Genomic DNA, 57,671 nt, shown 5'->3' on the forward strand with positions numbered 1-57,671 from the left:
TCGCGTGACTGCGGTTCCAGCTCACCAAGGGGCCTCGGACTCTCACGATGACACTCGACTGGTGTTGTTGAGGGTATTGCGCGGCCTGTTTCAGATCCACGGTGGACATTGAAGAAACAGGACACGAGGCGACTGTCATTAGCCCGCGCGAATTCGCTTCGCGGTACCGCAAAACGCATGACAGTACTCGATACAGTACCTGTTTCATTGTTTTATCGGCACAGCCATGACGAACGCCCAATAACAAGCATATACGAGCCATTCATGCCGTCAATTTATTTTTATATTTCGACCGCCGGTATCGAGCGTGCTCTACATCGCTCGAACATTACTCGGCCAGACGCGCACGCACCGTGTATTCGCCTTCGTTGCCCTTGTCTTCGAGCATATGCGCCATCGCCGTATTGAAGTCGGGCGGCAGCGGCTCGACCGGATAGCCGCGTTTTTCCCATGCGTCGAGGCCGCCCTTCAGTGCACGCACATGATGAATGTTCTTGCGGTGCAACTGTTTGACGATACGCTTGGCGGTCGCTTCGTTGGGACACACGCAATAGACGACGATCGGCCGCTTCAGATACTCCGGATGAATCGGATCGGGCGACTCGAGATCGAGCGGCCGCGCGCCGGCAATGCGGTGCGATTCCTTTTTGCGTACGGCGTCCGGACGCGCGTCGAGGATCAGCGGCGGCTCGTTCGACTTCATCATTTCATCGAGCTGCTCGGGAGAAATGCGCGCATGCGCGAGCCAGCGGTGAAACTGCACGCGGCGCAGCCAGCGATAAAGCAGTACCGCCGCGAAGATCACCGCGAACGTATCGACGATCGTGCCACCGTGCTGCCGCACGAACAGCATCAGGTGCACGATCTGATCGTGCAACGCGCCGCCGCCGATTATCCAGACGCTGGCCCATAGCGTTGCGCCGACCAGATCCCACCACAGGAACACGCCGATACCAATTGCAGTCGTGCCGAGCAGCGGCGCGGAAATCAGCCCGAGGCCGGGCAGGAACTTCGCGACCGTGAGAATTGGCGCGCCGTGGCGTTCATACGTATTGCGCGCGACGCGCACGGTCGTGTCCAGCGACAGTGAGAAGCGCACGAGGTAATTCAGCAGACGGCGGCCGTACGTGCGTCCGGTGAAAAACCACAGCGAATCGGCGAGCAGCGTGGCGCCGACCGCCGCACTTATCACGCCGGCGTACGAGGTTTGTCCCATCGCGGCCATGGTGCCGCCGAGAATCAGCATCGGCGCGGCCGGAATCGGCATGCCGAGCTGCGTGACGAGCACGCTCGCGAAGACGGCCCACACACCGAGAGAGGGTGGAATAGCAACCGGGAAATGCCACACAACCGCGCTCCTGAGAAGGCAGGGAAAGAGAGGAAATCGTCCGCGCCGGGTCGAGGCCTCGCCCGGGCGACGCGAGCGGGCCGCCGGGGCATGGCGCTCGCATCGGTGCGAAAGACGGATTTAAGCACAGGTAAAGCGCGGGCGTTGTGAAAAGCACGCGAGCCGGTTCGGATGCGAAGCGGAAGAAGGTGAATCAGCGAGGGCGCCGCGGCGTGCGTTGCGCAGCTCAACCCGGAGCCCGGCGACTCACGCGTCCTCCGACGGATCGTACGGCACCACGCGTTCATGTTCGTCCGCATGGTTGCGTGCGACGATCGCGCGCGCGGCGACGGTATCGTCGAGATTGAACGGCTGGTGCGGCACGCCCGGCGGAATGAACAGGAAGTCACCCGGCTCGGTGATGATCGATTCGCGCAGGCCTGGCCCGTAGCGCGTTTCGATCCTGCCTTCGAGCTGATAGATCGCGGTTTCGTAATCGGCGTGCAAGTGCGGCTCGGCATGGCCGCCCGGCGGCACGACGACCATGTACATCGACAGGCCCGTCGCGCCCGCGCTGTTCGCCGAAATGCCGACAAAGTAAGGCAGCCGCTGGGCGGTCGCCATTTCCCGCTCGGGGCGCACCTTGACGACCGGTGCTCGCGCGTCGCGCATAACGTTTGACATGGTCGCTCCTGGGCTGGTCGCCGCGCCGCGCGGCTTCACGCATGCCGAACTGAAAGTCTAGACGATACCGGCGGCGATATCGGACGTGATGGAGCGTGGATGGCAGGCGAGCGGCATTGCTAGAATGGTCTTCATGTACATACCGACATCACGGAGACAGCGTATGACGACCCTTCAGCCCATCAGCCGCTACCCGGTGCCCGAGCCGGGCGAGTGGCCCGAAGATATCCGCGCCCGCATCCTCGAAGTGCAGGAGAAAGCGGGTTTCGTGCCGAACGTGTTTCTGACGCTCGCGCATCGGCCCGACGAATTCCGCGCGTTTTTCGCTTACCACGACGCATTGATGCTGAAAGAAGGCGGCCTGACGAAAGGCGAGCGCGAAATGATTGTGGTCGCGACGAGCGCGGTGAACGATTGTCTGTATTGCGTGGTCGCGCACGGCGCGATTCTGCGCATCTACGAAAAGGCGCCGCTGCTGGCGGATCAGGTCGCGGTCAACCATCACAAGGCCGATATCACCGATCGTCAGAAGGCGATGCTCGATTTCGCGCTGAAGGTGTGCCGCGCATCCGGCACGGTCGGCGAGGACGATTTCCAGACGCTGCGCGGCCACGGCTTCACCGACGAAGACATCTGGGACATTGCGGCGATCACCGCGTTTTTCGGCCTGTCGAACCGGATGGCCAACGTGATCTCGATGCGTCCGAACGACGAGTTCTACCTGATGGGCCGTGTGCCGAAAGCGGCCACGGATGCGCCGAAAAAGTAGCGTCGGCTGAATTCGAGCCCCGTTCGGGAAACGCATCAGACCCGCGCCGGTTCGGCGCGCGGCGTGTTCGCGCCGAGCGCCGTATCGTCGATCGGAAAATGCAGCATCGCGGCAATCAGACCGGCGACGACCGTTGCGTCCCACAGCAGCGCATACGAGCCGGTCAGATCGAACACGAGGCCGCCGAGCCACGCGCCGAGAAAAGAACCGATCTGATGGCTCAGAAAGCACACGCCGAACAGGCTGCCGAGATGGCGCGTGCCGAACACTTTCGCGACGAGCCCGCTCGTCAGCGGCACGGTGCCGAGCCACGTGAGTCCCATCAGCGCCGCGAAAATCACGACGGATGCCGCGCTTTTCGGCAGCAGGAAAAACACGCCGATCGTCACGCTGCGAATCAGATAAAGCCAGCCGAGCACATGGTGTTGCCGGAACCGGCCGCCCAGCCAGCCGCACGCCCAACTGCCCGCCATGTTGAACAGACCGATCAGCGCGAGCGCGGTCGCGCCGAGCCCGACCGGCATATGGCAGAGCGTCAGATATTCGGGCAGATGCGTGGCGATGAACGCGAGCTGGAAACCGCAGGTGAAAAAGCCGAGCGTCAGCAGCCGGTAGCCGCGATGACGCGTGGCCTGCGCCAGCACCTCGCGCAGCGGCGCGGCTGTTTCCTGCGTCACGCGCTGAAGCGGACCCACTGCGCGGGCCGGATTGCGGCGGTCGAGCACGATGCCGAGCGGCGCGACCAGCAGCATCACGAACGCGAGCACGACGAGCGACGTCGCGATGCCGCCGTGCAGCCGGATCGCCTGCACGAGCGGCACCATCAGCACCTGTCCCGCGGAGCCGCCGGCACTGACGAGTCCCATCGCGACACTGCGTTTTTCCGGCGATGCGACGCGGCCGACTGCCGGCAAGACCACGCCGAACGTCGTGCAGCTCACGCCGATGCCGACCAGCAGCCCCATGCCGACGATCAGCAGCGCGCCACTCGGTGCGACGGCCGCGAGCCCGAGGCCGGCCGCGAACGTGGTCGCGCCGAACGCGACGACCGGCGCCGAGCCGTAACGGTCCGCGGCGGCGCCCGCGAACGGTTGCGCGAAACCCCACACGAGATTGTGCAGTGCGATCGCGAACGCGATCTGCGTGACCGGTACGCCGCGATCGAACGAGAACGGGCCGATAAAGAGGCCGAAGGTCTGCCGGATGCCCATCGCGGCGCTCAGAATGAGCGCGCCGGCAACGATCACGAGCGTGGTCGTCGCGGGATCGAGGGCGGGGGCGTAGCGTTTGCTGGGGGCGGTCGACATGGCGGTTTCTCCTTGGGCACCATGGTCTCAGTCCGCCGCGTGCGCGGCAAAAGAAAAGTTTTCGACGACAGGTGAGCGTGGCTCACCTGCGTGGTTCAGGTTGATCGCGCTGGCCTTGCTGACCGTCAGTCGGGGCCGGTGTATCGAACCGCACCGCTTCGCCGAGCAGCCAGTGTTTGAAGTCGGCCAGCTCCGGCCGGCGGATCGCGCTTTCCGCGTTCTCGGCGCTGACGAGCCAGTAGGCGGTGCTCGATTCGATCGCACCGGCGCAGGCCTCGACGAGCGCGCCGCTCGCGAGATCGCCGTCGACCAGCGGTTGGCGGCCGAGCGCGACGCCGAGGCCCATGCTGGCCGCTTCGAACGCAAGCTGGATCGTGTCGACGCGCAGGCCGCCGCCAGCGTCGATACCTTCGGTGCCGGTCGCATCGAGCCACGTCTGCCAGTCTTCGCTCGCGTCGTTCACGTGGATCAGCGTCGCGCGTTGCAAGCTGATCGCGCCGCGTTCGTCGCGCAGCGTCCGCAGATAGGCGGGGCTGCACACCGGCACGAAGCGCTCGCCGAACAGACGCGTCCATGCGGTGCCGGCGACGGGCGCACGGCTCATGCGAATCGCGAAATCGAAGCCGTCGACCGGAAAGCCCACCTGCCGATGCGACGTGTCCATGCTGACGTTGACGTTCGGCCAGCGCGCGCGAAAACCGGCGAGGCGCGGCAGCAGCCAGCGCGACGCGAAGGTCGGCGCGCAACTGAGCGCAATGGGGCGATCCGCGCGACGGTTCGGCAGACGCTGCGTGCCGATCGCGATCAGCGAAAACGCTTCGGAGACGTACGACAGATAATCGGCGCCGACCGGCGTCAGCGAGATGCCGCGCGGCTCGCGCACGAACAGCTCGACGCCGAGTGCCGCTTCGAGACCGACGATGCCGTGGCTGATCGCGCTCGGCGTGACGTTCAGCTCCGCGGCGGCGAGCTTGAAACTCTGATGCCTGCCGGCCGCTTCGAAAAAGCGAAGCGCGGGCAACGGTGGCAGACGAAGCGGCATGGGCGTTCTCTCGGGCGGTCTTTGCGCGGGCGGCGCGCGTGCCGCGTTGTGTCGTGTGGCGCAAGCATACCTTGCGGCGGCGCTCGCCGGGCACGCCACGCGGGCCAGGCAAATCGTGCGCAAACCACACGGCAAACCGCGGCAAAAAATTTCGCGACGACTGTCGATTCACCGCGACGCCGTTCGTCGTCGCTACAGGGAGGCTGCAAAGTGCAAAGCAGGCACGCGGCCGCTCGCCTTCCGTCTGTTTTTTCGCACGATTTCTCACGAGGAGAGAGCTGATGACTGACGCATCCGCATCGACGCAGCCACTCAAACCGGCGCGTCAACTGGCCGACATGCCGCCTCGTTTTCCCGGCGAGAGCGCGGAATACCGTCGCGCGCGCAACGCGTTGCTCGCGGCGGAAATCGAACTGCGCCGGCAGATCGAGCGGGTCGCCGAGCAGCGCCGCGCGCTGCCGCCGGGCGGTATCGTGCCCGAGGACTATCGCTTCGAGAGCGAAGCGGGCCCGGTCACGCTATCGCAGATGTTCGGCGCGCACGACACGCTCGTCACCTACAACTGGATGTTCGGTCCGCAACGCGCGCGGCCGTGCCCGATGTGCACGTCGCTGCTGAGCGCATGGGACGGCGAAATGCCCGACATCCTGCAGCGCGTCGCGTTCGCGGTGATCGGCCGCGCGCCGATCGACAGGCTCGTCGCGTTCGGGAAGGAGCGCGGCTGGCGGCATCTGCGGCTCTACTCGTCGGGCGGCAACACGTTCAATCGCGACTACGCGGCTGAAGACCCCGCCGGCGACGACAATCCGGCGTTCAATGTATTCACGCGTTCGGGCGGCGTCGTGCGGCACTTCTGGGCCGAGGAAATGGGACCGTCGACAGCGGACCCCGGCCAGGACCCGCGCGGCGCGCCGGATCTGATGCCGCTGTGGACGATACTCGACGCGACGCCGGGCGGCCGCGGCACCGACTGGTACCCGAAGCTGCAGTACTGAAGTACCGGAACCGAAGTACTGAACGGAAGTATTGAACGGAAGTACTGAAGGCCCGTGGCGGCTACACCTGTGCCTGTTCCGCACGACCCTGCGCCAGCTCGGTCCACAGATAGGCGCCGACCGCGCTCGCGCGCATCGGCAGGCTGAACAGATAGCCCTGCACCGCGCGTGCGCCGAGCGCCTTCACGACCTCGGCCTGCGACGGCGTCTCGAGTCCTTCCACCACGCATTCGAGCCCGAGGTTGCGGCACAGGTCGATCACCGACTTGACGATCTTCTTCGACGCGCTGTTCGTATCGACGTCGGTCACGAAGCCACGGTCGATCTTGATCGCATCGAACGGCAGGCGATGCACGTAGCTGAGGCTCGAATAGCCGGTGCCGAAATCGTCGAGCGAGACGCGGCAGCCGGCCTCCTTGATCATCGTGATCGCGCTGCGCGCCTGTCCGAAATCACGCGTCAATGCCGTCTCCGTGATCTCGAACGTCACGCGATACGGCGCCACCCCGCTCGCCGCGACGATGTCGATCAGCCGGCGGGCACGCGCCGACGTCGAGATATCGACCGCGGACAGATTGAACGACAGATACAGTTCCGACGGCCAGTGCGCGACTTCGGCGAGCGCCTGGCGCAGCAGTACATCGGTGATGCCCAGAATCAGTTCGGTACGCTCCGCGATACGGATGAATTCTTCCGGCCTGACCATGCCGAGTCGCGCGTTATGCCAGCGGCCGAGCGCTTCGAGACCGATCGGGCGACGCGTGAGCAGATCGTAGATCGGCTGGAACTCGAGAAACAGTTCCGTCTCGAGGTTGGCATGACGCAACTCCTGCGTGACGAGGCTCAGACGTCGCATGCGCGTTTCGTGTTCGGCCGAGAAAATCACCGGCCTGCCACGGCGGTTTTCCTTGCCGACATACAGCGCGGCGTCGGCGCGCTCGAACACCTGCGCGACGGTCGATCCCGCGTCGGGAAACGCGGCCCAGCCGATCGTGCCCGACAGATCCGCGACGTTGTCCGCGACCAGATACGGCTGACTGAGCGCGTCGCAGATGCGTTGCCCCAGTTCGACGAGCGCTTCGTTCGACAGCCTGTGACGCACCAGCACGCCGAATTCGTCGCCGCCCAGACGCGCGGACGTCAGGCCCGACTCGCCGAGCGACAGCAGCCGCGTGCCGACTTCCTGCAGCACCAGATCGCCGCTCGCGTGTCCGTAGATATCGTTGACCTGCTTGAAGCCGTCCAGATCGATGAGCCCGACGTTGAAGCCGCCGCCGGTGGCGAGCGTCTGGTCCGCCAGCGCGCGCAGCGACGCGAAAAAACTGCGCCGGTTCGGCAGGCCGGTCAGACTGTCGATGTTCGCGAGCCGGTAGTTGTCGTCGCTCAGACGCTGCGTGTTGTCCTGGCTCGCCTGCAATTCGCGCTGCGCGTGAACGGCGTCCGCGAAGGTCCGGCAATAGAGCTGGATGATGACCGCAAGGGCGACGCCGACGAGCGTCATGTCGATGGCGATCGCAATGAACACCGTGCGCCCGGTGAACACGAGAAACACCGAGAAGCTGACCGTCACGATGCCGAGCAGCAGCAGCGCGGGCACGCGCAGATGGATCATGCAGAACACGCAGCCCACCAGCGTGGTGGCCATATAGAACGCGACCTGCCCTTGTTCGAATGCGGTGCCGTACGGAAACAGCAGCACCGACCAACTGCTGAATGCGACGCCGAAAAGCCCGACGAGCCACGTGATCTTGCGCAATTCGGGCATCGCTTTTTCGTGTGTCAGCACGCGGTGACGGATGCGCCACCAGTGCGCGCAGCGCATCAGGCACAGGATGCCGAGCGCCGCGGGCATATAGACGGACAACCAGAGCGGGGCGCTGTCCACATGCGTAACGGAGACCGCGGCCGTGTTGACCAGCAGAATGAAATAAAGAAGCGGTATCTGACGGCCGAACGCCTGCAACTGCGCGCGCACGAGTTCCGGGTCGCTTTGCGAGACCGATAGCGCATCCTTCAATCCGGCTAGCCCAACCATTCCCGATCCTTTTCGCGTTTGCGTGCCAAGCGCCTCCATTTATAACGGCGTGACGAGGGGTATCTTGAGTGCGCCGATAGGGAGGGTTAACAGGGAGATCGACAGGATGAGGGGAAGGGCCGCCGGTAAGTGCTACCTGATATCAGGCACGGGTCGAATGGAAATCAGTCGTTTATGCCGGATATCCTGCAAAGTCGGCGAAAAAGCCTGCAATCGATACGCGCAATCAAGTGCAATCAAGTGCAATCAAAGCGACGGACAGGACAGCACGCGTTGCGGCGGCATCGCGGTACCCGGATTACCGTTCGGGGCAGGGGTGCCTTGCGGCGCCGACGCCACGAGCCGTACCGCATTGGTGCCCGCATTCGCGAGCACGTACTTTTCCGGGCTATTGGCGGGTTGCCAGTACGCGCGAAACACGTCGCCATCGCTGAAAACGAGCAGCTTGCCGTGGACCGTTTTCGTTCCGCTGACGAAGTCGACCGGTTCGCCGTCGCGTAACTGAAAGCCCTGTGGGGACGCGGAATTCGTCGCGCCGACGAGCGTCGCGCAACTGTCGTCAGCGGCCGTGGCGGCTGCCGCATGGAGCGCGGCGAGCAATGCACATGTTGCAATCCGGCAAATTTTCACTTTTTTATTTCTTGCGAAAGTTAAGTTGCGACGTAGTGTGCAAACGCCGTGCCGGCTCTTCACGAGCCGCGCCGCTATCCTGCAAACGCGCGCGGCGTTCGCACGCGGCGCGCTAAAGCACTGAAATTGCAACGGATTGTGATGCGCGGCCAGCGCGTGCGAAACGCTACGCGCGCATAAGCCCTCGATTCTTATGGCTCTTTGCCGCGCAAAAACGTCAACCAGGCGCTATGCCGGTGATACAAGCCTTACACCAAGGGGTTTGCGCGAAAGTACGCCTATGCGTTAGTGTGTCGGTCCCGGCGCCTCAGAGAGGCGCCGGTTCCATGATTACCATACGGGAAGTGCTATGAACAAACAGGAACTGATTGATGCAGTCGCTGCAGCGACGGGCGAAAGCAAAGCGGCCACCGGCCAGACCATCGACGCGATCGTCGAAGCGGTGACCAAGGCCGTGGTGAGCGGCGATACGGTGCAACTGGTCGGTTTCGGTTCTTTCTCGACCGGCGCGCGCGCGGCACGCGTGGGCCGTAATCCGTCGACCGGCGCGGAAATCCAGATCGCCGCTGCCAAGACGGTGAAATTCACCGCGGGCAAGGCGTTCAAGGAAGCCGTCAACGCGTCGTAATGCAACGCGCTTCACGCCGGAGCATCCGTGTTGCGCTGCGCAGCCTGCTGCGACGCGCGAGAGACGATGCATCGGGTGTGAGGAATCACGCGCTGCGCACCTGGCCTGAGCGCTGGCCCAGGCGGGTTCGGCCGATGGCTGGCGCGGCGCGTGTGTCTGACGCATGTATCTGGCGTTCCCGCGAGGATCGGATCTCGATCGGATCCGCTGCCGCGTTGCGCGGCGGTCATGCAATGCCCTCAGCCTACGCGGCGCTTGCGCGTGGCCTCGGCGAGCGTGGCGAGCACCGGCTCGGTTTGCGGCCAGCTTACGCAGGCATCCGTAATCGATACGCCGTAACGCAACGGCACCCCGGCTTTCAGATCCTGACGGCCTTCTTCCAGATGACTTTCGAGCATCACGCCGATGATGCGGCGCTCGCGCTCCGCCAGTTGCCGCGCGATATCCTGTGCCACTTCGATCTGCCGCAAGTGCGATTTGTTCGAGTTCGCATGCGAGCAGTCGATCATCACCTGTTCACGCAGACCCGCTGAACGCAGCGCCTCGCATGTGGCTTGCACCGACGCGGCGTCGTAGTTCGGTCCTTTCTTGCCGCCGCGCAGAATCACGTGCGCGTCGTTGTTGCCGCGCGTTTCGAAGATCGCGGCCATGCCCATTTTCGTCATCCCCATGAACGCGTGGCTCGCGCGCGCCGCGACGATCGCGTCCGCCGCGATCTGCACGCCGCCGTCGGTGCCGTTCTTGAAGCCGATCGGGCAACTGAGGCCCGATGCGAGCTGTCGATGACTCTGGCTCTCGGTCGTGCGCGCGCCAATTGCACCCCACGCGATCAGATCGGCGATGTATTGCGGGCTCAACAGGTCGAGGAATTCGGTGCCGACGGGCAGCCCCAGACCGTTGATGTCGAGCAGCAGTTGTCGCGCGAGACGCAGCCCTTCGTTGATGCGGAAGCTGCCGTCGAGGCGCGGATCGTTGATGTAGCCTTTCCAGCCGACCGTCGTGCGCGGCTTCTCGAAGTACACGCGCATCACGATCAGCAGATCGTCCTTGTAGTGATCGGCGGCGGCCTTCAGCTTGCGCGCGTATTCGATCGCCTGGTCGTGGTCGTGAATCGAGCAGGGGCCGGTGATCAGCACGAGGCGGTCGTCGCGGCCGTGCAGGATGTCGGCGATTTCCACACGGGTTTTCTCGACCAGCGTCTGCACCGCGGGCGGCACCGGCAGTTCGTCCTGCAGGAGCGCGGGCGAAATCAGCGGGCGGACCGCGCCGATGCGCACGTCGTCGATGCGCGTGGTGTCCTGGGTGGCGTCGGCCGAGCCGACTTCCTGATCGTGCAACGGGTTGTCGAGGGCGCTCAAGATAGGCTCCGGAATCGATTGATGAGGCGGCAGCGCGCGATTATGACACCCGCGCGTGGAAGCGGGCGGCGCCGCGCATCAGAGTTTCCCGATCAGCGCCATCGCGGCGGCCGGATTGCGTTCCTTGAAGCCGCTGATCACGTACAGATAGACGTCGCGCGCGGCGGCTTTTGCGGGCGGCTCGGCGCAGGTTTCCAGATCGCCGGGCGTGGTGCCCGCGGCGAGCTGGCGCGCGCGCTCCGCCCACGCGTCCAGTGCTTTCGCCGAATAGCCGTTGGCTTCCTTCTCGCTCGTGCCCATGATGCGCGCGTATACGAACGGCGCGGTGATATCGGCGATCTGCGGATAGGCGCTGTCGGCCGCGAGCACGACTGCGACCTTGTATTGGCGCGCGAGCGCGATGAATTCGGGCGTCTTGAACGTATCGTGACGGACCTCGATTGCATGCCGCAGCTTCTGTCCTTCGATGCTCGCGGGCAGCAGTTTCAGGAAGGCTTCGAAATCGTCGGGATCGAATTTTTTGGTGGGCGCGAATTGCCAGTTGATCGGGCCGAGCTTCTGCCTGAGCAGCAGCACGCCGCTTGCGAAGAAACGTTCGATCGTTTCGCCCGCTTCGGCGAGCACCTTGCGGTTGGTCGCATAACGCGGCGCTTTCAGCGAGAACACGAAATCGTCGGGCGTTTCCTGGTACCATTTCTCGTAGCTGGACGGTTTCTGCGAACCGTAGAACGTGCCGTTGATTTCGATCGACGTCAGTTGCCGGCTCGCGTATTCGAGTTCGCGGCTTTGCGTGAGGCCGGCGGGATAGAACGGGCCGCGCCACGGCGCGAAGGTCCAGCCGCCGATGCCGATCCGGATGCGTGAGGAGGGGGGAGATTTCGCCGCGGATTTCGCGGTGGCGCCGGCTTTCTCGCTGCGCTTGCTGCTTTCCTTCGCGCTTTTCGCTGCGGGCACTTGGGCTCTCCTTCGGGCTGCGGCGGGGAAGCTCGTAGATTAGCCGCTTTTTGGCCGCCGCGCGGCCTTCGTCGTGGCGGTCGCGCTGCCAGTGCCGGCCGCGCTGGTTGCCTGCTCGAAACGCCGGTTCGCTTCGGCTACTTCCACCCTGAAGCGCTGCAACGCGCTGAGCGCGAGATCCGGCGGCGTCAGCGCGGCCCACAGCACGTCGATCAACTGATCCGCGGTCGCGTCGATATCGATTTGCCGCTTCGTCAGCGTCGCGTCCCACAGCACGTGCTCCATCGGCCCGAACACCATCGAGCGCAACAGACGCAGCGGCATGTCCGCGCGAATCTCGCCGCTTTGCTGGCCTTGCGCGAGCACGCGCATCAACGGCGCGGTGTAGCGGCGCTGCAATTCAGTCAACGCTTCGCTCAACTCGTGATGACGCGCGCGGCCTTCGGACAGTACCAGCGCGCACAGATCGGTGCCGTTCACGAGCATCAGCCGCACATGCATGCGCACGATGAACGCGAACTGCTGGCGCACGCTGCCGTCGCGCGGCAGGCCCGCTTCGATCGCCTCGATGATCTCGTCGTACCAGTCGCCGATCACGCGCGCGCACAGCTCGCGCTTGCCGCGGAAATAGCTGAACACGGTCGCCTCCGAAATGCCGAGGCGTTGCGCGATTTCCGCGGTCGTCGCGCGCTCGTAGCCCTTTTCGGAGAAAACGTCGCGGCCCGCCTGAAGAATTTCCTTCACGCGCTGTTGCGACTTGCGCCCGGCCGGCTCGCGGCGCGATACAGGCAATCCGGTCTTCACGGCAACCGTCATATGAGTCGGATTCAGATTTGTGACGATGATGAGGGCAAAGGGGGAGCCTTTATGCCCAATGAACGCGATCCTAGCACCGAATCCGGTGCTTCGCGCGGTACCCGGCAAATTTCTGAGTAACACTCAAAAATACCTATTGACGCTTACGTCAATCTGGCGTGAAATGCGCGTTGACACGATTCACGATTCGCGCGCTGCTCAGGTTCCCTGCGCGGCCGCCCCGAACTCTGGAGACACCGCAATGCCCACCCTGCCCGGTTTGCAATTCTCGCTCGGCGAAGAAATCGAAATGCTGCGCGACAGCATTGCGTCGTTCGCGGCCAAAGAAATCGCGCCGCGCGCGGCGGAGATCGATCGCACCGATCAGTTTCCGATGGACCTGTGGAAGAAGTTCGGCGATCTCGGCGTACTCGGCATGACCGTCGCCGAGGAATACGGCGGCGCGAACATGGGCTATACCGCGCACATGGTCGCAATGGAAGAAATCTCGCGCGCGTCGGCATCGGTCGGATTGTCGTACGGCGCGCATTCGAACCTGTGCGTGAACCAGATCCATCGCAACGGCACGGAAGAACAGAAACGCAAGTATTTGCCGAAGCTCGTCTCCGGCGAGCACGTCGGCGCGCTCGCGATGAGCGAGCCGAACGCGGGCTCGGACGTGGTCAGCATGAAGCTGCGCGCGGAAAAGAAGGGCGACCGCTACGTGCTGAACGGCACGAAGATGTGGATCACGAACGGCCCGGATTGCGACACGCTGGTGGTCTATGCGAAGACCGATCCCGACGCGCAGTCGCGCGGCATTACCGCGTTCATCGTCGAGAAGGGCATGAAGGGTTTCTCGGTTGCGCAGAAGCTCGACAAGCTCGGCATGCGCGGCTCGCATACCGGCGAGCTGGTGTTCCAGGACGTCGAGGTGCCGGAGGAGAACATTCTCGGGGCATTGAACGGCGGCGTGAAGGTGCTGATGAGCGGCCTCGACTACGAGCGCGCGGTGCTCGCGGGCGGCCCGACCGGCATCATGGTCGCGGTGATGGACGCGGTCGTGCCGTATATCCACGACCGCAAGCAGTTCGGCCAGTCGATCGGCGAATTCCAGTTGATCCAGGGCAAGGTCGCCGATCTTTACACGACGCTGCAGGCGTGCCGCGCGTATCTGTACGCGGTGGGCCGTCAGCTCGACACGCTCGGCGACGGGCACGTGCGCCAGGTGCGCAAGGATTGCGCGGGCGTGATTCTGTACACCGCCGAAAAAGCGACGTGGATGGCCGGCGAGGCGATCCAGATTCTCGGCGGCAACGGCTATATCAACGAGTATCCGGTCGGGCGTCTGTGGCGCGATGCGAAGCTCTATGAAATCGGCGCGGGCACCAGCGAGATCCGCCGCATGCTGATCGGCCGCGAGCTGTTTGCCGAAACGCTGTGACGAAAAGCGCGTGTGCATTGCGCGGTGAGCGCCGCGCTGCGTATCGCGCACGTTGGCTTATAAGAAAGCGGCAACCAGGAGCAACCACGTCATGCCGATCATCGAATCAAAGCTGAACCCGCGCTCGGATGACTTTCGCGCGAACGCGGCGGCGCTCGAGGCGCTCGTCGCCGATCTGCGCGCGAAGGTCGCACAACTCGCGCAGGGCGGCGGCCAGGCCGCGCGCGACAAGCACACGAGCCGCGGCAAACTGCTGCCGCGCGAGCGCATCGCGCAACTGCTCGATCCGGGCACGCCGTTTCTCGAACTGTCGCAGCTCGCCGCGTACGGCATGTACAACGACGACGCGCCGGGCGCGGGCGTGATCACCGGCATCGGCAGAATCGCCGGGCAGGAGTGCATGATCGTCTGCAACGACGCGACCGTGAAGGGCGGCACCTACTACCCGGTCACCGTGAAGAAGCACGTGCGCGCGCAGGAAATCGCCGCGGAAAACCGCTTGCCGTGCGTGTATCTGGTCGACTCGGGCGGCGCGAATCTGCCGAATCAGGACGACGTGTTTCCCGATCGCGACCACTTCGGCCGCATCTTCTACAACCAGGCGAATCTGTCGGCGGCGGGCATTCCGCAGATCGCGGTCGTGATGGGCTCGTGCACCGCGGGCGGCGCGTATGTGCCGGCAATGAGCGACGAGTCGATCATCGTGAAGAACCAGGGGACGATTTTTCTCGGCGGACCGCCGCTCGTGAAGGCGGCGACCGGCGAAGTGGTGAGCGCCGAAGACCTCGGCGGCGGCGACGTGCATACGCGGCTGTCGGGCGTCGCCGATCATCTGGCGCAGAACGATGCGCATGCGCTCGGTATCGCGCGCAGCATCGTCGGCAATCTGAACCGCGCGAAACAGGCGCCGCTCGTGTTGCAGGAACCGAAGCCGCCGCGCTACGACGTAGAAAGCATCTACGGCGTGATTCCGGTCGATACGCGCAAGCCGTTCGATATCCGCGAGGTGATCGCGCGCATCGTCGACGATTCCGCCTTCGACGAATTCAAGGCGCGTTACGGCACCACGCTCGTGTGCGGCTTCGCGCATATCTGGGGGCATCCGGTCGGCATCGTCGCGAACAACGGCATTCTGTTCTCGGAGTCGGCGCTCAAGGGCACGCACTTCATCGAGCTGTGCTGCCAGCGCAAGATTCCGCTCGTGTTCCTGCAGAACATCACCGGCTTCATGGTCGGACGCAAATACGAAAACGAAGGCATTGCGCGCAACGGCGCGAAGATGGTCACGGCCGTCGCGACCGCGAAGGTGCCGAAGTTCACGGTGATCATCGGCGGCTCGTTCGGCGCCGGCAATTACGGCATGTGCGGTCGCGCGTATTCGCCGCGCTTCCTGTGGATGTGGCCGAACGCGCGCATTTCGGTGATGGGCGGCGAGCAGGCGGCGTCGGTGCTGGCCACGATCAGGCGCGACGGCATCGAGGCGAAGGGCGGCACGTGGAGCGCCGAAGAGGAAGACGCGTTCAAGCAGCCGATTCGCGATCAATACGAACATCAGGGCCACCCGTACTACGCGAGCGCGCGTCTGTGGGACGACGGCGTGATCGATCCGGCGCAAACGCGCGACGTGCTCGGTCTCGGTTTGTCGGCGAGCATGAACGCGCCGATCGAAGACACGCGCTTCGGCGTGTTCAGAATGTGACGGCGCGCAATCGTGCAATACGTGTAACGCCACGGCGCAACGCAGGGAGTGTGACGCATGCAATACGAAACGCTGAAAGTGGACTTTGCCGGCCAGATCGCGACGGTCACGCTGAATCGCCCGGACGTGCGCAACGCGTTCAACGAAACGATGATCGCCGAGCTGACATCGGCGTTCACGACACTCGATGCGCGCGACGACGTGCGCGCGGTCGTGCTGGCCGCGAACGGCAAGGCGTTCTGCGCGGGCGCCGATCTGAACTGGATGAAGAAGATGGCCGGCTACTCGGACGACGAGAACCGCGCCGATGCGATGCTGCTCGCGAACATGCTGTCGTCGGTGTATCGCTGCAACAAGCCGGTGATCGCGCGCGTGAACGGCGATGCGTACGCGGGCGGCATGGGCCTGATCGCCGCGTGCGATATCGTGGTCGCCGTCGACAGCGCGCACTTCTGTCTGTCGGAAGCGCGGCTCGGCCTGATTCCGGCGACGATCGCGCCGTATGTGATCCGCGCGCTCGGCGAGCAGGCATCGCGGCGCTATTTCGTCACCGCCGAGGCATTCGACTGCGCGAGCGCGTTGCGTCTCGGGCTGGTCAGCGAAGCGGTCGGCGCGGAACAGCTCGACGCGACCGTCGCGAAGCTCGCGCAAACGCTGTGCGCGAACGGTCCGCGGGCGGTGCGCGCGTGCAAGCGGCTCGTGCAGGACGTGGCGGGCCGCGAGCTGGACGACGCGCTGATCGAAGACACGGCGGCGCGCATCGCGCGCACGCGAGCCGGTGCGGAAGGGCGCGAAGGCGTCGCGTCGTTCCTCGAAAAGCGCACACCAGGCTGGCGCAACTGATGCAACCGATGCGCCACTTTCATCGCATCTTTTATGCCTCGCTAACGACAACCGCCCCGTAGCGCCTATTTCATCGAGACACTCATGTTCAACAAGATCCTGATTGCCAACCGGGGCGAGATTGCGTGCCGCGTCGCCGCGACCTGCAAGCGGCTCGGCATTGCGAGCGTGGCCGTTTATTCCGACGCGGACGCCAACGCGAAACACGTCGCCGCATGCGACGAAGCGGTCCATATCGGTGGCTCGACGGTGGCGGAAAGCTATTTACGCATCGAGCGCATTGTCGAAGCCGCGCGCGCGACCGACGCGCAGGCCGTGCATCCGGGCTACGGCTTTCTGTCCGAGAACGAGGATTTCGCGCACGCGTGCGAAGCGGCCGGCATCGTCTTCATCGGACCGCCGGTCGAGGCGATTGCCTCGATGGGCTCGAAGGCCGCGGCAAAAGCATTGATGCACGCGGCCGCGGTGCCGCTCGTGCCCGGCTACCACGGCGACGACCAGGAGCCGCAACTACTGCAGCGCGAAGCCGATGCGATCGGCTATCCGGTGCTGCTGAAGGCGAGCGCGGGTGGCGGCGGCAAGGGCATGCGCGTGGTCGAACGCGGCGCGGATTTCGCGGCGGCGCTGCTGTCGTGCAAGCGCGAAGCGGCGAGCAGCTTCGGCAACGACCGGGTGCTGATCGAAAAGTATCTGACGCGGCCGCGTCACGTCGAGGTGCAGGTGTTTGCCGATCGGCACGGCGGCGCGGTCTGGCTGTTCGACCGCGACTGTTCGGTACAGCGGCGCCATCAGAAGGTGCTCGAGGAAGCGCCGGCGCCGGGGCTCGACGCCGGTGTCAGGCGCGCGATGGGCGAAGCGGCGGTGGCCGCCGCGCGCGCGGTCAACTACGTCGGCGCGGGCACCGTCGAGTTCATCATGACGCCGGGCGGCGAGTTCTATTTCATGGAGATGAACACGCGCCTGCAGGTCGAGCATCCGGTCACCGAGATGGTGACGGGGCAGGACCTCGTCGAATGGCAATTGCGCGTCGCGGCCGGCGAGCCGCTGCCGCTCGCGCAACAGCAACTGACGCTCGACGGTCACGCCATCGAAGCGCGCATTTACGCCGAGCATCCGGCGCGCGGCTTCCTGCCGTCGACGGGCACGCTCAAGCATCTGCGCATGCCCGAAGGCGTCGAGTTCGCGATCGACGCGGCGGGTCTCGGCGAGTCCGGCCGCAAGGCACCGGTGCGCATCGACAGCGGCGTGCGCGAGGGCGATACGATCACGCCGTTCTACGATCCGATGATCGCGAAGCTGATCGTCCACGGCGCGACGCGCGAGGAAGCGCTGGCGCGTCTGGCGCGTGCGCTGCATGCGTGCGAGGTGGTCGGGCCGCATACGAACGTCGAGTTTCTGCAGCGCATCGTCGCCAGCGAGCCGTTTGCGAGCGGCGATCTCGACACCGGCTTGATCGAGCGTCATCACGATGCGCTGTTCGCGCCGGCGAAAAAGCCGTTCAAGGAAGCGCTCGCGCTTGCGTGCGCCGCGCTGCTCACGCGCGAGGGCGGCACTGCGCACGGCGCGTCGCCGTGGGATGCGCTGTCGCACTGGCGCCTGAACAGCGGCTATACGCAGACGCTCGGCTGGCGCGTGATCGATGACGGCGCGAACGACGACAGCGCCGACGCATTCACAGTCGTATTCGCGCGCAACGGCGACACGCGGTCGCTCGAACACGACGGCGTGCGGGAAGGCTTCACATGGTCGGCCGGTACGGGCGCGCACGAGTTTCGCGCGACGCTCGGCGATGCGCGCGTGACGGGCCGCGTGTTCGTCGACGGCGACCGGTTCCACGTGTTCTGCCTCGGCGCGACACTGGCATTCGAGTGGCAGAACCTGCTCGCGCATGCCGCCGATGCCGAGGGCGGCGAAGGGCGGCTGACCGCGCCGATGCCGGGCAAGGTGATCGCGGTGCTGGTGGAGCCGGGCGCGGTGGTCGAGAAGGGCGCGCCGCTGATCGTGATGGAAGCGATGAAGATGGAGCACACGATCGGCGCGCCGGCGGCGGGTACCGTCGCCGAGGTGCTGTATGCGGTCGGCGATCAGGTGGCCGACGGTGCGCAGTTGCTGGTGCTGGAGGTGGGGTAAGCGCGTGATTCGGCACTACGCGAGACGCGTGTAGCCGGCGGCGCGCGCTTCGCTTTCGAGCTGGCCGATGCGTGCGTAGTCGGCGAGCGGCAGCGTCGAAAATCCTCTTAAACGCAGGCGTTGCGCGCGCTCGGGCCGAACCGTCAACGTTTCGTTCAGCGCGTCGCGCAGCGTCGCGATCGTCGCCAGGGGCACGTTGGTCGCCGCGATCAACGGCAAGCCCGGCGACGCGGCGGTCATGCCGATCGCGCGCACGCGCTTCGCCAGTTCTGGCAATACATCGCACACAAACGCGAAGGTCACGCAGTCGATCGCGGCGACGTCCGCGCGATTGTCGGCGACCGCGCGCAGCGAGCCGAGATGCGAGCCGGTGCGCAGCACCCCGCCGAAAAACATGCCGGCGCGCGCGAGCGGCGCGACTGCGTGGCGAAACGCGTTCATGCCGCTGTTCGAATCGTCCTGGTTGTACGCGGCGCGCGCGCCGCGGCAGGAAGCGAGCGTATCGAACTGCGCGTCGGCGCGCGTGACCAGCACGCTCGAATAATGCGCGCCATCGCAGCCCGGCGCGTCGAAGCAGGGTGTCGCGATCAGTTGGACCTGCTCGTGCAGACCGCGCATCAGCGGATAGCCGCATGTTTGCGAGATCAGCAGGTTCGGGCGCCGCCAGAAGCCGTGCAACTCTTCATCCGGTTCGACGATGCGGCACGCGGGCTTGACCCGGCGCAGCACGTCGTCGAGCCACTCGCGCCACTCGAGGTCGAGCGCGGGTGTCACGTTATACATCGGCAGGGCGGCGATCCAGGTCATAGCGGCGATTCCGGCACGCCTAATGTCTGACCATCTTGAATTCGTCGAGCCCGAGGCGCACCGATTCGGTCGGTACGAACTTCCATTTCTGCGCGGCGACCGACAGGATTTCGTCCTGCGCGTCCTCGAACGCGACGAGCAGATCCTGCTTGCGGTTGCTCGCCGCGCCGCAGAAAGCCACGAGCGCCTCGGCGCTGACCTCGAAAATCTGCGCGCGATCGTCGCAGCACACGCGGAATGCAACCGTTGCGCATTCCGTCACACAGGGCCGGAACCCTTCATCGACATAGACCGACATGGCGAACTCCTTCGGACGCCCGAATCGACAGGATGACAAACCGCGCGCGCCGGGTATGTTGGAGAACCGGCATTCACGGCGAAATGCCCGGCGCCGCGGTTCGCGCGGCGGTCCGGTAGCTGGCTGAAAACACGCCAGAAGCTGGCCGGAGGGCTCGTGTGGAGCCGGGGCCAGGACCACGGTGAGGAACCGTGGCCGGAGGACAGCCGGTTGCGGGGGCCGGGTCCCGTTTTGCTCGTGCGGTTGACCGTCGTGGCCAGCACCATGCTCTGTGTGACCGGACGATTGGCTGCCGCGTTCCGGAACTTGCGGTCAGGCTGGGTACGGTCGCCCATCGGGCACTGTTCGGAAAACGCTTAAATCAGTCCAGGCAATCTGCTCACCGCGCCGAATCCTGCTGCTGGTCGGCGCAGGTATCTACTTTACGATTCGCGCGCGTTTCGTGCAGACGATGAACCCCGGCTGCCCGCGAAATCGAGCCGGCGGATCAGCGGCCCGAGCGTGGTCGCCTGAATCAGCAGGCTGAACACGACCACCAGATACGTGACGCCGATGAACATCTCGCGGCCGTGAAACTCCGGCAACGACAGCGCGAGCGCAATCGAAATGCCGCCGCGTAACCCGCCCCATGTCAGCACGAGCGTCGAATGCGGATTGAGCCGCCGGAAATTCTGCAACGCGAGCAGCGGAATCGCGACGCTGACGGCGCGCGCGAGCAGCACGACCGGAATCGCGGCGAGCCCGAGCCAGACGATTTCGACGCGCAGCGACAGCGCGATGATTTCGAGCCCGATCAGCCCGAACAGCAGCAGATTGAGCAGTTCGTCGAGCAGGTCCCAGAAGTTGAACAGATGCTCGCGGGTCTTTTCCGACATCGACGTCAGCGCGCCGTGATTGCCGATCACGAGCCCGACGATGACGACCGTGAGAGGCGCGGACACATGCAGTGCTTCCGCGAGACTGTAGCCGCCGGTGGCGAGCGCGAGCGTGATCAGAATTTCGACCGGATAGCTGTCGATGCCGCGCAGCAGCAGCGACGCGCCGAAGCCGAGCAGCGCGCCGAGCGCGAGCGCGCCGGCGACTTCGCGCAGCAGGTCGAGCGCGACCGCGTTCGCCGAAAACTCGTTCGCGCCGGTCGCGAGCCCGACCAGCGTGACGAACGCGACGACGGCGGTGCCGTCGTTGAACAGCGATTCGCCGGTGATCTTGGTTTCGAGGCTTTCGGGCGCCGCGGCGCGCTTGAGCACGCTCAGCACCGCAATCGGATCGGTCGGCGAGATCAGCGCGCCAAGCGTCAGACACCACAGCAGACTGACCGGATAGCCGAGCCACTGCGCGACGTAGAAAAAGCCGAAGCCGATCACCGCGATCGAAATCAGCACGCCGACGGTGGCGAGCATCAGCACCGCGCGCCGCTGCGTGCGCATCTTCGACAGATCGACGTGCAATGCGCCGGCGAACAGCAGCAGACTGAGCAGGCCGTGAAACACGATGTCCGCGAAATCGACCTGCACGACGATTTTGCGGGCCGCGACCGCCATGGCGGGATAGTAGAAGCCGAGCGCCGAAATGCCGACGCAGACGACGAGCCCGACCGCGGTAATGCCGAGCGTGTCGGGCAGCTTGATGAACCGGTAGTTGACGACGCCGAACAGCGCGACGATGGTGAACAGCACACCTGTGATCTGGAATACGCTCATCGTAATTTAATTCGAGACGGTATCTGAATGACGCGACTGCTTCGGCCGGCAAAAGATCGATATGCCCGCGTGGCCTGATAAAAACCCGGCCGGGCAGATGAGCTCTTTATTCAAACCTGGCAGACGGCGCCAATCGGATACGGCGTCTTTTTTATCGGACCGTAGCCATTCCGCGTCTGGCGGAGACTACGAACGGATAGCGGTGAACCGCGCTCGGCGCGGCGCCGCCATTGGAGCGCCATGAATGAAATGGCTATTCTCGGACTGCCGATGCGCAAACGGAGTTCCGGGTCGGCGTTTTAAATCTGGATCTCCTTATTTCGAGATATTTTATTTTGAGAATCCGTGTTCGGCTGTCGGGCGACGCATTTGCATCACCCGAACATGTTTCGAGTCGCGTTATCGTATTCAGATAACCTACAGAGACTATGCGATAATCAACGCGTTGCAAACCGAGGAGGAATATGCCTTGACGACCGCCAAGCCCAAAGTTTCCCGAAAATCAAAGGCCGAATCGGTCACCGTGGCCGGCGATCCCACGATGTCGTCACTCTATGTACAGTCGGTGGAAAAGGCAATGACCGTCCTGACCGCTTTCGACGGAAGCAAGCGGCAGTTGTCGTTGTCCGAGATAGCGTCGATCACGGGTTTCGACATGAGCGCAACCCAGCGCTTCACGTTCACGCTCGTCACGCTCGGCTATTTGTCCAAGGATCCGGAGAGCCGGAAGTACGAGCTTTCACCGAAGCTGCTCGACTTTACCTACCACTATCTGACGTCGAACGAGCTGGTCAGCCGTGCGACACCTTATCTTCAGCAACTCGGATCGGAAACGGAGGAAGCGACCAATCTGACGGTGCTCGACGGTACCGACATCGTGTTCGTGCTGCGCATCGTGAGCCGCAATGTGTTCAATGCGCACGTCATTACGGGCACCAGGCTGCCCGCCTATTGCACGGCGCCGGGACTCGCCATCCTGGCCACCTTCAGTGACGGCGAGGTTCAGGATATTCTTTCCCGTAGCAATCTGATTGCCTATACGTCGTCGACCGTATTTCAACCGGGAAAGATCAGGGAGCGCATCGCACGCATTCGCAAACTCGGCTACGCACACACGGAAGACGAGTATTTCGTCAGCGATATTTCCACAGCCGCGGCTATCACCAACGCGCACGGGCGAGCCATCGGCGCCGTCAACATCGCCGTTGCTCGTCCGCGCTGGCAGCCCGACCGTGACGAGAAGCGTTTTGCGGATCTCGTGATCCACACCGCTTCGGCTATTTCCTCACGGCGCCGAAGCGATTAGCGGTCCCGTTTTCATGCGCCGTCAAACGGCGCCCAGTTCGTCGCCGAGCTGTATCGAGCGTGCTTTCGCCGCGAGCGCGCCACGCCTGATGCCGGCCGCGACGCCTGCTTCCGCGAATGCTGCCAGCGCCGCCGCGGTCGTGCCTCCCTTCGAGGTCACGCGCTCGCGCAATACCCCCACGGCCTCGGACGATTCATCCGCGAGCTGTACCGCGCCTTTGAACGTCGCCAACGTCAACGCGCGCGCATTCTCCGGAGAAAAGCCGAACTCCTCGGCCACCGCTTGCATCGCTTCGATGAAGTAAAAGACGTAGGCGGGGCCGCTACCGGAAATGGCCGTCACCGCATCGAGATCGTCTTCGGCGTCGAGCCACACCACGACGCCCACGGCGCCGAGAATGAGCGTCGCGCGCTCGCGATCCTCGCTGCCGGATTCGACCGTGGCGAATAGGCCCGTGGCGCCCAAACCGACCAGCGCCGGCGTATTGGGCATGGCCCTGATCACACGTGCGTGCCCGCCGAGCCAGCGCGCAATCTCTCGCACCCGGACCCCGGCGGCGACGCTGATGACGAGCTGATCGCGAAGCAGCGGCGCAAGCAGCGTACAGGTCTCCTTCATCTGTTGCGGCTTGATTGCAAGGACAATGACGTCGCTATCCGAGATGCGAGCATCGATACCTTCGCGCGTTTCGATGCCGAAGGTCGTACTGCACCTCATACGTGGCTCCGCGCCGGGATCGATGGCCACAATATTCTCAGCGGCAATGTCACGGCTGATCAATCCGCCGATGAGCGCACTGGCCATGTTTCCCGCGCCGATAAATGCAATCTTCATTGTCAGCTCACTCTCTCTTTCTCTCTGGATCTACGCGGTCTTCAACGAAAGTGCCGCGCGTGACTCGCCGTTGCGGCGCTTCGACGAAATGGCGGAGGCCGCCGAAATAACGAGATCAGCAAACCGGCGTTCGTCACGCGCGGCATCCCACCGCGGCCGGCCGACGGCGATATTGACCGCGCCCACCGCGCGTCCGTGCGTGTTGGTAATAGCCGCCGCCGTTGATATGTCGCTGACGAAGTACTCGTCTTCAGCGTGTGCATAGCCCTGCTTGCGAATCCGCGCGATGCGTTCCCTGATCCTGTGCGGCTGATACACCGTGCAGTGGGTATGCGCGATCAGATTCGAGCGCGCGAGAACGTCATCGATTTCTCCGTCGTCGAACGTGGCGAGGATGGCGAGCCCCGGCGCCGTGCAATACGCGGGCAGCCTGGTGCCCGTGATGACATCGGCATTGAACGCATCTCGACTCACGACGCGCAACGCGAACACGATGTCCGTGTCGTCGAGCACGGTGAGATTGGTCGCTTCCTCGGTCTCGGAACTGAGTTGTTGCAGATACGGGGTTGCCCGACTGACCAGCTCATTGGACGTCAGATAGTGATAGGTAAAGCCGAGCAGCCTGGGCGAAAGCTCGTATTTGCGGTTCTCCGGATCTTTGAACAGATAGCCGAGCTCCGCGAGCGTGAACGTGAAGCGCTGCGTCGCGCTCATGTCGAAACCCGTGATTGCGGCAATTTCAGAAAGCGACAGCTGGCGCTTGCTGCCATCGAACGCGGTCAGCACCCTCATCGCTTTCTCCACCGATTGAACGTAGAGCGACGCAGCGGCCCGCTCGGCGACAGCCGCTTCGGATGGCGCCCCGGCAAGCCGGTCCGGCCTCATGCAGTCGTTTCCCGCAGCCGGTCCCACGCGTCGCTCAGGTCCCTCGAAATCAGGTGTTTCCTGATCCGCTCGCTCGGCGTCAACTCGAAGCGCTCGACGGCCCGGTAGTAGCGCGGGAGCTGAAAGCTGGCGAGTTGCGTGGCCGCCCACGCGTGCAGAACCGACCACTCCACCGGCGCATCCTTGAACTGTACGTTCAGCAGGATTTCCTGCTCGCCTATCGACGATGCCACCCCGATCGCCGCGCTCGCGCTCACCGCCGGATGACTGGCGAAAACGCGTTCGATCTCCCAGGCGGAGACGTTTTCACCCCGCACGCGCATGCTGTCGGTCTTCCTGCCAATGAAGAACAGGTCTCCATCCGCGTCGCGTCGCGCGCTGTCGCCCGTATGCAGCTTGCCGTCGCGCAGGGCCGAGCGGGTCGCCGCGTCGTTCTCCAGATAGCCGGGAAGGAAAGCACCCTCCACGCGACTCGACAGCACGATCTCGCCGGGTTCGCCGACGCCCACGGGCTCGCCGTTTTCGTCCAGCAGTTCCACCTCCAGCCAGGGCAACGCCTTGCCGATCGAGCCCGGCTTGTCGTTCGTGTTCACCGTCGCGAAGCTCGAACACTCGGTCATGCCATAGCATTCGCGCAATTGCACTTTCAGGCGCGATTCCACCGCGCGCCATGCCGTCGCGCTGACACCCGCGCCCCACGCTACCCGCAGCGTGTGCTGCTCGGGTTGTGCCTCCTTCGGGAGTTGCATGAGGATATCGAGCACGCCGCCCAGGTAATGTAACTGTGTGGCGCGTGCCTGCGCGACCTGCTCCCAGAACCGGGACGCCGAAAACCGCGGGACCACGTGCAATTCCACCGCGGCGAGAAACGGCAGCATCAGCATCTGCGCGCCTCCGATATGGCAAAGCGGCTCCCATAGCAGAAGGCGGTCTCCGCCGCGCACGTCGGCCACCGTGAGCGCCGCCTCGCTTGCAATGCGCATCATGCGGTGGGTGAACACCACCCCTTTCGGCGCGCCCGTGGTACCCGACGTATAGATCACGCATAGCGGCGCGTGCGGCTCGATGGTCGGCTCTTCCAGGCGCGCGGCGCTGTCGGCTTCGGAGTACGCGGGCAATTCGACGCGTACGGTATCGCCATATTCGACGTCGCTCAGTACGTCGTCGAATTCGGGCTCGGAGACGAAGAGCCTGGGCTTGGCATGGTCGAGCAGATACTCCAGCCCGGCGCGGCGCAACTTCGTATTGACCGGTACCCAAACGAGGCCGCTGACGATCAGCGCGTAAATGAGGTGGACATGTTCCACACTGTTGCCGAGCATGACCGCGACGCGGTCACCCGGCACGAGCTGCCGCTGGTGGAACCACCGTTGCATCTGCGCGATACGTTGCGCGCTCTCGGCGCCGGTCACGGCCTGATCGCCGAAGTGCAACAAGGTTCGATTCGCCCCGTTACGCAATCCGGCTGCGAGAAGCGGCGCGCAGTCGAGGGCATCCAGCGTGTGACGCTGGGGAAAAAATTCTGAATAAGGATGCATGGATGAAAAGTCTGTTGACGTCCTGCTCAGCGCGCGCGTCGCTTGAGCCATGAAGAAACGAGTACTACCGCGGCGATAAGCACGACGAGCGTGGTCGAAACGGCGGCAAGCGTCGGCGTGATGGCCAACTGGATGTCGTCCCACATCTGTTTCGGCAATGTGGTGTTGATGCCGCCGCTCACGAAGATGGCGATCGTCAGATCGTCGAACGACACGATGAAGGCGAACAGGAATGCCGCGGTGATGCTCGATATCAGCAGCGGCATCACGATGGTCGCGATGCGGCGCAGAGGCGAGGCGCCCATCACGCTCGCCGCGTCGTCCAGACGCCAGTCGAACTGCTTGAAGCCCGCGGCAAGCGTGACGACCACGTAGGGGATCGCGAGCACCGTATGACCGATCACGAGTCCGGTATTGGTGCCGGTCAGACCGAAGCTGGCGAACAGATAGAGCAGGCCTACGGCGATCACGATGCGCGGCACGATCAGCGGGGCGACGAGCAGCGCGAACAGTGGCTTGCTGGCGCGTTGCGTCATGCGGGTCAGCGCGAGCGTGGCCCCGAAACCCAGCAGCAGCGACAGCAACGCGGTCGAGAAGCCGACCTGGAAGGAACGGAACAGCGCGCTTTGCCAGACCGGCGATTCGAGGAAGGTCCCGAACCATTTCAGGCTGAAGAGTTTCGGCGGGAACGCGATGTAGTCGGACCGGGTGAACGCGTAAGGGATGACCGACAGCACGGGCGCGACGAGTACCGCGAGCACCGCGAAAGTGTAGAGGCGCAGCGGCCCGAAGCCGCTCGACGCGGACGCTGCCTGGCTCGTGAAGCGCCGGCGCGCCAGCGGCGTCGCGATCCTGCCGGCCGCCTGGAGCAACGCGAGTTTCATGCCGCCCGTGCGTGCGCCGCGCCGACGCTCGCGTATCTCGCCCGTCAGTGAGGAAAGGCCCACCACGCGGTCATAGACCAGGAAGATGGCGATCGAGCATACGAGCAGCACGGTGGACAGAGCGCCCGCGAAGCGCATGTCGAACAGTTCGAGCACGGACGAAATGACGAGCTGCGCGATCATCGTCTCCTTGGGCGTGCCGAGCAGGGCCGGCACGATAAAGAAGCCGAGACTCGAAACGAACACGAGCAGGCCCGCTGCCGCCACGCCCGGCGCGGAGAGAGGGAAGAACACCGTGAAGAAGCTCATGCCGCGCTCGGCGCCGAGGGTTTCGGCCGCCTGCGCAAGGCGGTCGTCGATACCGCGCATCACCGGCAACATGGTCATGACGGCGAGCGGGAGCATCGCGTGAACCATGCCGATCAGCACGCCCGTCAGCGACGGCATCATTCCGTCGGTCTGGTGCACGAGCCCGAGCGCGAGCGCAATCGTCGAGAGCACGCCCGTTTTCGAAAGCAGCAGCATCCATGCATACGTCTTCACCAGGTAGCTGGTCCAGAACGGCAACATGATCCAGAGCACCCAACGCTCGCGCGAGCGCGCCGGGAGGCGGCTCAGCAGATACGCGACGGGATAGCCGAGCAGCACCGAAAGCGCCGCGGTCATGAAGGAAATCGAAAACGTGATCCACAGAACCTTCGCATACACGGGCGTATGCGCGATCCGCTCGAATTGTCCAAAGCCGAAAGCGCCATCCGCGTCGAACAACCCGCCTTGCAGGATCTTGCCGACCGGCACGATGAAAAACACCAGCAGGAAAACCAGCGTGGGCGCCACGGGCAGCAATCGCATCAGCTTCGTGAGCCATGCGGCGCGGCGCGCCCGGCCGGCAATACGTGGAGGCTGCGCCTCGGCGAGGGTCATTCTCATGATCTGTTCTCCTGCTTCATGCGGACAGCAGCGTCGTGCGATGCGGGTCCCATGTCAGCCCCACGGTGTCGCCGAGCCGGGGCTTCAGGCTGCGCTCGCAGCGCACGTTGATCTGGCTGCCGTCGCTGAGGGTCAACTGCACGCGTGTGTCGCTGCCGAAGAAAACGATGTCCGACACAGTGCCGTCGAAATAACCCTGTTTCGGCTCGACGAGACGCGGCGCTTCCGGACGCACGAGCAGACATCCCTTGAGGCCCGGCTGCGCCGGCTCGGGCAGCGGTACACGGCCGCCCGCGGCGAGCAGAATCGCCTCGCCGCCGGCACCGCGCGCTTCGCCCACCGCGCCTTCGAGCAGATTGGAATGGCCGATGAAGCCCGCCGCGAAGCGGGTGGCCGGGCGATCGTAGAGGTCTACGGGCGTGCCTACCTGTTCGATGCGCGCATGGTTCATCAGGCAGATGCGGTCGGAGAGCGTCAGCGCCTCGTCCTGATCGTGCGTGACATACACGAACGTCGCGCCGAGCTCCTTGTGGAGACGTCGAATCTCGGCCTGCATGTGCTCGCGCAGTTTCTTGTCGAGCGCGCCCAGCGGTTCGTCGAGCAGGATGACCGACGGCCGGTACGCGAAGCAGCGCGCCAGCGCGATCCGTTGCTGCTGGCCGCCCGAGAGCTCCTTCGGAAAGCGCTTTGCGTATTCGCTCATGCGCACCATCGCAAGCGCGCCGTCGACGGCCTCGCGCGTCTGCTCGCGCGACTTGCGCCGCATGCGCAGACCATAAGCGACGTTGTCCCACACGCTCATATGCGGGAACAGCGCATAGCTCTGGAACACCATGCCGATGCCGCGCTTGCCGGGTTCGACGTGGGTCACGTCGCGCCCGTCGATCTCGATGCGTCCTTCCGAGGGCGACACGAGTCCCGAAATCATTTGCAGCAGGGTCGTCTTGCCCGAACCCGATGGACCGAGCAGGGTGAGGAATTCTCCCGCTTGCACCGTGAGGTCGGTCGGCTCAAGGGCGACGGCTTCGCCGTATCGCTTCGCGATGCCCACTGTTTCCAGTTTTGAGCTCATCGCACCCTCCTCAGGAAATAATCCAGGTGTTGAAACGCTCCGTCACCTTCTGGCGGTTCTCCTCCCACCATTGCGGGCTCGGCAGGCGCATGTTGCGCAGGTTGTCGGGCGCAGTGGGGAGGATCGCGGCGCGCGCCGCGGGGATCGACGAGAAAGCATCGCGGTTGGTCGGGCCGTAGGCCAGCGTTTTGGTGAGAATAGACTGGCGTTGAGCGTCGGCGCAAAACCGCACGAACTGCTTGGCCATATCCGCGCGTGGCGTGCCCTTGGGAATGCCCCAGCCCTCGATCGAGTAAAGCCCCTGATTCCACACGATCCGCACCGGCGCGCCGCTGTCGCGCGCGGCCTGCGCCCGGCCGTTCCAGGTGGAAATCATGTCGACGTCGCCGCTCTGGATCGCTTGCATGGCCTGCGCGCCCGAGGTCCACCAGATGCTCACGTGCGGCTTGATCTTGTCCAGACTGCGAAAGGCGCGGTCGATATCGAGCGGATAGAGTTTGTCCAGTGAAACGCCATCGGCCAGCAACGCCTGCTCGAGCGTGTCGATGGGGCTGCGGCGCAGGCTGCGGCGACCCGGGAAGCGCTTGACGTCCCAGAAGTCCGCCCACGATTTAGGCCCGTTCTCGCCGAACTTGTCCTGACGATACGCGAGCACCGTCGCGTACACGTCGACGCCGAGCCAGTCCGACGTGACGGCCTCGGGCATGATCTGCGGATAATCGCTGGCCTTCAGGCCGATCGGCTCCAGAAATCCTTTAGCGTGCAGGTACGGAATGTCGGCGGAAAGCGTGAGCGTCGTGACGTCCCACACATAATTGCGCGTCTGCACCATCGCCGACAGTTGCGCGACCGGCTGCGACTCGCGAGCGACACTGACCACCTTGATGCCCGTCGCCTTCTCGAACGGATCGTAGAACGCACTGCGATAGGCGACCGTGTACGGGCCGCCCGGATCGGACACGACGATCTGTTTGGCCTGCGCAAGCGCGCCCACGGGCAACGCGCCGGTGACGGCCGCGAGGCCGGCCATGCCTGCGCCCTGAAGCATGCGGCGGCGCATCGGGTTGAACTGTTGTGACATGATTTGGCCTCCCGGCTGTTTTTGATGGTGACGATGTAGCGTTACTTCGCGCGCGCGCGGAAGAACTCTTCCATCATCCGCGCGGGTTCGCCGGAGTCGTAGGCCTCGCGCTGGATGCGGATGCCCGACTCGATTGCGTCGCGAAAGCCGGGGTCCGTCATTTCACGGAAGCGCTGCTTGTCGAGCCGCATCGCGACGGGCGGCTTTGCCGCGAGCTGGCTGGCGATCTCGAGCGCCTTGCTGAATACCTCTTCCTCGGAAACGAGGTAATGGATCAGGCCGATGCGCTCGCACTCCTGCGCCTCCATCAGACGACCCGTCAGCGTGAGTTCGATGGTGCGCGACATGCCGAGCATCGAGTTCATGATCCACGGGCCCGTCGTGCTGGCGATGCCGGCGTTGATCTCCGGTTGCCCCATCTTGACGCCCGGATGGCCCACGCGGATGTCACCGAGCAGCGCCACCTGAAACGCCGAGCCCGCCGCCGTGCCGTTGAGCGCCATGACCAGCGGCTTGCTGAGGCCGCGCAGCACCGCGTAGTAGCGCTCCCATTCCTTCACCCAGGCGACGGCCCGTTCGCCGTCGAAATCGTGCGCTTCCGACAGATCCTGCCCTGCCGAAAAAGCGCGATTGCCCGCGCCCGTCATGACGATCGCCGCGACCTGCTCGTCGGCATCGAAGCGCTCGAGCGCTGCGATGATCTCTTCGCGCATGGCCGTGGTCCAGGCGTTCAGGCGTTCGGGGCGATTCAGCGTGATGACCGCGACGCGGCCGTGGTTCGACAGCAGGACATCGTTGCTCATGAGTTATCTCTATCCAATAGTTGATGGTGAATAGAAATATATGCGTGCCAAAAAATAGCTGCAAGTCCAAATTGACGGGGGTTTACGCTTATATTGCGTCGACGTTGCAACCCGGGGCTGACGCGGGTTGCAACGTCGCGGGCATCGAACGGGCGTGCGTGAAAGGCAGCGGCGAGCGCCGCGTTCAGCCGATGAGCCAGGTGTTGAAGCGCTCGGTCACGGCCTTGCGGTTCTTGTCCCACCACGCCGCGTTCAGGTTGACTTCCTGCCGGATGTTGTCGGGGGCGGTGGGCAGCAACGCCGCGCGGGCCGGTTGAATGAAGTCGAACGCCTTGCTGTTGGTCGGCCCCGCCGCCACCGTGTTGGCGAGAATGGCCTGTCGCGCCGGATCCGCGCAGAAGCGCACGAACGCCTTGGCGTCTTCGGCGCGCGGCGTCCCCTTGGGGATGCCCCAGCCTTCGATCGCGTAGGTGCCGTCATTCCAGACGATCACGACGGGGGCGCCGCTTTCGATCGCCGACTGCGCGCGCGAACTCCACGTGATGATCTGGTCGGCTTCGCCGCTCTGCAGAAGCTGGGTGGCCTGCGCGCCCGTGGACCACCACACCGCGACATGGGGCTTGATCCTGTCCAGGCTGCGGAAGGCCCGCTCGACATCGAGCGGATAGAGCTTGTCGCGCGGCACGCCGTCGGCCATCAGGGCCTGCTCGAGAGAGTCGACCGCGTTTCTGCGCAAGGCACGCCGCCCCGGGAAGCGGTTCACGTCCCACATGTCGCGCATGCTCCGCGGCCCGTTCGCGCCGTAGCGATCCTTGCGGTACGCGAGCACGGTGCCATAGACGTTCACCCCCAGCCAGTCCGGCCGCACGGCCTCGGGGATCATGCCCGGCAGTTGGGCGGCATCGAGGCCGATCGGTTCGAGAAAGCCTTGCTGCTCCAGTTGCAGCACGTCCGCCGACAGCGTCAGCGTGGTGACGTCCCAGATGAAATTACGCGTCTGCACCATCGCCGAGAACTGCGCGAGGGGCTGCGACTCGCGAGCGGTGCTGATCACGCGGATGCCCGTCGCGTGCTCGAACGGGTCATAGAATGCCTTGCGATAGGCCGGGCCGTAGGGGCCGCCGGGGTCGGTCACGATGATGTGCCTGCCGGTCTGGGCACGCGCGGCGGGCGCCAGCGCGCCTGCCGCAACGAGACCGCCGATCGACTTGAGGACTGCTCTGCGCTGCGTATTACAGGTGCCACTCATGTTCACCCTCCTGGAGGACGGATACTGCGACGTGGTGGATCTGCCGATCGGCGCGCTCAACGCCCGACGAATCGCGGGGCCGTCTTGGTGCGGAATGCCGTGACGGCCGCTTTGTAATCCTCGGATTCCTCGATGTCCGAGATCTGCTGACTGATTGCCGGAGCCGCATCGACGAGGGTGTCGGTACATATCGCGTTGATCTGCATCTTGCTGCCTCGCAGTGAGAGCGGCGCCTTGTCGAGCATCGGCTGCGCAAAATCGAGCGCCGCTTCGAGCACGTCCGTATCGGTCAACGCGTCGAAGAAGCCCGCGCGGGTCGCGCTCTTCGCTTCGACGAACTCGCCGGTGTAGAGCCAGCGGCGCGCCACCGACGCGCCCACCAGATGCACGAGACGCTGGATGTGCGCGGTCGGATAGATGAGGCTCAGCTTCGCGACCGGGATGCACACGCGCGCGGAATCGTGCGCGATGCGGAAATCACAGCACATAGCGAGGCTGACCGCGCCGCCTACACACGCTCCGCGCATGGCCGCGAGCACTGGAAACGGCGTGCGCAGGAGCGCGTCGAATGCCGCGACGATCGAATCGCGGTGACGCTGCGCGGCTGCCGGATCGGCTTTCGCGGCGTTGTAGGCGACGATGTCGTCGCCGGCACAGAAGTGTTCGCCCGTTCCGCTGATGATCGCGGCGCGTATTTCAGGGCGCCGCGCCAGTGCGTCGAATGCATCCGAGATGGCCTGCCAGGTGGCCTGATTGCAGGCGTTGCGCTTTTCGGGCCGGTTGATTTGCACGAGTGCTACGCCGGGGCGCAGGTCTTCGACGATCAGCTCATGCATGTCGCCCTCCGTTGGCCGCCTGCGGCTGTGCCTTCGCGACCGTATAGCCCGAGGACTCCAGGTCCCACACGCCATCCAGTTGGCGCGTGAGCTCGTTCTTGCGGATCCGCTGGGTGGGTGTCCTGGGAAACTCGTCGATGAAGCTGACGTAGCGCGGTATCTGAAAATGCGGCATGCGCGATTCGCACCAGCGGATCAGATCGAGTGGCGCCAGTGTGTGGCCGGCGCGCAGTCGCACGAACAGCTTGAGTTCCTCCTCACCCAGCGCGCTCGGCACGCCGACGAGCGCCGACTCTTCGATCGCGGGGTGATCCGCGACGACGCGCTCGACCTCCCACGCGGCAATGTTGATGCCGCGACGGCGCACCATATCCTTGCTTCGGCCGGCGAAGTACAGGTATCCGTCGGCGTCGCGGCGTGCCAGATCGCCGGTCCTGAACCACTCGCCGCGCCACGCCGACTTTTCTGCCTCGGGATTGCGGAAGTAGCCGAGAAAACCCAACCCGGGAACCCGCGCGCGCACCGTGATCTCGCCCACTTCGCCCACGGCCACCGGCTGGCCTTCGCCATCGGCAAGGACGACGTCGTAGTAGGCAAGCGGCTTGCCGATCGAGCCGGCGGGACCATCGGGATTCACCGTGACGAAGGTGATGAGTTCGGAAAGCCCGTAGCCTTCGCGCATCTGTACACCGAAGCGCTGCGAGAAGGTCTGCCAGATCTCGGGCGCACAGCCGCCGCCCCACGCGACACGCACGCCGTGCTCGCGATCGAGTGCTCGCGGCGGCTGATTCAGCAGCATCGGCAACACGCTGCCGAGATAGTGGATGTGGGTGACGCCGTGGCGCCGGGCGTCGTCCCAGAAATGCGACGCGCTGAACCGCTCGACCATCGCGAGCCGCGTGCCGCCGAGCAATGCGGAGATTGCGACCGCCACGCCGGCACCGTGATGCAGCGACTCCCAGAGCAGGAAGGTGTCGCCGGGTCGCGCATCGGTCAGGCGCAGGATCGCCATGGCGCCCGCTCGCAACGTGCGGTCCGATTTCAGCACGCCTTTCGGTGCCCCGGTCGTCCCCGAACTGGGCGTCAGCGCCAGGATGTCGTCGGGGTCCACCGCGTTGCCGCCGGTATCGCGGCTCGGCGCGGCGCCGTGTTCCGCGAACGCGTCTTCGCGCCACAACACCTGCTCCACTTTGCCGAGTTCCGGTGCGAGCGTTTCCGAATAAGCGCGATCGGCGAGCAATGCACGGGGGGCGAGATGTTCGAACAGATACGAGAGCGACGCCCCCTTCAGATGCACGTTGACCGGAACCCTTACGAGCCCCAACTGGGCAAGCGCAAAAATCGCGACCAGGTGATCCGGATGGCTCGGCAGCATCAGCCCGACGCGATCGCCGTGGCGCAGACCGCGCGCGTGGAGCAGGTCCGCCAGTGCGTCGACGCGCCGCTTCAGGTCGCCGATCGTCACGACCGTGTCGTTGAAGCGGCAATAGACGGCGTCGGGTTCCGCTTGCGCACGGCGCGCGAGAACGGCGGCGATGGTTTCGTCGGGAACCGGGTCGATTCCGACATGCGTGCAAGGGTCGATAGAAGAGTCAGTCATGAGGTTGGAAGGCGGGGGACGCCCTGGCAGAGAAAGAAACCCCCGATGCACGCATCCGCATGGCATCGGATCTGATATAATTGCTATGTAATTTTCTAAATTGCATAGCAATTTCAGCAACTATCCTAGTCGCGACTAAAAACAGCGAGAAGTCGGTGTATACCCGCGTGGATGAAACGGGCGGCCGGCAATGTTCCGACCGTAAGGCGGTGCTCTATACTCGCGACGTCGAAGCTGCCGTGGCGAATCACAGCGCCGGCGCGCGGCAGGCAAATCAAGGGGAGCGAGATCTTGAGTGAAACAGTGTTAGGCGAAGCCGAACTCGACGAGCGCCTGTACGTGGCCTCCGTCGCCAAGGCCATGCGTGTGATGGAGACGTTCGACCAGACGAGCCCGCAATTGTCGATTTCGGACATCGCCACGCGCAGCGGCTTGGGGCGCAGCGCCACGCAGCGTTTCGTCTATACGCTGCACAGCCTGGGCTACCTCAAACGCGACCCCGCCTCGAAGCTCTATTCGCTTTCCGCGAAAATATTCCGCTTCGTGCACGGCGTAATCGGCGCAAATACCGCGCTCGAGCGCAGTTATCATCTGCTGTCGCAACTTGCGAAAGACACGCGCGAAACGATTTCGTGGGTCGAACTCGATGGCGACGAGATCGTGGTCATCGGTAACGTGCCGAGTGTGCATCTCGCGTCCATTACGCTTTCGGTCGGGAGCCGGTTCGTCGCATTGCCTTCGTCGTCGGGACAAGTGCTTCTGTGCAGACGCGAGGAAAGCGAACTGCTCGAAATGTTCGAGCGGCTGCCTGCGGCGGCGCGCGCGCGTTTCGGCAAGAAGAGCGCTAATGCAATTCTGGCGAGGCTCGACGAAGTGCGACGATGCGGATATTCGTTGACCGAAAAGAGTCTTGACGAAGGTAGTCTTTCTATTTCCGCGCCGGTTTTCGATTACGCCGGACAGCCGATCGCCGCAATCAATCTATCGACTTTGAGTTCGCGGTTTACCGCCGATGCCGCTCGCGAGGAACTGGTGCCGTTGGTACTGGCCGCGGCGCGAGCCGCCTCGGCAAATTAGGCGTTTTGTACCGCGGTGGTCGGGAGCCGGCGTGCCGGCAAGCGGACACCGGGAGCGACGCGGCACATTCTCAATTGGACGTTTGCTCCGCCGCATTCGGCACGGTCAGCTTGCAGCGCACCGGCAGCATGCCGAAGCGCGTCATGCCTTCGGCGATGGCCGCGCGGATCGTGCGAAACGAGCGGCTGCTCGCGAGTTCCGCGTGCTCGCTCGCGGAATCGGCCCATACCAGCAGAAAACGCGTGCGTTGCTCGTTGTCGCGGCGCCTCGATCGTCGACACCTATGCTTCAGTTTCTGGTGGCCCAGGGGAGTATGGCGCGGGATGCGTCGCGGTGAGAGCCGGGCGGAATGTTCTCGGGGATCCGTCCGGCCCTGGAGCGCAGATGCGCGGACCATCGCGCGGTACGTGGTGCTTTCGCTTTCGAGAAATCTCCGGATATCCGCTTCATGCCTTCGAACGAGCGGGGAGCGCTCAGGAACACTCGCCGTTATTCGCGTCCAGGCCGCCAATGCGAAAGTAATTCTCCAGCGACGTTATCTGGTCAGCCGCGACAATCGCACCGATATAGCCGTCCGGGCGCACGAGCGTCCAGGTACCGGGCTCGAGCGCGTAGGCGTCACGGAAGTGGCCTCTGTCGTCGATGAGATCACCATGCGTGCCGAAGCGATGAATGCGCAGCCCTGCTCGGGGCGCCACGAGCGCACGGTCGACACCGTAGCCGATAAGAGTCCAGTGAGTACCTTTGAACAACTCGAAAACGCGCGCTGAATGGCCGCTTGCGCGACGGATCGGAGCATCGGGTGCACGGTCGCCCGCGCGCAAGCCGGTGGAGCGTTCAGGGCACTCCATGGCAAGCGGGGACTCGGGGTAGCAAAGGTCGAGCTGTTGAACTTCACGGCCGCGCCGAAGCTCCCCGCGTTTCATGGCGTCGAGAAGTTGGGTGGAAAGACCGAGCATGCCGGCCGCGACCGGTCTGCGTTCTTCCTCATAGCTATCGAGGATCGCATCGGGCGCACCGGCGATTGCTGCCGCCAGCTTCCAGCCGAGGTTGTACGCGTCCTGGATGCTGGTGTTGAGTCCCTGTCCGCCCGTCGGCGGATGAATATGCGCGGCGTCTCCGGCGAGAAACACGCGGCCGTCCCGATAACGATCGGCAAGACGCGCATTCATGGTGTAGACGGATGCCCAGGACACTGACTGGACCCGGATATCGTCGCGCCCGGCGCGCTGCGCCACCATGGCGGCAAGACCCGCGGCGCGGAGATCGACATCGCCTTCGAGCGGAACCGGGGCCTGTATCTGGAACAGTTCCGTTCCCGCAAGCGGACATAGCGAAAGCTGCCGCGCCATCGAATCCTTGTTGAATCGATGCCAGGCGTCGCGTTCCAGCCCACTCAGGACGACGTCGGCCACCAGCGCGCGCACGCCCAGTGTCTTACCCGGAAAGCCGATGCCGAGGGTCGAGCGCACAAAGCTGCGGCCGCCGTCCGCGCCGATCAGATAGCGCGCGTGAATGACCTGCTCGCCGTGCCGGGCGGCAATATGCGCCGCTACACCGTCCTTGTCCTGCTCGATGCCGGTCAGCTCGCATCCGTACTCCGCCCGATGGCCGAGTTCGGCGAGACGTTCGCGCATGATCGACTCGGTGAGAAACTGGGGGACGAGGAGCGGCTGACGGTAAGGTTCAGCCGACGTGGGTGAGCCGTGTTCCACGATCTGTGATTCGAGGTAGCTGCCGTCGTCGCGATATTCGCGCTGCGGCGGATAGAGGCCCCCCGCCGCGACTACGCGGTCGATGATGTCGAGATCTTCGAAGATTTCCAGGGTGCGTGGCTGAATGCCCTTGCCGCGCGAGCCCTGGAATGGTTTGTCCAGCTTGTCCAGCAGGCGAAAGGACACGCCGTGCCGCGCCAGCTCGATGGCGAGGGTCAGGCCGGCGGCGCCCGCGCCGCAGATCAATACGTCCACCACTGGTTTTTTAGCCATCACTCGCCTCAACTATGTGTAATATGCACGCGATAGGAGCGATACTATGCCTTCCAGAAAAAACGTGCAAGATACACATATTTCCAGGCGGATCCGCGAGTTGCATCTCGCGTTGATCAGCATCGTCAGCGTGATGAATCGCCCCGAACTGGACGAGAGGATGGTGCGGGAAGCGGGCATTTCCCTCGATCGCGCGTTGTTCCCGCTACTGGTGCTGATCGAGCGGCTGGGCCCGATCGGCGTCGTCGATCTTGCCGGAAGGGTCGGGCGCGATCACACCACGGTCAGCCGTCAGGTTGCGAAACTCGAGAGCCACGGGCTGGTCGAGCGGCGAGCCGGTGTCGAGGATGGCCGTGTGCGGCAAGCCGTCGTTACGCCCAAGGGCAAGGCGATGACGGAGGCGGTGGATGCCGCGCGCGACCGGCTCGGCCGGGCGTTACTGAGCCGCTGGGAGCAGAAGGAAATCGACGAACTCGTGCGTCTGCTGCGGAAGTTCGCTGAGGACATCGAGGCCGGGACTTCCGGAGCCGGAATCTGATTCGGCCAACTCGGCAAACGGTGCCGATCCGATGAGCCGCAGTCGAGCGAAATTCAATGATCGACGCGCAATGACGTCGATCCAGTGTTGCGCCAGCCGCCTCCCAGCGCGCGATAAAGCGAAACCGCTGCCTGCAGCCGCGCCAGACGGAGCTGCACCTGTTCGTCTTCGACCGCATACAGCGTGCGTTGTGCATCGAGCACGTCGAGAGACGTTGCCGCGCCGGCGCGATAGCGGCTCTCGGCGAGTTGCAGGGTGCGGCGTGCCGCGAGCAGTTCACTGTCGAGGGCGACGGTTTGTGCGTCGACACCGGCGCTCGCGTTGAGCGCGCGCTCGACATCCGTAAACGCGGCGACGATCGATTGCCGATAGGCGGCGAGCATTTCTTCCTGCTGCGCCACGGCCAGATCGCGACTCGCCGCGAGCGAGCCCGCGTTGAAGATGGGCGCCGTCAATCCGGCGGCGAGGCTGTAAAGCGGATTGTCGAAAATGCGCACGGCCCGGTCACTTCCCGTGCCGGCATAAGCGGTCAGCGTCACCGACGGCAGCATCGCCGCGCGGGCAGCCGCCACGTCCGCGTGAACCGCCGCGAGCCGGGCCTCGTTGCCGGCCACGTCGGGCCGGCGCGTGATGAGCGACGACGGCAGGCCCGCGTCGATTGGCGGCGCCTGCACGTTGGCGAGCGAACGCGTGTCGATCGTAAAGCGCGACGCGGGTACGCCGAGCAGGATCGCCAACGCGGCCTCGCTGTCGTTCGCCTGTTGCCGGAGTTGCGCGACCTCGCGCTGCTGCGCCGCCACCACGGTGCGTTGCCGGGCGGCGTCGATCGGGGTCGCGAAACCCGCTTGCAACTGGGACTCGACAACGCCGAGCAGACGTTGCGCGGTCTGCAGATTGGCACCGGCAATCTGCTCGCGCTCGCGCAGCGCGACGGTTTGCAGCCATGTGTTCGCGACTTCCGCGGTAACCATGATCGTGACGGTTGCGCGATCGAATTCGGAAGCGTGTGCGCTCGCGAGCGCGGAGTCCCGCAGCGCGCGATTGCGTCCCCACAGGTCGAGTTCGTAGCTTGCGCTCACGCCGAATGAGAACGCATTGCCGCTCGGCAGATTGTCGTTGACCGAGAATCCGGCCTGGCGGCTGGCGTCGACGAATCCGTCGACGCTCGGGTACAGCGCGGCGCCCGCGATGCGCGCATTCGCGCGCGCCTCGCGCACGCGGGCAAGCGCGGCGGCGACGTCGTAGTTGCCGGTGGCGGCGCGCGCGATCAGCCGGTCGAGTTCGTCGCTGCCGAAGCGGCGCCACCAGTCGTCGGTCACGGCGTCGCCGGGTGCGCCGTCCGTCGCGTAGCGATAGGTCGCCGGCGGCGCGATGCCGGCATCGGGCGGCGGCGGGGCGCTGATGCAACCCGTGAGCGCCAGAAGCAGCGTGACGGAAAATCGTCTGTTCAAGTGCTCACTCGCTTGTCAGTGCCACGACCGGGTCCAGCTTCGCCGCCGTGCGCGCCGGCATGAAGCCGAACACGAGACCGGTCAGCAGCGCGCATCCGAAGGCGGCCACGATCGCGCGCAGCGAGAAGATCGTCGGCACGCCCGCTGCGATCAGCACCGCGCCGATCAGCAGGCCGCACAGCACGCCGGTGGCGCCGCCGATGCCCGACACGAGCGTCGCTTCGGTCAGGAACTGGCGCAGGATGTCGCGCTGGCGCGCGCCGGTGGCGATGCGAATGCCGATCTCGCGCGTGCGTTCCCTGACCGTCATCAGCATGATGTTCATCACGCCGATGCCGCCGACCACGAGCGAAATCGCGGCGATCAGGCCGAGCATCAGCGCCAGCATGTCCTGCGTTTCGGTTTGCGTCTTGATCGATGCCGCGCGGTTGTAGATCTGGAAGTCGCGCACGCGATGCGCGGCCTCCAGGCTGGCGCCGATCTGCCGCGCGGTCTGATCGGCCAGGTCGAGCCGGTCGATCAGCACCGAGATCCACGACAGGTTCGTCGTGCCGAGCACGCGATGGCTGCCGGTCGAAAAGGGCACGAGGATCACGTCGTCGTCGTCGGCATCGCCCGAAGTCGCGCCTTTTTCCTCGAGTTCGCCGATCACGAGAAGCGGCACGCTGTTGACCAGCACGTACCGGCCGACCGGATCGGCCGCGCCGAACAGCTTTTCGCGTACCCGCTTGCCGAGCAGCGCGACGGCGGCGAGATGCCGCTCGTCGGCGGCGTCGAAGAATACGCCGCGCACCGGCTTCCAGTTCAGCACGCGCGACGCTTCCGGCCCGACCGCCCACAGGCTCGTCTGGACGTCGGCGTTGCCGTGGCGCAGCGTCACCTGTCCCTGCAGGAACGGCATCGCGGCGCTGACGTTCGGCACGTCGCGCACGCGCTCGACGTCGGCCATCGTCAACGTTCCGCCGGGGCCGCGAACGTTGTCTCCGCCGGGCGTCACGTACATGCGGTTGGTGCCGAAGCTCGCCATCTTCGCGATGACTTCCTGTTCCGAGCCTTTGCCGATCGCCATCATCACGATGACCGACGCGACGCCGATGATCACGCCCAGCAGCGTCAGCAGCGTGCGAAAGCGATTGATCAGCAGCACGCGCCACGCGGCGCGCAACGCTTCCCGGCCGTCGGCGACGAACGATGCGGTATGCGCGACGCGGTCGGCCATCGCCGCCATGAACGCGTGACCGTCGAGCGAGGCCGGTGCGCGGCGCGCCTGTGCGCCGCTCGCCGAATCGCCGACGATCCGGCCGTCCCGAATCTCGATGATCCGGTGCGCGCGCGCGGCGACGTCCCGGTCGTGGGTGATCAGGATCACCGTGTGTCCCGCTTCGGCCAACTCTTCGAGCAGCGTCATCACCTCCGCGCCGCTGCGCGAATCGAGCGCGCCGGTGGGTTCGTCGGCGAGCAGAATGTGGCCGCCGTTCATCAGCGCCCGCGCAATCGACACGCGCTGCTGCTGTCCGCCCGACAGTTGCGAGGGCCGGTGATCGAGCCGCTCGCCGAGTCCGAGCCGCGTCAGCAACGCGGTGGCGCGCGTCGCGCGGGCGCGGCTGTCGGTGCCCGCATAGATCGCGGGGACTTCGACGTTCTCGCGCGCGGTTTCGGTTGCGATCAGGTGATAGCCCTGAAACACGAAACCGAATGCCTCGCGACGCAGCCATGCAAGCTCGTCGGCGTTGCATTGCGCGACGTCCTTGCCGGCGAAAAAATAGGCGCCCGCCGACGGCCGGTCGAGACAGCCGAGTATGTGCATCAGCGTCGACTTGCCGGAGCCGGACGCACCGACGATCGCGACGAACTCGCCCGCGTCGATTTTCAGCGTCACGCCGCGCAGCACGTCGACCGCCGGCGCGCTCGAGCCGTCGCCGTCCTTCGACGCGCCGCCGTACGAGCGGCGGATGTCGCGCAACTCGATCAGCGGCGCGCCCGCGGGCGAGGACCGCTGCTGGTGCCGATGCTGGTGCGGAATCGTGCTCACCACTGGAAGCGCCCGTCGATGGCGCGGCTGCGCCGGATCCCGGTGACGAGCAGGTCGCCCTGCCGGAGCCCGGCCAGCACCTGCGCGTGCAGTCTGTCGTGCACACCGATGCGCACGCGCCGTTCACTGATCCTGCCGTCGACCAGTACGCGCGCCAGATAGCTGCCGGCGTCGCCCGGCACCGGCGTCATCGCCGCGAGCGGCGCGGTCAGCACGTCGCGCGCGTGCGCGACGACGAAAAAAACCTGCGCGCTCATTTGCGGCATCAACTGCGCGTCGGTGTTCGCGACGTCGAACAGCGCCGTGTACAGCACGACCTTGCTGGCCGCGGGCGCGCCGCTTTGCGCGGCACCCTGCGCGGATTCTCCGACGGGGGCCGGATTCGGCGGCGCGGGCAGGATCTGCGTGACGCGGCTGGTCCAGCGCCGGTCCTCGCTGCCGAGCGTCGTGAAGTAGACCGGCATGCCGGTTTTCACGCGCAGCACGTCGGCTTCGGACACCTGGGTCCAGACGGTCATCGTCGACAGATCGGCGATGCGCATGATGATCGGCGTTTGATACGTCGCGTTCAGCGTCTGGCCTTCGCGGGCATCGAGCGTGACCACGGTGCCCGACATCGGCGCATAGATGCGCGTGTAGCCGAGCTGCGCCTCGTCGCCTTGCAGCGTGGACTGCGCGCCGTCGATCTGCGCGCGCAGACTCGCGATGGTGGCTTCGGCGCCGCGCAGCGTGGCGTCCGCCTCCTGCAGGTCCTGGGCGCGCGTCGAGCCTTCCGCCGTCATGCGCTTCTGGCGTTGCAACTGCTCGCGCGCGAAGTCGCGCTGTGCCAATGCGCCGGCCAGTTGCGCGCGCAGACTGTCGAGCGACGAGCGGTCCACGTCGACCTTCGCCTGCTGCACGCTCGGATCGATTTCGACGAGCAACTGGCCTTTGCGCACCTTGTCGCCGGCCTGAATGTGAATTTTGCGGATCTCGCCGGAGGCTTGCGCGCCGAGGTCGACGTAGCTGTGCGGTTGCAGCGTGCCCAATGCGGTGACGCTGGCCTCGATATCGCCGCGCGCGATCGCGACAGTCTCGACGTGCTCGACGGTCCTGAACAGCACGGCCCACAGGACGAACAGGACCAGCAGCGCGACAACGGCAAAGCCGACGGTTCGTGCGGGGAATGTGTAGGGTTGTCTCATCGAAGCGGTTCGGCGGCCGGCGCGGCGCGTCCGCCGACGATTGTCGCCGGCGGGCGCGCGCCGCGCGGCCTTGTTCTGGGTAGGGTGCCGCTGTTCCGTTTTCCGCGATCAGGTTCTGCTGCACGAGATCGCGATGCCTGCGCATCGTGCACGCGCCGCGCAGGATCGTAACGTTATTTCCGGATTGCTGCGATGACAGGCGACGGGACACGCGGTTTTTTCGCATCGTTCCCACGTTTCGCCAGTGTGTCCGCTACCTGATGCGCATAACGGCGCGGGTTCGATGCCGCGCGTCGCTTCAACCGGCCTTGGCGCCGGCAGGCGCGGTCCATTCGCGAACGAAGTCCGCGCGGTCCGGACGCGGCGTGGGGCGGGTGGACTCGCGCTGCGGCGTGCCGATGAACAGAAAGCCCAACAGACGCTCGGACGGTCCGAAGCCGAGGGCCGCATGCATCGCGGGTTCGTAGGTATCGTCGCCGGTGGCCCAGAAACCGCCGTAGCCGAGCGCATGAATCGCGTTCAGCAGATTCATCGTCGCCGCGCCCATCGACATCAGTTGCTCGATCTCCGGCACGTGCGACGCGGGATCGATCGCCGCGCCCAACGCAATCACCACCGGCGCGGCAAACGCCTTCTGCCGCCGGTGCGCATGAGCCGAACGCGGCTCGTCGGGCGCTCTCGCGCAGGCCAGATCGACCAGCACGTCGCCGAGCGCGCCGCGCGCGTCGCCGCGTACCAGCACGAAACGCCACGGCCGCAAACGGGCGTGATCGGGCGCGCGCAACGCGGCATCGAAAATCTTCGCGAGTTCCGCATCGTCCGGACCGGGTTCGGTGAGCGGCCAATGCGACTGGCGCGACAGTAACGAATCGAGCACGACTTGCGCGCGGTCGGAGGCTTCAGCGGTGAGAGCAGCGTTCGGGATCGGCGAATTCATGTCGTTTTGAGATAGCGGTTGAGCGTCGCATGATGGCGGATTTCTCTGGTAAATGCAAATGATTCGCATTCGCCGACAACCCCGAACGATCGCCGGAAAGGCGCGCCGCATATGGATTTCAGGCCGTTTTGCAGCGCTTGTTCGCGCCAGCAGGGTGCTTGACAAAGCAGGAGGCAGCGCTCAGAGTAGCGCTTCCAAACAACAATGATTCTCATTCATGGCACATGAGATCGACGCGCGTCGACAATGACGGGCGTCCGATCCAGCGTCGCCGTCACGGGCGGTTGACCGGTCTCGATGACGGTGGCGATAGGAGTGAGTCTTGTTTGCGTCATTCATCAACGGCGGCCGGCCGGCCGCGGTTCCATTGGAGCATTCATGAGCTGGGGCGACGAAGACACGAATTTCCACGTGGTCATCAACGACGAGGAGCAGTACTCGATCTGGCCGGATTACAAGGCGATTCCCGCCGGCTGGCGGCAGGTGGGCAAGTCGGGCAAGAAGGCGGAATGTCTCGCCTATATCGACGAGGTCTGGACCGACATGCGTCCGCTGAGCCTGCGCAAGGCGATGGCCGCCGATGCCGCCGGTAGCGCCCACGGACAGGCAGAGCCGGCGGCCTGACCGATGATGGGCTCCGTCGTCGCCGCCGGTTCACCGCCGCCGTTGCAACTGTTCTGTCTGGCCCATGCGGGCGGCACGTCGATGCTGTATCGCCGCTGGTCGCAGCTCGTGCCGACCGGCGTGCAGGTCGTGCCGCTCGAGTTGCCGGGACACGGCGCGCGTCGCGCGCTGCCCGCGCCTACGCAATGGCCGGCGCTGATCGATGACGTGTGCGACGAATGGCGCGCGCGGCGCAATCCGGCGCTGCCGTTCGCGGTGTTCGGGCACAGCATGGGCGCGCTGGTCGGACTCGAGCTGCTGCATGCATTGCGCGCTCGCGGCATGGGCTCGGCGGTGTGGTTCGGGGCTTCCGCGTCCGTTGCGCCGGACTGCCGGATCCGCGAGACGCACTGGCTCGATTGCACGCTCGATCAGATGATCGACAAACTGCGCGCGCTCGGCGGCACCCCCGAACAGTTGCTCGCCGACAGGGATCTGATCGGCTTTCTGATGCCCACGCTGCGCGCCGATTTCCATCTGTGCGGCACGTATTCGCTTCAGTTCGGCGCGCGCGGCGGAAGCGGAACAAGCGCCGCCGCGGCGACGCGTGAACCGCTCGACTGTCCGCTTGCCGTATTGACCGGCCGCGACGATCCCGCCACCGCGCGTGCCGAAGATGTCGTGCGCTGGCGCAGCCAGACGCTCGGCGCCTTCGCGCGGCACCGTTTCGACGGCGGTCATTTCTATCTCGACGGCGCGCCGGCTCCGGTGCTGGCGTGCATCGTCGATTCCCTGACGAAGGCGCTCGCGCAGCCGCCCCAAGAGGCATCGGCGCGGCTGCCGGAAGGTGAAGCATGGATCCAGTGATCAGCAACCTCGACGCGGCGCTCACCGAGCGCGTGCTCGAACAGAACGGCACGCGCGTGCTGGTGATAAGCCCGGCGGACGGCGATGCCGCGCCCGCGGCGTGCGCGCATTCCGAACGCCTGCGCGAGCGGCTCGAGTCCGCGAAACAGCAGTTCGGCGGCGCGCTGCTGCGCGGTTTCTCGCCGCTCGCCGCGGCGGACTTCAATGCATTTGCGACGAGCTTCGGCAAACCGCTGCTCAGCTACGAATTCGGTTCGACACCGCGCAGCCGGATCGAAAAGGATGTGTATTCGTCGACCGAATACCCGGCCGATCAGTGGATCGACCAGCACAACGAGCAGTCGTACACGCTCAAGTGGCCCGGCTCGATCTGGTTCTATTGCGATGTCGCCGCCGAACAGGGCGGCGCGACGCCGGTCGCCGATAGCCGGCTCGTCTACGAGCGGCTGGATCCGGCGTTGCGCAGGCGTTTCGCCGAGCACGGCGTGATGTACGTGCGCAACTACGGCAACGGCCTCGATCTGCCGTGGGAACAGGTGTTCGGCACCGACGACCGCGGCGAAGTCGAACAGTACTGCCGCGCGAACCAGATCGGTTACGAATGGCTCGACGACGGTGACGCATTGCGCACGCGCCAGGTCTGCCAGTCCGAACTGCGTCACCCGGTGACCGGCGAAACGGTCTGGTTCAATCAGGCGCACCTGTTTCATGTGTCGAATCTGCCGGCGGCGGTGCGGGAAGCGTTGCTGGAAGTGGTCGACGAGGACCGGCTGCCGCGCAATACCTTTTTCGGCGACGGCACGCCGATCGACGCGGCGCTGCTGGACGAAATCCGCGCGGTCTATCGCGACACGATGCTGTCTTTCCCGTGGCAGCCGGCGGATGCGCTGGTGCTCGACAACCTGCTGATGTCGCATGGCCGCGCGCCGTTTTCCGGCAAGCGCCGCGTGCTGGTCGCGATGAGCGCCTGAACACCCGGACACCGGGGGAGACCCGCCGGCGCCCGCGGCCCGCGCGGGCCGGCCAACCCGCAGACGAACCAGCGGCAACAACCCGCGATAACCCGCGGCAGGCCGCCGTGGCGCGCAAGCGCATGGGTCGCCGCGAACACTTTCGAATCATCCACATCCATGACTCAAATTGCCAGCGAAGTGTCGAAAGAGCTGTTGTCCATTTCGACCGCCTATGTCGCGTTGCCGCCGGAAAAGCGCGAAGCGTTTCGCGGGCGTCTGAAAGCGAACGGCATCAATGCGGCGCGTTTGCCGGTGGTGCCGTTTCCCGATCGCGAGCGGCGCTTCGCGCTTTCGCATGCGCAGGAGCGCCTGTGGTTCCTGTGGCGCCTCGATCCGTCGAGCGCCGCGTACAACGTGACCGGCGCGGTGCGTCTGCGCGGCTGGCTCGACGTGCCGGCGCTGCGGCATGCGCTCGACCGGGTCGTCGATGCGCACGAAAGTCTGCGGCAGCGTTTCGAGGAAATCGACGGCGTGCCGTTCCAGCGCACCGGTCCGCGCCAGTACGGCTGGGATACGTTCAGTCTGGATACCGAAAACAAGCTCGACGCATTGCTCGCGAGCCGCTCGGCGTTGCCGTTCGATCTCGAGCGCGGGCCGCTGCTGCGCGTCGCGCTGATTGCGCTCGGCGAGCACGATCAGGTGCTGCATATCGCCGTGCATCACATCGTCGCGGACGGATTGTCGATCGAAGTGTTCGTGTCGGAACTGGCCGCCGCCTATCGCGATAGCGTGCATGGGCGTCCGGCTGGCGCGCCGGCCGCGCAATCTGCAACGGCAGCGGCAATGGCAACGCCGCCGTCGACCCCGCTGCAATACGGCGACTACGCGCAATGGCAACGCGAATGGTTCGATGAAGACACGCTCGCGCGCCAGCTCGACTATTGGCGCGAGCGCCTCGGCACCGAGCATCCGGTGCTGGAGCTGCCGCATTCGCGCGCGCGCGCCGGCATGCGCAGCGGCGCGGGCGCGCGCGTTGCGCGAGTGTTGCCGCAAACGTTGCAGCGCGCGCTCGCACGAATTTCACTCGCGGCCGACGCGACGCCGTTCATGACGCTGCTCGCCGCCTACGACCTGCTGCTCGCGCGCTACAGCGGCCAGAACGATATTCGCGTCGGCGTGCCGGTGGCCGGCCGCGACCGGCCGGAAATCGCGCGCACGATCGGCTTCTTCGTCAACACACTGGTAATCCGCACCGAGTTCGCGGGGCTCGCGAATTTCGCGCAACTGCTCGCGCGGGTGCGCGAGCGCGTGCTCGAAGCGCAGAACCATGCGGACCTGCCGTTCACGAAGCTCGTCGAAGCGTTGCAGCCGCAGCGCAGCTTCGGCCACACGCCGCTCTTCCAGGCGATGTTCAACTATCTCGGCGCGGATCGCGAGACCTTGCAGTTGCCGGGGCTCGACGTGTCGAATCACGAAGTGGACACGCAGACGGCGCGCTTCGATCTCGTGCTCGAAGCGCGCGAGCGCGCGCAGGGACTGGAGATCGCGCTGGTCTACGCCGAGGATCTGTTCGACGGCGCGATGATCGGCCAGATGCTCGATCACTACGTGCGTCTGCTCGAGCAGATCGCCGACGATTCCGTGCGTGCGCTCGGCGCGTTCGAGCTGACGCGCGACGCGCCCGCGCTGCCGCCGAAAAAGCCGTTCGTTCCGGTCTCCGCGCGTTTCGCGCAAGGCGCCGCGCTGCAACCGCACGCGCTGGCCGTCCATTGCGAAGGCGAGCGAGCGACCTATGCCGAACTCGACGCATGGGCGGCGCGCATCGCGCGGCAACTCGCGCGGGCGGGCGTGCGCGTCGACGAGCGCGTCGGCATCTGCATGACGCGCTCGGTGGCGATGGTCGCGGCGCTGCTCGGCACGCTGCGTTCGCCGGGTGCGTTCGTGCCGCTCGATCCCGCGTATCCCGCCGATCGCCTCGCGATGATGATGGACGACGCCGGCGTGCGCGTCGTGCTGACCGATGCCGTCGCGCTCGCGAGCCGCGGCGCGCTGTTCGAAGGACGCACGGTGATCGACGCCGGTGCGCGCGATGCCGACGCGGCGGCCGGCGACGATGCGCCGCGATCGCCCGCGCCGCATCCGGAGCAACTGGCCTATGTGATCTACACGTCGGGCTCGACCGGCCGCCCCAAGGGTGTTGCGATCACGCACGGCGCGTTCGCGTCGCATCTCGACGACTTCATCGAAGCGCATCGGATCGGCGCGGACGATACCGTGCTGCAATCGTCGACGATCAACTTCGACGTCGCGCTGCACGAACTGCTGCCGGCGCTGCTGCGCGGCGGCAAGGTCGAGATGCGCGGCCCGGAGGCCTGGGACATCGACACGACGAGCCGTCATCTGATCGACGCGCGCGTGACGTTTTCGCGCCTGCCGACCGCCTACTGGCAGCAGTGGCTGCGCTCGCCGCCGCCGGCGGCCGCGCTCGCGGCGCTGCGGCAGATCACCGTGGGCGGCGAAGGGCTGCCGGGCGATGCGCTCGCGCAATGGCGCGGCGGACCGCTCGGGCACATCGGCGTCGCGAACCTGTACGGACCGACTGAAACCACCGTCGCGTGCATGTATCGCGCGACGACCGCCGACGACGTGTCGCAGCCGATCGTCTCGATCGGCATGCCGTACGCGTCGCGTACCGCGCGCGTGCTCGATCGCGACGGCAACGACGCGCCGGTCGGCGCGCTCGGCGAGCTGTGCATCGGCGGGCATACGCTCGCGCGCGGCTATCTGGACCGGCCGTCGCTGAGCGCCGAGCGCTTCGTACCCGATCCGTCGGAGCCGGGCGCGCGCCTGTACCGCACCGGCGATCTGTGCCGGCGCCGCGCGGACGGCGCGATCGATTTTCTCGGCCGGCTCGATCAGCAGATCAAGCTGCGCGGCTTCCGCGTCGAACCCGGCGAGATCGAAGCGGCATTGCGCCGCCAGCCCGGCGTCGCGAGCGCCGTCGTCGTGCTGGCCAACGACCTCGGCGCGCCGCGCCTCGTCGCGTACGTCGTCGGCAAGAACGAGGATGAAGAGCAGGGCGACGGCGGCATCGCGCTCGATGGCACGGTGCTGCAACGCGCGCTCGCGCAGGAACTGCCGGCGCATATGGTGCCGGCGGCGATCGCGGTGCTGGACGCATTGCCGGTGATGCAGAACGGCAAGGTCGATCGCGCGGCGCTGCCCGCGATCGGCGCCGCCGCCGACGGCGAACGCATCGCGCCGCGCAATGACGCGGAGCGGATCGTGCTCGCGCTGTGGTCGTCGGTGCTGGGACGCGACGATCTGAGCGTCGACGACGACTTCTTCGCGGCCGGCGGCGATTCGATCCTGAGCCTGCAACTGATCGCCCGCGCTCGCGCGCAGGGCTGGCTGCTGACGCCGCGCCAGGTGTTCGAGCAGCCGACCATCGCGCGCCTTGCGGCCGTGATGCGTCCGCTGGAGTCCGACGCCGCGCTCGCGGAAAACCACGAACCGTTGCCGCTCACGCCGATCCAGGCGTGGTTCTTCTCGCGCTATCCGGCAGGCGAAAACCATTGGAACCAGTCGGTGCTGCTCGACGTGCGCGGCGAACTCGACGCGGATGCGCTCGAACGCGCGCTCGCCGCCGTTGTCGAGCGCCACGACGCATTGCGCTTGCGGTTCGCGCGCGCGCAGGATGGCTGGCGGCAGCAGGTCAGCCGCGACGCGCCACGCGATCTGCTGACGCGCGGCGATCTGCGCAACAGCGCGGAGAACTGGCCCACGGAGCTGACCGCGCAAGCCCAACTGGCGCAACAGCAACTCGACCTGCAAGCGGGACGTCTGCTGCAAGCCGTCTATTTCCAGCTACCCGAACAGGCAAACGGCGCGTCACGCGGCCGACTGCTGCTGGTCGCGCATCACCTCGCGGTCGATGGCGTGTCCTGGCGCATACTGCTCGGCGACATCGAGGCCGCGTACACCGCGGCGAGCGCGGGCCGTGTGCCGACGCTCGCCGCGGCGACGCCGTGGAGCGCGTGGGTCGTCGCGCAACGCGAAGCGATCACCGATAGCCGGCTCGCCGACGCGCTGCCGGCCTGGCAACGCGCGCTCGCGAACGCGCAACCGCTGCTCGACAGCGCCCGCGGCACGGCTGCGACGAGCCGCGTGCTCGACTGGCGGCTCGACGCGGCCGCGACCGATGCATTGCGGCGTGCCGCGCCGCGCGCCTACCGGCTCGGCATCGACGAACTGCTGCTGGCCGCGCTGACGCGCGCGGTCGCGGCGACCTTCGGCGGCGCGGGTGCACTGCTCGCGCTCGAAGGCCACGGCCGCCAGCCGGCCGCCGGCCACGACATCGATCTGAGCCGCACGGTCGGCTGGTTCACGACACGCTATCCGGTGTGGCTGAACGCATTGCCCGACGCCGCGGCCATGTTGATCGCGACGAAGGAACGGCTGCGCACGCTGCCTGACGACGGCGCGTCGTGGGGCTGGCTGCAAGCTTACGGCGACGCCGCCGCGCGCGACGCGCTCGCGGCGTTGCCCGTGCCACGCATCAGCTTCAACTATCTCGGCCAGTTCGATCAGAACCTCGCCGCCGACGGCGCGTTCGGCTTCGCGACCGAAGACGCCGGCGATCCGCAGCCGGCGCACGAGGCGCTCGTCTATCCGCTGGATCTGAACGGGATGATCGTCGGCGGCTGTCTGTCGCTCGCATGGCGCTACGATCCGGCCGTTTTGCCGCAAGCGCGGGTCGAAGCGCTGCTGCGCGCATTCGACCGTGAAGTTGCGCGGCTCGTCGCGCATTGCGCCGACGCGCCGCCGCGCGCGAGCGCCAGCGATTTTCCGCTGGCCGCGCTCACGCAGGACGAATTCGACGCGCTCGGCTTGCCGTCCACCGGCATCGAAGACGTCTATCCCGCGACGCCGCTTCAGCAGGGGCTCGTGTTCCACAGCCTGCTGAAGCCGGATGCGTACGTGAACCGCAAGCGGCTGACGCTGCACGGCGCGCTCGACGTCGATGCGCTGCGCACCGCATGGCACACGGTCGCCGCGCGGCACGCGGTGCTGCGCACGCGTTTCGCGCGCGCACACGGCGGCGTGATGTTGCAGGTCGTGCATGCGCAGGTGCCGGAGTTTTTCTCCGTGCACGACTGGCGCGGCCGTGAAGACTACGAAGAAGCGTTCGCCCGCTGGTTCGAGAACGACGCGCCCGCGCTGATCGATCTCGATGCCGTGCCGTTGCTGCACGTCGCGTTGTTCAGACGTCCCGATGGCGCGCACGATCTCGCGTGGATCAATCACCACGCGCTGGCCGACGGCTGGAGCAGCGCGCAGTTGCTGAGCGAATTGGGCCGCGCCTATCGGGCGGCGAGCCGCGGCGAGCCGCCCGCGCTCGATGCCGTCGTGCCTTACCGGTCGTATATCGAATGGCTGCGCGCGCAGCCCGACGCCGGCGCGTGGTGGCGCGAGCGTCTTGTCCGCGTCGACCGTCCGGCGCTGCTGCTCGACAGCGTGCCGTCGGCGCAGGTGTCGGCATCAGCGTCACCGGCCGGCTCGCGCGGCGCGGCGGATGCCGTCTTCCGGCATCGCGCGCAGACGCTCGACGCAGAACTCGGCGCCGGGCTCGCGCGCACCGCGCAGGTCTGTGGCGTGACGCTCAATACGCTGATCCAGGGGGCGTGGGCCCTCGCGCTCGCACGCTTCGGCAATCGCCGGCAGGTCGCGTTCGGCGTGACGGTCGCCGGCCGGCCGGCGGACTTGCCCGGCGCGGACGCGATCCAGGGGCTGTTCATCAACAGCCTGCCGCTGTGGGTCGACGTGCCGGCGAATCAGCCGGTGGCCGACTGGCTGCGCGCACTGCAGACCTGCAACGTCGAATTGCGCCAGGCCTGGCACACGCCGTTGTCGTCGATCCAGCAGTGGGCGGGCAACGGTTTCGGCACGCTGTTCGATTCGCTGCTGGTGTTCGAGAATTTCCCGGTGGACTCCGCGTTGAATGACGGTTCGCTCGGGCTGAGCGTCACGTCGTCCGAGTCGTTCGAGCGGACCCATTACCCGTTGACCCTCGGCATCGTGCCCGGCGAGCGGATCGCGCTCGAATGGAGCTGGGACGCGCAGCGTTTGCCGGACGCGACCATCGATACCTTGCAGCGCGCGTATGTGAGTCTGCTCGCGCAACTGGCGCAGGGCGACACGCATTCCGCGTCGCTGGGCACGCTGCGTGTCGCGGGTCGCGAGACGGTGCGCGGGGCGGCGAGCGGCGCCGCGGGCCATCCGTACCGTCCGTTCGTCGCGCGTTTCGACGCGCAGGTGCGCGAACGCCCGGACGCGCCGGCCGTGCATTGCGACGGCGCGACGCTGACTTATCGCGAGCTGGATCAGTGGGCCAACCGCATCGCGCATCGGCTCGCGGCGGCCGGCGTGGGCCGTGAAGCGCGCGTCGGCGTGTGCGTCGAGCGTTCGACCGCGCTGGTCGCGGCATTGCTCGGCGTGATGAAGGCGGGCGGCGCGTATGTGCCGCTCGATCCGGCTTATCCGCACGAACGGCTGCGCGACATGATCGACGATGCGCGGCTCACCGCACTGCTGACCGATTCGACGACCCGCGCGGCGATCCGCGCGATGCACGCGGACCCGGCCGGCCCGGCTGCCTACGTGGAAGTCGGCGTGGAGCGGACGGGCGGCGAGCCCGAGTCCAACCCCGCGAACGCGTTGCATCCGGCGCAGCTCGCGTACGTGATCTACACGTCGGGCTCGACCGGCAAGCCGAAGGGCGTCGGTATCAGTCACGGCGCGCTCAGTCTCCATCTGGACGACTTCATCGCGGAGAACGGCCTGAGCGCGGCCGACCGCGTGCTGCAGTTCGCGACGATCAATTTCGACGGCGCGGTCGAGCATATCTTCGCGACGCTGTCGGTCGGCGCCGCGCTGGAAGTGCGCGGTCCCGCGCTGTGGAGCGGCAGCGAGTTCAGCCGCGTGCTGCGCGAGCGCCGCATTACGGTCGCGGATCTGCCGACCGGCTACTGGAAGCAATGGGCGCAGCAACTGCCGGCGGATCTCGACGGTCTCGCGCTGCGGCGTGTCACGGTCGGCGGCGAGGCGTTGCCCGGCGCGGCGGTCGCGCACTGGTTCGACGGCCCGCTCGCCAATCTGACGCTGGTCAACACCTATGGTCCGACCGAAGCGGCCGTGACGACGTCGGGGCAGCGCGTCGATGCGGCGCATGCGACGAGCGTCGCGGTGTCGATCGGCCTGCCGTGGGCGTCGCGTTACTACCGGATTCTCGATGCGGACGGCGAGCCGGTGCCCGAAGGTGGCCTCGGCGAACTGTGCATCGGTGGCGCGACGCTCGCGCGCGGCTATCTCGGCCGTGCCGCGCAAACCGCCGAGCGCTTCGTGCCCGATCCCGCGGGACGGCCCGGCGCGCGTCTCTATCGGACCGGCGATCTGTGCCGCTGGCTGCCGGATGGCAGCGTCGCGTATCTGGGGCGCCTCGACGAACAGGTCAAAGTGCGCGGCTACCGGATCGAGCCCGGCGAAATCGAGCGCGTGTTGTGCGCGCAACCGGGTGTCGCCGAGGCGGTCATCGTCGTGCGCGGCGATCAGGAAGCGAAGCGGCTGCTTGGCTATGTCGTCGCGGACGCCCACGGTGTCAATGCGGGCGGCGCCCCGGCCGTCACCGGTGCCGCGTTGCGCGACGCATTGGCGCGCGTGCTGCCGGCGTATATGGTGCCGGCCGTGATCGTCACGCTCGACGCACTGCCGACGCTGCCCAACGGCAAGCTCGACCGCAACTCGCTGCCGAACGTCAAAGCGGACAGTGCCGGCTACGTGCCGCCCGCGGAAGGTCTCGAAACGACGCTTGCCGGAATCTGGCAGGCGGTGCTCGGCATCGGGCGCGTCGGCGCGCACGACGACTTCTTCGCGCTCGGCGGTCACTCGCTGCTCGCGCTGCAAGTCGCGGCGCGGCTGCAACGCGCGCTCGGCCGTGAGGTCGCGTTGCGCCTGCTGTTCGATCATCCGGTGCTGCATTCGCTCGCCGCCGCGCTCGGTGAACAGCACGCTACGCCGTCTCGCGCCCGCACGCGGCAAGCGATACGGCGCCTGCACCGGCGTGAAGTCCGGCCGACGCATGGACAGGAACGCCTGTGGTTCCTGTGGCGTCTGACGCCGGACAATCCGGCCTACCATCTGTCGTTTGCCGTAAAGCTCGCGGGCGCGGTCGACGTCGCGGCGTTGCGCTTCGCGCTCGATACGGTCGTCGAACGTCACGAGATTCTGCATAGCCGCTTCGAGGAGCGCGATGGCGCGCCGTGGCTGATCGTCGACGACAGCATCGGTTGCGAGTGGTCGGAGACGGTGTTCCCCGACGCGCGCGACGACGCGCATCCGGCGCTTGCCGCGTGGCTGCGCGACGGCGCGGCGAAGCCGTTCGATCTGGCGCGCGGCCCCGTGCTCCGCGCGCAACTCGCGCGGCTCGGCGACGGCTCGCATGTGTTCGCGCTCGCGATGCATCACATCGTCGCGGACGGCTGGTCGATGAACGTGCTGATCGATGAGTTGCTGACCGCCTATGCCGCGCGGCGCAGCGGTACCGCGCCGGCACTCGCGCCGCTGCCGGTGCAGTACACGGACTTCGCGGTCTGGCAGCGCGACACGCTCGATACGGCCGGGCTCGTCCAACAGCTCGAATACTGGCGTACCCGTCTCGGCGACGAACAGCCGGTGCTCGAACTGCCGTCGGACCGTCAGCGTCCCGCGCAGCGCAGCGCACGGGGCGGCGAAGTGGAAGGCGTGCTGGAACAGCCGCTTGCCGATGCGCTGCAAGCGTTCGCGCGCCGCCGCGACGCGACGCTGTTCATGACGCTGCTCGCCGCGTTCCACGCACTTCTGTATCGCTATGCCGGGCAGCAGGACATCCGCGTCGGCATTCCGCTCGGTGGGCGCGAGCAACTGGAGACCGAGCCGCTGATCGGCTTCTTCGTCAACACGGCGGTGATTCGCGCGGACGTGTCCGGCGCCGCGACCTTCGACGCACTGCTTGCGCAGGTCAAACAACGGGTACTCGAAGCTCAGGCGAATCAGGACGTACCGTTCGCGCAGGTCGTGGATGCGTTGCAGCCGGCGCGCGTGGCCAGTCACACGCCGCTTTTCCAGGCGATGTTCAATCTGGACGTGCCCGCCGCGCCGCTCGAGCGGCATGCGGGCACCGGCTTGCAATGGTCGCCGCTCGCCGGCCGGCGCACGGCCGCACAGTTCGACCTGACGCTGAACGTGTCGGTGGCGGATCGGCTGAGTCTGTCGTTCAGCTACGCGGCCGACCTGTTCGAGCAGGCGACCGTCGAACGCGTGCTGCGCGATTACATCGGTCTTTTGACGCAGCTCGTGCAACACGACACAGCGGCCGCGCCGCGCGTGCGCGACTTCACGCTGGAGACGACGCCAGTCGCGCAGCGCGGCGCGAGCGAAGTGCGTGGGCCGCGCGTGCCCTTCATGCCGGTGCACGTGCGTATCGCCGAGCAGGCGCGGCGCACGCCGGACGCGCTCGCCGTGCGCTGCGACGGCGCGACACTCAGCTACCGGCAACTGGATGACCTGGCGAGCCGGCTCGCGCAACGCCTGCTTCAGCACGGCGTGACGGCGCACGCGCAAGTGGGCGTGTGCGTCGCGCGTTCGCCGTACATGCTGGCCGCCGTGCTCGCGGTGATGAAGGCGGGCGCCGCTTACGTGCCGCTCGATCCGGGATATCCGGTCGCGCATCTGGCCGGCATGATCGACGACGCGAAGCTCGCCTGCACGCTCGTCGATGCAAACGGGCGCGACCGTCTCGCGGAGATCGCGGGCGATCACGTATATCTGCCGGTCGACGAAGAGGATGACGAGCGCGGCTCCGGTCCGGGCAACGCCATCTCGCCGCCGTCCTTGCCGCTCACGCCGGTTCACGCGGACCAGCTCGCTTACGTGATCTACACGTCCGGCTCGACCGGCAAGCCGAAGGGCGTCGCGGTATCGCACGGCGCGCTGACGCGCTTTCTCGACAGCATGCAGCAGCGTCTCGAACTGGGCGCCGACGACGTCTGGCTTGCGGTGACGACGCTGTCGTTCGACATCGCCGCGCTCGAACTGTATCTGCCGCTGCTGGCCGGCGCGACGATCGAACTGGCGAAGCGCGAAACCGTCGCCGACGGCCGCCGTCTCGCGACGCTCGTCGACGCGTCGAACGCAAGCGTGATGCAGGCGACGCCGATGGGCTGGCGCGTGCTGCTCGACGGCGGCTGGCAGGGCCGCAAGGGCGGCGCGGCTGCGTTGCGCGCATTGTGCGGCGGCGAGGCATTGCCGGCCGATCTCGGCGCCGCGCTGCACGCACGCGGCGTGCAGTTGTGGAACATGTACGGCCCGACCGAAACGACGATCTGGTCGAGCGCCGCGCGGCTCGAAGCTGGCGCGCCCATCACGCTGGGCGCGCCGCTCGAACACACGACGCTGATGGTGCGCGACGCCGACGGCAATCCGGTGCCGGAAAACGGCATCGGCGAGCTGTGCATCGGCGGCGCCAATCTCGCGCGCGGCTACACGCGGCGTGCCGGTCTCACCGCCGAGCGCTTCGTGCCGGACCCGCACGGCGCACCGGGCGCGCGTCTGTATCGGACCGGCGATCTGTGCCGGGTGCGCAGCGGCGGACAGCTCGACTATCTGGGCCGCGCCGATCAGCAGGTGAAGCTGCGCGGCTTTCGCATCGAGCTGGGGGAAACGGAAGCGGCGTTGCGCGCGCTCGACGGTGTCGACGACGCGGCGTGCCAGATTCAGGGCGACGGCACCGCGCGCCGGCTCGTTGCGTTCGTGACCGGCGCGGCGGATCCAGCCGGGTTGCGAGCGTTGCTCGCCGCTCGTCTGCCGGTGCAGCAGGTGCCTGCGCAGATCGCGCGTCTGGACGCATTGCCGCTGACGTCGAACGGCAAGCTGAACCGCAAGGCGCTGCCGATGCTGAGCGCCGGCCCGGCGGATGGCTACCGGCCGCCGGTTACGCCGACGCAGATTCTGCTGGGTCAGATCTGGACGGATGTGCTCGGCGCGGCCCGGGTCGGACTCGATGACGACTTTTTCGTGCTCGGCGGCCACTCGCTGCTGGCGCTCAGAGTGGCGGCGCGGGTAGGTGAAGCGCTCGGCCGCAAGATCGAATTGACGTTGCTGTTCGAGCACCCGGTGCTCGCCGATCTGGCCGAACAACTGGACCGCATCGCGCCTGACGCGCACGCCGGGGCGGCTCCGCTCGACGCGCTGCAGGACCTGCTGGATTCGCTATGACCGGCTCGCCTTGTCACATTTCAATGCGCGGCCGCGCGCGGCTTGCCACGCGGAAGAACAGGAAACGACGAACGTGACGCAACACTCTTCGGAACAACTTCTCCCTGCCCGCGGCGAGTCCGCGTCCACGGCCGCCGAGCCGCCCAGACCGGCCGCGCCGGTGCGGCGCTCCGACGCGCTGCGGCTCGCGCAACAGTACGCGGCGCTTGCCGAAGACAAGCGGGCGTTGTTTCGCGCCCGCGCGCGGGCCCAGGGTCTCGATACCGGC

General features: G+C 66.0%; 44 protein-coding genes and 1 pseudogene (1 of these 45 cut by a window edge). 16 read left to right on the forward strand and 29 right to left on the reverse strand.

Features of this window, described 5'->3' with window-relative positions; genetic code table 11:
- Positions 1 to 328 precede the first annotated feature (328 nt).
- Both QM685_RS14010 and QM685_RS14015 read right to left on the reverse strand, forming a co-directional pair.
- On the reverse strand, positions 329 to 1,348 hold the full coding sequence (locus QM685_RS14010; protein WP_415116831.1) for a rhodanese-like domain-containing protein: 1,020 nt from the start codon (positions 1,346 to 1,348) through the stop codon (positions 329 to 331).
- Positions 1,349 to 1,594: 246 nt separating this feature from the next.
- The gene (locus QM685_RS14015) at positions 1,595 to 2,011 is read right to left on the reverse strand and encodes a cupin domain-containing protein (RefSeq protein ID WP_415116833.1); all 417 of its coding nucleotides are present in this window, start codon (positions 2,009 to 2,011) and stop codon (positions 1,595 to 1,597) included.
- A gap of 163 nt (positions 2,012 to 2,174) precedes the next feature.
- Here QM685_RS14015 and QM685_RS14020 point away from each other — a divergent pair, with 163 nt between their 5' ends.
- Positions 2,175 to 2,780, forward strand: coding sequence for a peroxidase-related enzyme (locus QM685_RS14020; protein WP_415116835.1), 606 nt, complete (start codon positions 2,175 to 2,177; stop codon positions 2,778 to 2,780).
- A gap of 35 nt (positions 2,781 to 2,815) precedes the next feature.
- Here QM685_RS14020 and QM685_RS14025 read toward each other — a convergent pair whose 3' ends face one another.
- Both QM685_RS14025 and QM685_RS14030 read right to left on the reverse strand, forming a co-directional pair.
- Positions 2,816 to 4,087, reverse strand: coding sequence for an MFS transporter (locus QM685_RS14025; protein WP_415116837.1), 1,272 nt, complete (start codon positions 4,085 to 4,087; stop codon positions 2,816 to 2,818).
- An 82-nt stretch (positions 4,088 to 4,169) separates the two neighbouring features.
- The gene (locus tag QM685_RS14030) at positions 4,170 to 5,129 is read right to left on the reverse strand and encodes a LysR substrate-binding domain-containing protein (protein ID WP_415116839.1); all 960 of its coding nucleotides are present in this window, start codon (positions 5,127 to 5,129) and stop codon (positions 4,170 to 4,172) included.
- On the opposite strand from QM685_RS14030, the gene QM685_RS14035 reads away from it, so the two are divergent.
- Positions 5,128 to 5,418 carry a hypothetical protein gene (locus QM685_RS14035; RefSeq protein WP_415116841.1) on the forward strand — a complete coding sequence of 97 codons (291 nt, stop codon included), beginning with the start codon at positions 5,128 to 5,130 and terminating at the stop codon, positions 5,416 to 5,418. The two genes, QM685_RS14030 and QM685_RS14035, sit on opposite strands and share 2 nt — an antisense overlap.
- Entirely contained in the window at positions 5,411 to 6,124 is a 714-nt protein-coding gene (locus QM685_RS14040) for a DUF899 family protein (RefSeq protein WP_415116843.1), read from the forward strand. The genes QM685_RS14035 and QM685_RS14040 overlap by 8 nt, the downstream gene beginning before the upstream one ends.
- A 61-nt stretch (positions 6,125 to 6,185) precedes the next feature.
- Here the strand turns inward: QM685_RS14040 and QM685_RS14045 are convergent, their stop codons facing one another.
- Both QM685_RS14045 and QM685_RS14050 read right to left on the reverse strand, forming a co-directional pair.
- Positions 6,186 to 8,159 (reverse strand): putative bifunctional diguanylate cyclase/phosphodiesterase, encoded by a 1,974-nt coding sequence (locus QM685_RS14045; RefSeq protein ID WP_415116845.1) that lies wholly within the window; start codon positions 8,157 to 8,159, stop codon positions 6,186 to 6,188.
- A gap of 246 nt (positions 8,160 to 8,405) precedes the next feature.
- Positions 8,406 to 8,789, reverse strand: a complete 384-nt coding sequence (locus tag QM685_RS14050; RefSeq protein WP_415116847.1) for a hypothetical protein — start codon at positions 8,787 to 8,789, stop codon at positions 8,406 to 8,408.
- 346 nt (positions 8,790 to 9,135) lie between these two features.
- Between QM685_RS14050 and QM685_RS14055 the strand changes: the two are divergent.
- Positions 9,136 to 9,417, forward strand: a pseudogene (locus tag QM685_RS14055) (HU family DNA-binding protein); the annotation flags it as partial.
- 239 nt (positions 9,418 to 9,656) lie between these two features.
- Here the strand turns inward: QM685_RS14055 and QM685_RS14060 are convergent.
- From QM685_RS14060 to QM685_RS14070, 3 genes are all read right to left on the reverse strand, one after another.
- A complete protein-coding gene (locus QM685_RS14060; RefSeq protein ID WP_415116848.1) occupies positions 9,657 to 10,775 on the reverse strand; it encodes a 3-deoxy-7-phosphoheptulonate synthase in 1,119 nt (372 codons plus the stop codon).
- A gap of 78 nt (positions 10,776 to 10,853) precedes the next feature.
- A complete protein-coding gene (locus QM685_RS14065; protein WP_415116850.1) occupies positions 10,854 to 11,729 on the reverse strand; it encodes a DUF72 domain-containing protein in 876 nt (291 codons plus the stop codon).
- A gap of 39 nt (positions 11,730 to 11,768) precedes the next feature.
- Positions 11,769 to 12,545 (reverse strand): TetR/AcrR family transcriptional regulator, encoded by a 777-nt coding sequence (locus QM685_RS14070; RefSeq protein ID WP_415116852.1) that lies wholly within the window; start codon positions 12,543 to 12,545, stop codon positions 11,769 to 11,771.
- Between the two features lie 241 nt (positions 12,546 to 12,786).
- Here QM685_RS14070 and QM685_RS14075 point away from each other — a divergent pair, with 241 nt between their 5' ends.
- The 4 genes from QM685_RS14075 to QM685_RS14090 all read left to right on the forward strand — a co-directional run bounded on the left by QM685_RS14075 (position 12,787) and on the right by QM685_RS14090 (position 18,640).
- A complete protein-coding gene (locus tag QM685_RS14075) occupies positions 12,787 to 13,968 on the forward strand; it encodes an isovaleryl-CoA dehydrogenase (protein ID WP_415116854.1) in 1,182 nt (393 codons plus the stop codon).
- Between the two features lie 91 nt (positions 13,969 to 14,059).
- Complete coding sequence (locus QM685_RS14080) at positions 14,060 to 15,667, forward strand: carboxyl transferase domain-containing protein (RefSeq protein WP_415116856.1); 1,608 nt, start codon at positions 14,060 to 14,062, stop codon at positions 15,665 to 15,667.
- 57 nt (positions 15,668 to 15,724) lie between these two features.
- Positions 15,725 to 16,510: an enoyl-CoA hydratase/isomerase family protein gene (locus tag QM685_RS14085; RefSeq protein ID WP_415116858.1), complete on the forward strand. Its 786-nt coding sequence runs from the start codon at positions 15,725 to 15,727 to the stop codon at positions 16,508 to 16,510.
- A gap of 84 nt (positions 16,511 to 16,594) precedes the next feature.
- Positions 16,595 to 18,640 carry an acetyl/propionyl/methylcrotonyl-CoA carboxylase subunit alpha gene (locus QM685_RS14090; protein WP_415116860.1) on the forward strand — a complete coding sequence of 682 codons (2,046 nt, stop codon included), beginning with the start codon at positions 16,595 to 16,597 and terminating at the stop codon, positions 18,638 to 18,640.
- A gap of 15 nt (positions 18,641 to 18,655) precedes the next feature.
- Here the strand turns inward: QM685_RS14090 and QM685_RS14095 are convergent, their stop codons facing one another.
- From QM685_RS14095 to QM685_RS14105, 3 genes are all read right to left on the reverse strand, one after another.
- Positions 18,656 to 19,447, reverse strand: coding sequence for a phosphate/phosphite/phosphonate ABC transporter substrate-binding protein (locus QM685_RS14095; protein ID WP_415116862.1), 792 nt, complete (start codon positions 19,445 to 19,447; stop codon positions 18,656 to 18,658).
- Positions 19,448 to 19,466: 19 nt separating this feature from the next.
- On the reverse strand, positions 19,467 to 19,745 hold the full coding sequence (locus QM685_RS14100) for a DUF1488 family protein (RefSeq protein ID WP_415116864.1): 279 nt from the start codon (positions 19,743 to 19,745) through the stop codon (positions 19,467 to 19,469).
- 422 nt (positions 19,746 to 20,167) lie between these two features.
- Positions 20,168 to 21,445: a cation:proton antiporter gene (locus QM685_RS14105; protein ID WP_415116866.1), complete on the reverse strand. Its 1,278-nt coding sequence runs from the start codon at positions 21,443 to 21,445 to the stop codon at positions 20,168 to 20,170.
- Positions 21,446 to 21,914: 469 nt separating this feature from the next.
- Here QM685_RS14105 and QM685_RS14110 point away from each other — a divergent pair, with 469 nt between their 5' ends.
- The gene (locus QM685_RS14110; protein ID WP_415116868.1) at positions 21,915 to 22,751 is read left to right on the forward strand and encodes an IclR family transcriptional regulator; all 837 of its coding nucleotides are present in this window, start codon (positions 21,915 to 21,917) and stop codon (positions 22,749 to 22,751) included.
- 21 nt (positions 22,752 to 22,772) lie between these two features.
- Here the strand turns inward: QM685_RS14110 and proC are convergent, their stop codons facing one another.
- From proC to QM685_RS14160, 10 genes are all read right to left on the reverse strand, one after another.
- Positions 22,773 to 23,585: a pyrroline-5-carboxylate reductase gene (proC, locus tag QM685_RS14115; RefSeq protein WP_415116870.1), complete on the reverse strand. Its 813-nt coding sequence runs from the start codon at positions 23,583 to 23,585 to the stop codon at positions 22,773 to 22,775.
- Positions 23,586 to 23,615: 30 nt separating this feature from the next.
- Positions 23,616 to 24,470, reverse strand: a complete 855-nt coding sequence (locus QM685_RS14120; protein ID WP_415116872.1) for an IclR family transcriptional regulator — start codon at positions 24,468 to 24,470, stop codon at positions 23,616 to 23,618.
- Positions 24,467 to 26,008 (reverse strand): AMP-binding protein, encoded by a 1,542-nt coding sequence (locus QM685_RS14125; protein WP_415116874.1) that lies wholly within the window; start codon positions 26,006 to 26,008, stop codon positions 24,467 to 24,469. Before QM685_RS14125 ends, QM685_RS14120 begins: the two co-directional genes overlap by 4 nt.
- 26 nt (positions 26,009 to 26,034) lie before the next feature.
- Positions 26,035 to 27,816, reverse strand: coding sequence for an ABC transporter permease subunit (locus tag QM685_RS14130; RefSeq protein WP_415117021.1), 1,782 nt, complete (start codon positions 27,814 to 27,816; stop codon positions 26,035 to 26,037).
- Positions 27,817 to 27,838: 22 nt separating this feature from the next.
- The gene (locus QM685_RS14135) at positions 27,839 to 28,894 is read right to left on the reverse strand and encodes an ABC transporter ATP-binding protein (RefSeq protein ID WP_415116876.1); all 1,056 of its coding nucleotides are present in this window, start codon (positions 28,892 to 28,894) and stop codon (positions 27,839 to 27,841) included.
- Positions 28,895 to 28,904: 10 nt separating this feature from the next.
- A complete protein-coding gene (locus tag QM685_RS14140) occupies positions 28,905 to 29,975 on the reverse strand; it encodes an ABC transporter substrate-binding protein (RefSeq protein WP_415116878.1) in 1,071 nt (356 codons plus the stop codon).
- 41 nt (positions 29,976 to 30,016) lie between these two features.
- On the reverse strand, positions 30,017 to 30,778 hold the full coding sequence (locus tag QM685_RS14145; RefSeq protein WP_415116880.1) for an enoyl-CoA hydratase/isomerase family protein: 762 nt from the start codon (positions 30,776 to 30,778) through the stop codon (positions 30,017 to 30,019).
- A 184-nt stretch (positions 30,779 to 30,962) separates the two neighbouring features.
- Positions 30,963 to 32,027: an ABC transporter substrate-binding protein gene (locus QM685_RS14150; protein ID WP_415116882.1), complete on the reverse strand. Its 1,065-nt coding sequence runs from the start codon at positions 32,025 to 32,027 to the stop codon at positions 30,963 to 30,965.
- 56 nt (positions 32,028 to 32,083) lie between these two features.
- The gene (locus QM685_RS14155; RefSeq protein WP_415116884.1) at positions 32,084 to 32,863 is read right to left on the reverse strand and encodes an enoyl-CoA hydratase/isomerase family protein; all 780 of its coding nucleotides are present in this window, start codon (positions 32,861 to 32,863) and stop codon (positions 32,084 to 32,086) included.
- A complete protein-coding gene (locus QM685_RS14160) occupies positions 32,856 to 34,463 on the reverse strand; it encodes an AMP-binding protein (protein WP_415116886.1) in 1,608 nt (535 codons plus the stop codon). The genes QM685_RS14155 and QM685_RS14160 overlap by 8 nt, the downstream gene beginning before the upstream one ends.
- Positions 34,464 to 34,634: 171 nt before the next feature.
- On the opposite strand from QM685_RS14160, the gene QM685_RS14165 reads away from it, so the two are divergent.
- Positions 34,635 to 35,540 (forward strand): IclR family transcriptional regulator, encoded by a 906-nt coding sequence (locus QM685_RS14165; RefSeq protein ID WP_415116888.1) that lies wholly within the window; start codon positions 34,635 to 34,637, stop codon positions 35,538 to 35,540.
- A 70-nt stretch (positions 35,541 to 35,610) separates the two neighbouring features.
- On the opposite strand, the gene QM685_RS14170 is transcribed toward QM685_RS14165, so the two are convergent.
- Both QM685_RS14170 and QM685_RS14175 read right to left on the reverse strand, forming a co-directional pair.
- Entirely contained in the window at positions 35,611 to 36,051 is a 441-nt protein-coding gene (locus tag QM685_RS14170; protein WP_415116890.1) for a hypothetical protein, read from the reverse strand.
- Positions 36,014 to 37,528 carry an FAD-dependent oxidoreductase gene (locus QM685_RS14175; RefSeq protein ID WP_415116892.1) on the reverse strand — a complete coding sequence of 505 codons (1,515 nt, stop codon included), beginning with the start codon at positions 37,526 to 37,528 and terminating at the stop codon, positions 36,014 to 36,016. The genes QM685_RS14170 and QM685_RS14175 overlap by 38 nt, the downstream gene beginning before the upstream one ends.
- A gap of 46 nt (positions 37,529 to 37,574) precedes the next feature.
- Here QM685_RS14175 and QM685_RS14180 point away from each other — a divergent pair, with 46 nt between their 5' ends.
- Positions 37,575 to 38,066, forward strand: coding sequence for a MarR family winged helix-turn-helix transcriptional regulator (locus QM685_RS14180; protein WP_415116894.1), 492 nt, complete (start codon positions 37,575 to 37,577; stop codon positions 38,064 to 38,066).
- Between the two features lie 53 nt (positions 38,067 to 38,119).
- Here QM685_RS14180 and QM685_RS14185 read toward each other — a convergent pair whose 3' ends face one another.
- From QM685_RS14185 to QM685_RS14205, 5 genes are all read right to left on the reverse strand, one after another.
- On the reverse strand, positions 38,120 to 39,517 hold the full coding sequence (locus QM685_RS14185) for an efflux transporter outer membrane subunit (RefSeq protein ID WP_415116896.1): 1,398 nt from the start codon (positions 39,515 to 39,517) through the stop codon (positions 38,120 to 38,122).
- Between the two features lie 4 nt (positions 39,518 to 39,521).
- The gene (locus QM685_RS14190; RefSeq protein WP_415116898.1) at positions 39,522 to 41,549 is read right to left on the reverse strand and encodes a MacB family efflux pump subunit; all 2,028 of its coding nucleotides are present in this window, start codon (positions 41,547 to 41,549) and stop codon (positions 39,522 to 39,524) included.
- The gene (locus tag QM685_RS14195) at positions 41,546 to 42,733 is read right to left on the reverse strand and encodes an efflux RND transporter periplasmic adaptor subunit (protein WP_415116900.1); all 1,188 of its coding nucleotides are present in this window, start codon (positions 42,731 to 42,733) and stop codon (positions 41,546 to 41,548) included. The genes QM685_RS14190 and QM685_RS14195 overlap by 4 nt, the downstream gene beginning before the upstream one ends.
- Positions 42,734 to 43,031: 298 nt before the next feature.
- The gene (locus QM685_RS14200) at positions 43,032 to 43,670 is read right to left on the reverse strand and encodes a nitroreductase (RefSeq protein WP_415116902.1); all 639 of its coding nucleotides are present in this window, start codon (positions 43,668 to 43,670) and stop codon (positions 43,032 to 43,034) included.
- Positions 43,667 to 43,885: a hypothetical protein gene (locus QM685_RS14205; RefSeq protein WP_415116904.1), complete on the reverse strand. Its 219-nt coding sequence runs from the start codon at positions 43,883 to 43,885 to the stop codon at positions 43,667 to 43,669. Before QM685_RS14205 ends, QM685_RS14200 begins: the two co-directional genes overlap by 4 nt.
- Positions 43,886 to 44,048: 163 nt before the next feature.
- Here QM685_RS14205 and QM685_RS14210 point away from each other — a divergent pair, with 163 nt between their 5' ends.
- The 5 genes from QM685_RS14210 to QM685_RS14230 form a co-directional block, all read left to right on the forward strand.
- The gene (locus tag QM685_RS14210) at positions 44,049 to 44,294 is read left to right on the forward strand and encodes an MbtH family protein (protein ID WP_415116906.1); all 246 of its coding nucleotides are present in this window, start codon (positions 44,049 to 44,051) and stop codon (positions 44,292 to 44,294) included.
- Positions 44,295 to 44,297: 3 nt separating this feature from the next.
- Complete coding sequence (locus QM685_RS14215) at positions 44,298 to 45,140, forward strand: thioesterase II family protein (protein WP_415116908.1); 843 nt, start codon at positions 44,298 to 44,300, stop codon at positions 45,138 to 45,140.
- Positions 45,128 to 46,111 carry a TauD/TfdA family dioxygenase gene (locus tag QM685_RS14220; RefSeq protein WP_415116910.1) on the forward strand — a complete coding sequence of 328 codons (984 nt, stop codon included), beginning with the start codon at positions 45,128 to 45,130 and terminating at the stop codon, positions 46,109 to 46,111. The genes QM685_RS14215 and QM685_RS14220 overlap by 13 nt, the downstream gene beginning before the upstream one ends.
- A gap of 159 nt (positions 46,112 to 46,270) precedes the next feature.
- Positions 46,271 to 57,403 (forward strand): amino acid adenylation domain-containing protein, encoded by an 11,133-nt coding sequence (locus QM685_RS14225; protein ID WP_415116912.1) that lies wholly within the window; start codon positions 46,271 to 46,273, stop codon positions 57,401 to 57,403.
- 73 nt (positions 57,404 to 57,476) lie between these two features.
- A protein-coding gene (locus QM685_RS14230; protein WP_415116914.1) for an amino acid adenylation domain-containing protein crosses the window boundary here: on the forward strand, positions 57,477 to 57,671 show its 5' end (the start). It continues 5,388 nt past the right edge of the window; 195 of the gene's 5,583 nt are visible here — the first part of the coding sequence; the start codon lies at positions 57,477 to 57,479; its stop codon lies off the right edge, out of view.

Source organism: Paraburkholderia sp. (assembly GCF_047605525.1).
Taxonomy (GTDB): domain Bacteria; phylum Pseudomonadota; class Gammaproteobacteria; order Burkholderiales; family Burkholderiaceae; genus Paraburkholderia.

What these genes read in the sequence shown, in the direction of transcription:
- QM685_RS14015 (WP_415116833.1), bottom strand. Translation starts at nt 2,011, where the DNA reads ATGTCAAACGTTATGCGCGACGCGCGAGCACCGGTCGTCAAGGTGCGC.
- QM685_RS14020 (WP_415116835.1), top strand. Translation starts at nt 2,175, where the DNA reads ATGACGACCCTTCAGCCCATCAGCCGCTACCCGGTGCCCGAGCCGGGC.
- QM685_RS14025 (WP_415116837.1), bottom strand. Translation starts at nt 4,087, where the DNA reads ATGTCGACCGCCCCCAGCAAACGCTACGCCCCCGCCCTCGATCCCGCG.
- QM685_RS14035 (WP_415116841.1), top strand. Translation starts at nt 5,128, where the DNA reads ATGGGCGTTCTCTCGGGCGGTCTTTGCGCGGGCGGCGCGCGTGCCGCG.
- QM685_RS14030 (WP_415116839.1), bottom strand. Translation starts at nt 5,129, where the DNA reads ATGCCGCTTCGTCTGCCACCGTTGCCCGCGCTTCGCTTTTTCGAAGCG.
- QM685_RS14040 (WP_415116843.1), top strand. Translation starts at nt 5,411, where the DNA reads ATGACTGACGCATCCGCATCGACGCAGCCACTCAAACCGGCGCGTCAA.
- QM685_RS14045 (WP_415116845.1), bottom strand. Translation starts at nt 8,159, where the DNA reads ATGGTTGGGCTAGCCGGATTGAAGGATGCGCTATCGGTCTCGCAAAGC.
- QM685_RS14070 (WP_415116852.1), bottom strand. Translation starts at nt 12,545, where the DNA reads ATGACGGTTGCCGTGAAGACCGGATTGCCTGTATCGCGCCGCGAGCCG.
- QM685_RS14075 (WP_415116854.1), top strand. Translation starts at nt 12,787, where the DNA reads ATGCCCACCCTGCCCGGTTTGCAATTCTCGCTCGGCGAAGAAATCGAA.
- QM685_RS14080 (WP_415116856.1), top strand. Translation starts at nt 14,060, where the DNA reads ATGCCGATCATCGAATCAAAGCTGAACCCGCGCTCGGATGACTTTCGC.
- QM685_RS14085 (WP_415116858.1), top strand. Translation starts at nt 15,725, where the DNA reads ATGCAATACGAAACGCTGAAAGTGGACTTTGCCGGCCAGATCGCGACG.
- QM685_RS14090 (WP_415116860.1), top strand. Translation starts at nt 16,595, where the DNA reads ATGTTCAACAAGATCCTGATTGCCAACCGGGGCGAGATTGCGTGCCGC.
- QM685_RS14095 (WP_415116862.1), bottom strand. Translation starts at nt 19,447, where the DNA reads ATGACCTGGATCGCCGCCCTGCCGATGTATAACGTGACACCCGCGCTC.
- QM685_RS14100 (WP_415116864.1), bottom strand. Translation starts at nt 19,745, where the DNA reads ATGTCGGTCTATGTCGATGAAGGGTTCCGGCCCTGTGTGACGGAATGC.
- QM685_RS14105 (WP_415116866.1), bottom strand. Translation starts at nt 21,445, where the DNA reads ATGAGCGTATTCCAGATCACAGGTGTGCTGTTCACCATCGTCGCGCTG.
- proC (WP_415116870.1), bottom strand. Translation starts at nt 23,585, where the DNA reads ATGAAGATTGCATTTATCGGCGCGGGAAACATGGCCAGTGCGCTCATC.
- QM685_RS14120 (WP_415116872.1), bottom strand. Translation starts at nt 24,470, where the DNA reads ATGAGGCCGGACCGGCTTGCCGGGGCGCCATCCGAAGCGGCTGTCGCC.
- QM685_RS14125 (WP_415116874.1), bottom strand. Translation starts at nt 26,008, where the DNA reads ATGCATCCTTATTCAGAATTTTTTCCCCAGCGTCACACGCTGGATGCC.
- QM685_RS14130 (WP_415117021.1), bottom strand. Translation starts at nt 27,816, where the DNA reads ATGACCCTCGCCGAGGCGCAGCCTCCACGTATTGCCGGCCGGGCGCGC.
- QM685_RS14135 (WP_415116876.1), bottom strand. Translation starts at nt 28,894, where the DNA reads ATGAGCTCAAAACTGGAAACAGTGGGCATCGCGAAGCGATACGGCGAA.
- QM685_RS14140 (WP_415116878.1), bottom strand. Translation starts at nt 29,975, where the DNA reads ATGTCACAACAGTTCAACCCGATGCGCCGCCGCATGCTTCAGGGCGCA.
- QM685_RS14145 (WP_415116880.1), bottom strand. Translation starts at nt 30,778, where the DNA reads ATGAGCAACGATGTCCTGCTGTCGAACCACGGCCGCGTCGCGGTCATC.
- QM685_RS14150 (WP_415116882.1), bottom strand. Translation starts at nt 32,027, where the DNA reads ATGAGTGGCACCTGTAATACGCAGCGCAGAGCAGTCCTCAAGTCGATC.
- QM685_RS14155 (WP_415116884.1), bottom strand. Translation starts at nt 32,863, where the DNA reads ATGCATGAGCTGATCGTCGAAGACCTGCGCCCCGGCGTAGCACTCGTG.
- QM685_RS14160 (WP_415116886.1), bottom strand. Translation starts at nt 34,463, where the DNA reads ATGACTGACTCTTCTATCGACCCTTGCACGCATGTCGGAATCGACCCG.
- QM685_RS14165 (WP_415116888.1), top strand. Translation starts at nt 34,635, where the DNA reads ATGAAACGGGCGGCCGGCAATGTTCCGACCGTAAGGCGGTGCTCTATA.
- QM685_RS14175 (WP_415116892.1), bottom strand. Translation starts at nt 37,528, where the DNA reads ATGGCTAAAAAACCAGTGGTGGACGTATTGATCTGCGGCGCGGGCGCC.
- QM685_RS14180 (WP_415116894.1), top strand. Translation starts at nt 37,575, where the DNA reads ATGCCTTCCAGAAAAAACGTGCAAGATACACATATTTCCAGGCGGATC.
- QM685_RS14195 (WP_415116900.1), bottom strand. Translation starts at nt 42,733, where the DNA reads ATGAGACAACCCTACACATTCCCCGCACGAACCGTCGGCTTTGCCGTT.
- QM685_RS14200 (WP_415116902.1), bottom strand. Translation starts at nt 43,670, where the DNA reads ATGAATTCGCCGATCCCGAACGCTGCTCTCACCGCTGAAGCCTCCGAC.
- QM685_RS14205 (WP_415116904.1), bottom strand. Translation starts at nt 43,885, where the DNA reads ATGAGAATCATTGTTGTTTGGAAGCGCTACTCTGAGCGCTGCCTCCTG.
- QM685_RS14210 (WP_415116906.1), top strand. Translation starts at nt 44,049, where the DNA reads ATGAGCTGGGGCGACGAAGACACGAATTTCCACGTGGTCATCAACGAC.
- QM685_RS14215 (WP_415116908.1), top strand. Translation starts at nt 44,298, where the DNA reads ATGATGGGCTCCGTCGTCGCCGCCGGTTCACCGCCGCCGTTGCAACTG.
- QM685_RS14220 (WP_415116910.1), top strand. Translation starts at nt 45,128, where the DNA reads ATGGATCCAGTGATCAGCAACCTCGACGCGGCGCTCACCGAGCGCGTG.
- QM685_RS14225 (WP_415116912.1), top strand. Translation starts at nt 46,271, where the DNA reads ATGACTCAAATTGCCAGCGAAGTGTCGAAAGAGCTGTTGTCCATTTCG.